The following is a 56015-nucleotide window of genomic DNA, read 5'->3' on the forward strand; positions in this document are numbered from 1 at the left end:
GCCGAGCGGCTCGTCGCGGCCACCGTCACCCCGCAGCAGGCCGTTTGGACGGCCACCGCCAGGACCAGGGGCACGGTCAGCGCCGTGGAGCTGGGCGAGGCCGACGGCGGCAGTCGGAAGCCGGCCTGGTCGGTCGACGTGGTCACCACCGCCGACTGGAAGAAGACCACCTACGACATCGACGCCACCAGCCGCAAGGTGCTCCGGACGCACGTCGACCGGGACTGATCCCGAGGATCGGTCCCGGTCGACACGGGCGGGGAGCGGTGGGGCCGTCAGCGGTCCCCGGTGCCCGACAGCAGGGCCTCGGCCAGGAGCGGCGCGACCAGCTCGATCTGCCAGGGACGGGCGCCGTGTCCGGCCAGGACGTCGGCGACCGTCTCCGGGGTCGGGCCGGCCGGCGGCTCCCAGCACAGCCGGCGCACGGTGTCGGGGGTGATCAGATTCTCCTGGGGGAGGTTCAGCCGCTCGGCGAGCGCGGTCACCGCGGCGCGGGCGGCCGAGAGCCGGGCCGCCGCGGCCGGGTCCTTGTCGGCCCACGAGCGGGGCGGCGGCGGGCCGTTGAGCGGCTGGCCGGGCTGCGGCAGCTCGCTCTCCGGCAGCGACCGCGCCCGGTCGACCGCGCCCTGCCACTGCTCCAGCTGACGCCGGCCCATCCGGTGCCCGAAACCGGACAGCGCGGCCAGCGCGTGGGTGTTGGGCGGAAGTTGGAGCGCGGCCTCGACGATCGCGGCGTCGCCGAGCACCTTGCCGGGCGAGACGTCGCGCCGCTGGGCGATCTGGTCGCGCAGCGTCCACAGCTCCCGGACCACCGCCATCTGCCGGCGCCGGCGCACCTTGTGCATGCCGGACGTGCGGCGCCAGGGGTCCTTGCGGGGCGGCGGCGGGGGAGCGGCGGCGATCGCCGCGAACTCCTGCCGGGCCCACTCCAGCTTGCCCTGCCGGTCCAGCTCCTCCTCCAGCGCGTCGCGCAGGTCCACCAGCAGCTCGACGTCGAGCGCGGCGTAGCGCAGCCACGGCTCGGGCAGCGGGCGGGTGGACCAGTCGACGGCGGAGTGGCCCTTCTCCAGGGCGAAGCCGAGGACGTTCTCGACCATGGCGCCCAGGCCGACCCGGGCGAAGCCGGCCAGCCGTCCGGCCAGCTCGGTGTCGAAGAGCCGGCTCGGGACCATCCCTATGTCGCGCAGACAGGGCAGGTCCTGGGTGGCGGCGTGCAGCACCCACTCGGCGTCGGAGAGCGCCTCCCCCAGTGCGGAGAGGTCAGGGCAGCCGACCGGGTCGATCAGTACGCTGCCGGCGCCCTCGCGGCGCAGCTGGACCAGATAGGCGCGCTGGCCGTAGCGGTAGCCGGAGGCGCGCTCGGCGTCCACCGCGACCGGACCGCGGCCGGCCGCGAAGGCGGCGACGACCTCGGCGAGCGCCTCGGGCGTGGCGGTCACCGGGGGGATGCCCTCGCGGGGGTCCAGGAGGGGTACCGGCGCCGGTCGGGATGCCGGAGGCGACTCTCCGGGTGCTCGCAGTGTCGTGTCTGCTGCGGTCTTTTGGGCGTCGGTCACCAGTCAAGGGTATCTGTGTATGCACGTCGCCCGTCGGGGGAATGTTCCCTCGACGGGCGAGAAGGGGCGGGAGGCGGGCTTCAGTGGATGATGCCGGTGCGCAGTGCGACCGCCACCATCCCGGCCCGGTCGCCGGTGCCGAGCTTGCGCGCGATCCGGGCCAGATGGCTCTTCACGGTCAGCGCCGAGAGCCCCATCGAGACGCCGATGGCCTTGTTCGACTGGCCCTCCGCCACCAGCCGCAACACCTCCACCTCGCGCCCGGACAGCTCACGGTAGCCGCCGGGGTGGCCCGGGGCGCCCGGCGGGCGCCGCTGCATACGGGCCGCGTTGGCCCCGATCGGAGAGGTGCCCGGCCGGCCCGGCAGGCCGAGGTTGGTGCGGGTGCCGGTGACGACGTAGCCCTTGACGCCGCCGGCGAGGGCGTTGCGCACGGCGCCGATGTCGTCGGCCGCGGACAGTGCGAGGCCGTTGGGCCAGCCGGCCGCCCGGGTCTCGGACAGCAGGGTCAGGCCGGAGCCGTCGGGAAGGTGGACGTCGGCCACGCAGATGTCGCGCGGGTTGCCGACGCGGGGACGGGCCTCCGCGATGGACGAAGCCTCGATCACGTCACGTACGCCGAGGGCCCACAGGTGACGGGTGACGGTGGAGCGGACGCGAGGGTCGGCCACGACGACCATGGCGGTCGGCTTGTTCGGGCGGTAGGCGACCAGGCTCGAAGGCTGCTCAAGGAGAACTGACACCGGGCCTCCTGGGGAGTGGCGGGGACGGAAGCCGGCTGGGGAAAGCCGGAATGATCCGTGTTTGAAGGGTCACTGACCTCTTCGGCAGCAATACGTCGGGACTTTAGAGTTTGATCACGATTTAGTTAGGGGCAATTCGGGCAAATCGGATGCGTGAGCGATCAAGGTGGGCATGGACTGCACATCGAGGTGATCACAGGCGTACGGAAACGGCGAAGTGCCGCGCACCCGGACATCCCGGACACGCGGCACCTTGTCGTCGCGTTGCTCCCTCAGCGGGCCTGCGGACCGCGGCGCTGCGGCAGCGCCACCACCCCGCCGGGCGGCGCCGGTTCGAGCGGCGTCGGCGGCAGCCCCGCCACCTGGCACAGCAGATCGCACCACGCCGACAGGTGCGCCGCGAGATCCGGCACCCCGCCGGGCCCCTCCTCCGGCGTCCACGACGCCCGGATCTCGATCTGCGTCACCGGCTCCCGCGCCGCCAGCCCGCCGAAGTAGTGCGACCCGGCCCGGGTGACCGTCCCGCTCGGCGCGCCGTAGCGCACCCCGCGCGCCTCCAGCGCACCGGTCAGCCAGGACCACGACACCTCGGGCAGCAGCGGATCGGTGCCCATCTCCGGCTCCAGCTCCGCGCGGGCCAGCGTCACCACCCGGAACGTCCCCTGCCAGGTCTCGTCGCCGGCCGGCTGGTGCAGCACCACCAGCCGCCCGTCCGCCAGATCCCGGTCCTCGCCGTCCGGCCCCGCCCCACGTTCGACGACCGCGGCCTCCAGCGCGTAGGCGTACGGTGCGAGCCGCTTCGGCGCGGGGGTCGGGTCGGTCTCGATCTCCGGCCGCAGTCGTGCCGCGCGGAGCGCCTCGACCGCCTGACGGAAGGGGATCGGTGTCTCGTCCGCGCTGTCCGCGAGGTGTTCTTGAGCCGCAGCCATGCCCGGAAGGGTAGGCGGAAGACGGCGCGCATACGGGGAGGACACCCGATGCGCGCGTCGCCCGTTCGGAGGTGCCGAGGGGCGCATGCGAAGATTTGCCGCGTGAGCGCCAACGATGCCCGGACGGGCCAGCAGCAGACCGCGACGTACGACTCGGCCTTCCTCAAGGCGTGCCGGCGCGAGCCGGTGCCGCACACGCCGGTGTGGTTCATGCGGCAGGCCGGGCGCTCGCTCCCCGAGTACCGCAAGGTCCGCGAGGGCATCGCGATGCTGGACTCCTGCACGCGGCCCGAGCTGGTCACCGAGATCACGCTGCAGCCCGTGCGCCGGCACGGCGTGGACGCCGCGATCTACTACAGCGACATCGTGGTGCCCCTGAAGGCCATCGGCGTAGACCTCGACATCAAGCCCGGCGTCGGCCCCGTCGTCGAGAACCCGATCCGCAGCCGGGCCGACCTGGAGCGGCTGCGCCCGCTGGAGCCCGGCGACGTCCCCTACGTCACCGAGGCCATCGGCCTGCTCACCCGCGAGCTGGGCGGCACCCCGCTGATCGGCTTCGCCGGCGCGCCGTTCACCCTCGCCAGCTACCTCGTCGAGGGCGGCCCGTCCCGCAACCACGAGCACACCAAGGCCCTGATGTACGGCGACCCGCAGCTGTGGGCCGACCTGCTGGACCGGCTCGCGGACATCACCGCCGCCTTCCTCAAGGTCCAGATCGAGGCCGGGGCCGGTGCGGTGCAGCTCTTCGACTCCTGGGTCGGCGCGCTCTCCCCGGCCGACTACCGGCGCTCGGTGCTGCCGGCCTCCGCCAAGGTCTTCGACGCGGTCGCCTCCCACGGCGTCCCGCGGATCCACTTCGGCGTCGGCACCGGCGAACTCCTCGGCCTGCTGGGCGAGGCCGGGGCGGACGTGGTCGGCGTCGACTGGCGGATCCCCCTGGACGAGGCGGCCCGCCGGGTCGGCCCCGGCAAGGCGCTCCAGGGCAACCTCGACCCGGCCGTGCTCTTCGCCCCCCGCGAGGCCGTCGAGACCAAGGCCAGCGAGGTGCTCGACGCCGCCGCCGGCCTCCCGGGCCACATCTTCAACCTCGGCCACGGCGTGCTGCCCGACACCGACCCGGACGCGCTGACCCGCCTCGTCGAGTACGTCCACACCCGGACCGCGCGCTGAAGGGGGCGGGAGGCCGGGGCCGGCCCCTCCGGGTCAGGCCCCGGCCTCCCGCACCGCCGCGGTCGCCTTGCGGGCCGCCACCAGGACCGGGTCCCACACCGGTGAGAACGGCGGTGCGTAACCCAGATCCAGGGCGGTCATCTGCTCCACCGTCATCCCCGCGGTGAGCGCCACCGCGGCGATGTCCACCCGCTTCGCGGCGCCCTCCCGGCCGACGATCTGTACCCCCAGCAGCCGCCCGGTGCGCCGCTCGGCGAGCATCTTCACGTGCATCGGGCGGGCCTCGGGGTAGTAGCCGGCGCGGCTGGTCGACTCGATGGTGACGGTCACGAACCGCAGCCCCGCCGCCCGCGCCTGGCGCTCCAGCGGCCCGGTGCGGGCGATCTCCAGATCGCAGACCTTGCTGACGGCCGTGCCGACGACCCCCGGGAAGGTCGCACAGCCACCGGCCACGTTGGACCCGATCACCTGGCCGTGCTTGTTGGCGTGGGTGCCCAGCGCGATGTGCCGGTGCTCGCCGGTGATCAGGTCGCGCACCTCGACGCAGTCCCCGCCCGCCCAGACGTGCTCCTGGCCGGCCACCCGCATCGCCAGGTCGGTGCGCAGGCCGCCGGACGGGCCCAGCGGCAGACCCGCCGCCTCGGCCAGCGCAGTCTCCGGGCGGACGCCCAGCCCGAGCACCACCACGTCCGCCGGGTACTCGGCGTCGTCCGTGACCACCGCGCGGGCCGGGCCGTCCGCCCCCTCCGTCAGCACGGCGGTCACCCGCGCGCCGGTCACCACCTCGATGCCCATCCCGGACATCGCGGTGTGCACCAGCGCCCCCATGTCCGGGTCCAGGGTGGACATCGGCTGCGCGCCCTGCTCCAGCACCGTCACCTCGTAGCCCCGGTGCACCAGCGCCTCGGCCATCTCGACGCCGATGTAACCGGCGCCGATCACCACCGCCCGCCGGACCGGCGCGCCGCGCAGACCGGTCAGCAGCCGCTGCCCGTCCTCCAGCGTCTGCACCCCGTACACGCCCGGCGCGTCGATCCCCGGCAGCGGCGGCCGCAGCGGGCGCGCCCCGGTGGCCACCACCAGCTTGTCGAAGCCGGTCCACTCCTCCCGGCCGCCGTCCGCCAGATCCCGGCTGCGCACCCGGCCCCGGTCCAGGTCGATCTCGGTGACCTCGGTGCGCAGCCGCAGGTCGATGCCGCGGGCCCGGTGCTCGTCCGGGGTCCGGGCGATCAGCGCGTCCGGACCGTCGACCAGGCCGCCCACCCAGTACGGGATGCCGCAGGCCGAGTACGACGTGAAGCGGCCGCGCTCGAAGGCCGTGACGGCCAGCGCGTCCGGGCCCTTCAGCCGCCGGGCCTGTGAGGCGGCGGACATCCCCGCCGCGTCGCCGCCGATGACCACCAGCCGCTCCGGCGCCGCCATCGCCGTCTCCTCTCGTTCGGTGCCGTGTTCCGGTCGGTTCCGTCCGCTCCACCGTGTTCCATGATCGCGGTGCGGGGTGCCGTGGTGCGGGACCGGCGGCGCCCGGCCGGACCGGAAGCGGGCAGCGGGATCAGAAGGGGTAGGCCGCCGGGGTGGCGCGCACCGTCGTCCAGCGGGTCTCGGTGAACGCGTCGAGGTTGGCCTCGCCGCCGAAGCGGGCGCCGGTCCCGGAGTCGGCCAGCCCGCCGAAGGCCGCCACCGGCTCGTCGTTGACGGTCTGGTCGTTGATGTGCAGCAGCCCGGTGGGGATCCGGTCGGCCAGCTCCAGGGCGCGGGCCGCGTCACGGGTGACGACGCCCAGCGCCAGCCCGTAGGGGGACTCGTTGGCCAGCGCCACCGCCTCGTCGAGGGTTCTGAAGGCGCGGACCGGCGCGACCGGCCCGAAGACCTCCTCGCCGTACGCGGGGGAGGCGCCCACCGAGCCCGGACCGCCGGCGTCCGGGCCCGCGTCGGCGAGGACCGTCGGCCGGTAGAACAGCTCCTCATGCGTGCCGCCGGCGGCGATCCGCACGCCTGCCGCGGCGCTCTCCCGCACCAGCGCGTCGATCCGGTCGAGCTGCCCGCGGTCGATGACCGGGCCGAGGTGGACCTGCGCGCGGAACGGGTCCCCGACCGTCAGCGCGTCCGCCTTCGCCGCCAGCCGCGCCACGTACTCGTCGTAGAGCGAGGCGTGCACCAGGTGCCGGCCGGCCGTCATGCACACCTGGCCCTGGTGGAAGAACGACGCCCAGGCGGCGGTGGACATCGCCGCGTCCAGATCGGCGTCCGGCAGCACCAGGAAGGCGCTGTTGCCGCCCAGTTCGAGATGGGCCCGCTTGAGGTGCTGCGCGGCCAGCGCGCCGACGCTGCGGCCGGCCGCGGTCGAGCCGGTGAAGGAGATCATCCGCACCCGCGGGTCCTCGACCAGCGTCCGTCCCACGTCCGCGCCGCCGGGCAGGACGTGCAGCAGCCCCTCCGGCAGACCGGCCTCGGCGAGGACCGCGGCGAGCACGTGCCCGCCGCACACCGCGGTCCGCGGATCGGGCTTGAGCACCACCGCGTTGCCCAGCGCCAAAGCCGGCGCGACCGACCGGACCGCGAGGACCAGCGGGACGTTGAACGGTGCGATCACCCCGACCACACCGGCCGGCACCCGGGTGGTGTACGACAGGCGCGGCGCGCCCGAGGGCAGCACCTGGCCGAGCGGGCGATGGGCGAGCGCGGCGGCCTCGTAGCACTCCTCGGCCGCGGTGCGGATCTCGAACCCGGCCTTGCCGCGGACGCTGCCGGCCTCCCGGACGAGCCACTCGCCGATCTCCTCGGCGTGCCGGTGCACGAGGTCGCCGGCCCGGCGCAGCACCGCGGCCCGCTCCGTGTACGGCCGGCGCGCCCAGTCCCGCTGCGCCGCGGCGGCCGCGATCGCCGCGTCCGCGACGTCGGCGGGTGCGGCCAGGGTCAGCTCCGCCAGCGCCTCGCCGGTCGCCGGTTCCAGCGCCGCGGCGGGGCCGCCGCGCAGGGCGCACCAGTCCTTGGGGTCGAGCAGGGCCATCGGGCCAACCTCCGGGATAGCGGGGACAGTTGATTGGTCAACGAGTGTCCCCCATGTCGCCGCCGCACGCCCGCCGAACGCCCGACGCCGGACCGCCGGTCCGTCCCCGGGCCCGACCCGTCGGAGCGACAGCGCCCTAGCGCTCCAGCACCATCGCCGACCCCTGACCCACGCCGATGCACAGGGCCGCCAGGCCGGTGCCCGAGCCCCGGGCGGCGAGTTGGTGGGCCACCGCGCCGGCGAGCCGGGCACCGGAGGCGCCCAGCGGGTGGCCGATGGCGATGGCGCCGCCGCGCGGATTGACCACCGTGGGGTCGAGTTCCGGCCACTGGGCGACGCAGCCCAGCGCCTGGGCCGCGAACGCCTCGTTCAGCTCGCAGACCGCCAGGTCGCCGAAGCCCCGCCCGGCCCGCGCAAGCGCCCGCCGGACCGCCTCGACCGGGCCCAGCCCGAACAGCTGCGGCTCGACGCCGGTCACCGCGCTCGACCGGACGCGGGCCAGCGGCTCCCGCCCGGTGGCCCGCAGTCCCTCCTCGCTGACCAGCAGCAGTGCGGCGGCGCCGTCGTTGAGCGGCGAGGAGTTGCCGGCGGTGACCGTGCCCCCCTCGGCGCGGAACACCGGCTTCAGCTTGGAGAGCGCCTTCAGCGAGGAGCTCTCCCGGATCGTCTCGTCACGGGCCAGGTCCACCCCCGGCACCGGCACGACCTCGGCGGCGTAGTCGCCCGCCGCCCAGGCCCGGACTGCCTTCTGATGGCTGGCCAGCGCGAACACGTCCTGCTGCTCGCGGGTGATGCCGTGCTTCCCGGCGATCAGCTCGGCGCCCTCGCCCAGCGACACCGTCCACTCCGGCGCCATCCGCGGATTGACCATCCGCCAGCCCAGCGTCGAGGAGAACATCTCCTGATGGCCCGCCGGGAAGGCCCGTTCCGGCTTGCGCAGCACGTACGGCGCCCGGCTCATCGACTCCACGCCGCCGGCCACCGCGATCTCCGCGTCGCCGTGCGCGACCGCCCGCGCCGCCTGGACGACCGCCTCCAGCCCGGACCCGCACAGCCGGTTGACCGTCACCCCGGGCACCGTGACCGGCAGCCCGGCCAGCAGCACCGCCATCCGCGCCACGTTGCGGTTGTCCTCGCCCGCGCCGTTGGCGTCGCCGAAGTACACGTCGTCGATCCGCTCCGGGTCGAGCCGCGGGGTGCGGTCCACCAAGGCGCGCAGCACATGGGCGGCGAGATCGTCGGGGCGCGTCCCGGCCAGTGCGCCGCCGTACTTGCCGACCGGGGTCCGCACCGCGTCGACGATGTAGACGTCCCGTACGGCGTCCCCTGCGTGTGGCTCGGTCATCAGGCTGTGTCCTCGCTGTCTGCGCTGTCTGGGCCGTCCGCGCGTACCGGCTCGGGCCGGCCGGGCGGTACGAAGATCGCCGCCCGCCGCCCCGAGTCTTTGCCCGGCACCGCCCGGTGTCAACGGTGCGGCCGGCCACCTTCACCGGTCGGCGCCGGACGCCCCGGGCGCATCGGGCGCCGACCGGCTGCCGGGGGCCCGGACCGGCCCCGAACGGCCCGGACCGGCTCTGAGAGAGTGGAGGGCATGAGCACAGCGCACAGGGGTACGGGCGGGGCGCCCGGTCATGTCGTGGTCGTCGGCGGCGGGATCGCGGGGCTGGCCGCCGCGCACCGGCTGCTGGCGGGCGGGGCCCGGGTGACCCTGCTGGAGGCGTCGGGGCGGCTCGGCGGCAAGCTGCTGGCCGGCGACGTCGCGGGCGTGCCGGTCGATCTCGGTGCCGAGTCGATGCTGGCCCGGCGGCCGGAGGCGGTGGAGCTGGCGCGGGCCGTGGGCCTGGCCGACCGGCTCCAGCCGCCCGGCACCGCCACCGCCTCGCTGTGGACCCGAGGTGCGCTCCGCCCGATGCCCAAGGGGCACATGATGGGCGTCCCCGGCGACCTGGGGCCGCTGGCCGCCTCCGGGGTGCTCTCCCCGGAGGGCCTGGCGCGCCTCGAACAGGACCGGACGCTGCCGACGACCGAGGCCGGCACCGACGTCGGGGTCGGCGAGTACGTCGCGGCCCGGCTCGGCCGGGAGGTCGTCGACCGGCTCGTCGAGCCGCTGCTCGGCGGGGTCTACGCCGGCGACGCCTACCGCATCTCGATGCGCGCCGCCGTGCCGCAGCTCTTCGACGCGGCCCGCCGCGGCGGTTCGCTGATCGAGGGTGTCCGGGCCGCCCAGGAGCGCGCCGCGGCCGCCGTGCCCGAGGGCCCGGCCGCGACCGGCCCGGCATCGGTCTTCATGGGCATCGCCGGCGGCATCGGCGCCCTGCCCGGCGCGGTCGCGGACGCGGTGCGCCGCTCCGGCGGCGAGATCCTGCTGCGCACACCGGTCGACGCCCTGCACTGGACCGGCGCGGACGGCTGGCACATCCGGGCCGGCGACCACGCGCTCACCGCCGACGCGGTGGTCCTGGCCGCCCCCGCGGCCGCCGCCGCACGACTGCTCCGCCCCGGTTCCCCGGCGGCCGCCGGCGAACTGGCCGCCGTCGAGTACGCCTCGATGGCGCTGGTCACCATGGCCTTCCGGCGAGCCGACCTGGTCACCGTGCCGAGCGGCAGCGGCTTCCTCGTCCCGCCGGTCGACGGCCACCGGATCAAGGCGTCCACCTTCGCCAGCCACAAGTGGAACTGGATCGCCGAGGCCGACCCGGACCTCTTCGTGCTGCGCACCTCCCTGGGCCGCTACGGCGACGAGGCGGACCTGGCCCGCGACGACGCCGAACTGGTCGGGCTCTCCCTGGCCGACCTCGGCGAGGCGGTCGGCCTGGCCGCCCGGCCGGTGGCCACCACCGTCACCCGCTGGGACGGCGGGCTGCCGCAGTACACCGTCGGCCATGTGGACCGGGTGGCCCGTGTCCGGGCCGCGGTCGCCGGCCTGCCGGGCCCGCTGCGGGTCTGCGGCGCGCTCTACGACGGCGTCGGCATCCCGGCGTGCATCGGCTCCGCCGGCCGGGCCGCCGACGAGATCCTCGGGACCCTGGCGGCGGGCGCCGTCGCCGGCGAGTGAGAATGGACGACATGACAGACGCTTCCACCCCCGACTCCGCCAAGATCCCCAACGCCGGCAAGAAGGCCAAGGACCTCAACGAGGTCATCCGCTACACCCTCTGGTCGGTCTTCAGGCTGCGCGACGTCCTGCCCGAGGACCGGTCCGGCTACGCCGACGAGGTCGAGGAGCTGTTCGCCCAGCTCGCCGCCAAGGACGTGGTGGTCCGCGGCACCTACGACCTCTCCGGCCTGCGCGCGGACGCGGACGTGATGATCTGGTGGCACTCGGAGAACTCCGACGACCTCCAGGAGGCGTACAACCGCTTCCGCCGCACCCGCCTGGGCCGCGCGCTGGAGCCGGTCTGGTCGAACATGGCGCTGCACCGCCCCGCCGAGTTCAACAAGTCGCACATCCCGGCCTTCCTGGCCGACGAGCACGCCCGCGACTACGTGAGCGTCTACCCGTTCGTGCGCTCCTACGACTGGTACCTCCTCCCCGACGAGGACCGCCGCCGGATGCTCGCCGACCACGGCAAGATGGCCCGCGGCTTCCCCGACGTCCGCGCCAACACCGTCGCCTCCTTCTCGCTCGGCGACTACGAGTGGATCCTCGCCTTCGAGGCCGACGAGCTGCACCGCATCGTCGACCTGATGCGCCACCTGCGCGGCTCCGAGGCGCGGCGGCACGTCCGCGAGGAGATCCCCTTCTACACCGGCCGCCGCAAGCCGGTCGCCGAGCTGGTCGCCGGCCTGGCCTGACCGGCCGCCGGCCCCCGGCACGCAGGGGCACCGGCCGGCACCCCGCAGCCGTACGGGCCGCCCCCGGAGGGACGGCCCGTACGCGTGCACCGGGGCGGCGGTCCTTGCCCTACGGCCCCTTCACCTTCACCTGCTGCTGCACCAGCGCCTGCCGGCCCCGCTGGATCGGCTGCCCCGGCACCGGCTCGGCGCGCGGGCCGCAGTACGACCGGTGCCCGGGCACCTTCCCGCGCAGCAGATACGCCTCCACATGGGCGTTGACACAGGCGTTGTCGCCCAGCGCGATGCCGTGGGTGCCCGCCGCCCGCTCGGTGACCAGCGACGAACCGGGCAGCCGCCGTTGCAGCTCCAGCGCGCCCGGGTACGGCGTGGCCGCGTCCCGCTCGGCGGCCAGCAGCAGCACCGGCGGCAGCGCGCCGGGCTCGGTGCGGACGTCCAGCGGGCCGCGCGGACCCAGCGCGGAGTCCAGGGCGGTGGCGGCGGCGTGCCGGGAGGCGTCGGCCAGCGCGCCGGTGGCCGGTGCGCCCTTGGCGGCCCGGTGGGCGGTGGTGCGGATCGCCTCCTCGACGCCGGCCGCCGCCGACTGCCGGTGGTTCGGCCAGAACGCACACGGCAGGTTCATCCAGACGTTGTCCCAGGTCTCGAACGGCGCGGTGCGGGCGAGGGAGGTGTTGTCCCGGTCCCAGACGCGCCAGTCGCGCGGCCAGGCCGCGTCGTTGCACTCGACGGCGGTGTAGACGGCGTTGGCGTTCTCCTCGCCCACGGCGTCGGGGGAGGGCAGCGCCTGGGCGAGCAGCTGCTGGGCGTCGCCGTGCAGGTACTTCGACAGCGCGTCGGCGCGCAGCGGCCAGAACGCGTCGTTGTAGCCGGTCTTGAGGAACGCCGCCTGCAGCTGGCCGGGGCCGACCCGGCCGTTGGCCGGTTCCCGCCGCAGCCGGGTGACGGCGGTGTCGTACGCGCGCTGCACGGCCTCCTTGCTGGCCCCCAGGTGGTAGGTGGCGTCGTGCTTGGCGACCCAGTTCAGCCAGTCGTGCCAGCGGCGTTGGAAGGCGACGCTCTGGTCGAGGTTGTTGCGGTACCAGATCTGCTGGGGGGCGGGGTTGACCACGCTGTCGAAGACCATCCGGCGGACGTGGCCGGGGAACAGCGTCGCGTAGACCGCGCCGAAGTACGTCCCGTAGGACGCGCCCATGAACGTCAGCTTCTTCTCGCCGAGCGCCGCCCGCAGCATGTCCAGGTCCCGGGCGTTGTTGACCGAGTTGTAGAACGGCAGGTCGGCGCCGGCCCGTTGGGCGCAGCCGTGGGCGTACGCCTTGGCCTCCGCGACCTTCTTCCGCTTGAAGGACTCGCTGGGGTAGCGCGGGCTGTCCGTGGGGGCCTTGACGAACTCCTTGGGGTTCACGCAGGACAGCGGCGCGCTGTGCCCCACCCCGCGCGGCGCGTAGCCGACGAAGTCGTAGGCGCGGGCGGTCCGGCGCCAGGTGGGCAGCCCGCCGTAGAGCGGGAACTGCAGGCTGGAGGCGCCGGGGCCGCCGGGGTTGAAGACCAGGGCGCCCTGGCGCTCGCCGGGCGCGGTGGCCCGGGACCGGCTGACCGTCAGCCTGATCTTCTTGCCGTTGGGGCGCGCGTAGTCGAGCGGCACGGTGAGGGTGCCGCACTCGATCGACGGCGGGAGGTGTTCCACGGCCGCGCACCGGCCGAAAGTGAGGGGGTGGACGGGGGCGGGCGGCGCCGACGGGTCCCGGACGGCGCCGCCGGCCGGTGCGGTGGCGAGGCCGGTCAGGACCAGCGACCCGAGGGCGCCGTACAACGCAAGTGCTCTCACGAGCCGTCCCTTCGTATGGTGCGTGGTGCGCGGTGCGGGGGCTCCGTGAGGGGCTCGCTGCACTGGGTCGCACGGTGGGCATACAAAAGGGATAGTTGGGCCGATTGGTGGCAAAGTAAAGCACCGTACGGCGGTGTCGGACGCTATGCCCCGGAAGAGTGGAGCGCCTCGCGCAAACCGGGATCGGTGAGCACGGCGGGCCCGAACAGCGCCAGCCCCGTCAGCCCGGCCGGGGACGCGGCCGGGCCCGGCCGCCTCTCCCGTGCGCCGTGCTGCTCCTGGCGCAGTCGCGCCTCGCCGGCGTCGGTGGCCCAGCCGGTGTACGGGTGGGCCTCGGCGCGGGCGACGATCCAGGTGCCGAGGGTGAGGATCAGCGGCAGCGCGAACCACGCCAGCACCAGCCCGTCCACCTCGCCGGGCGGCGCCGCCCAGTACGTCGCGCCGGCGGCCAGCGGCACCACGAGGGCGGCGGCCCGCAACTGGCGGACGGCCGAGCCGACCCCCGTACGGACCGTGCCGGGCGCCGCGAGACCGGCGCGCACCAGCCGGTCGGCCAGCCCGTGGACCGCGTCGGCACCGGACAGGGCCTGCCGTACGGCCGGTATGCGCTGCTGTCCCTCCGGGCCGATGGCGGTGAGCGCGGCGCGCTCGACGGGGTCCTGGCCGACCGGGTCGACGACCGTGGCCCAGCCGGTGTGGGCCAGGTGCAGCCGCCGCTGCTGGGCCATCAGGACGAGCACCACGTCGGCGAGCCGGTGCGGGCCGCCGGAGAGGTACGCCGTCTCGTACAGGGTCAGCCCGGCGGGGGCGGCGTCGGGGGCCGGGCCGGCGTCCGGCGGGGTGCCCTGGGCGCGGTGCAGGGCGTGCCCGGCGACGACCGCCGCGCGGCAGACCCGGACGCAGGAGGCGATCGCCGCGGCCCAGGCGAGCAGGAGGAAAAGGAGCCACATGGCGGAGGTTCTACGGGACGGCGGGCGCCGCCGCCATGAGCTTCATCACGATGCGGACATCTTGCCGGAGCCGGCCGGTGCCGCCCAACTCGCGGCACCGGCCCGCCGCTTCACTCCGCGGACGCGAGCAGAAATGCGAAGGGCGGGCCGTCGGTTCCTGCGTCAGGTGCGGCGCAGGGCGCGGCGCAGGGGTTCGGCGCGCCGGGCGGCGGCCCGTGCCAGGCGCGCCGCGGGGCCCGCGGACGGCGGCCGGGACCCGGCGCGGTCGCGCCACCAGCGCATCAGCCGCTGCCGCGCCACCGGGTCCGCGGGGCGCTCCCGGGCCAGCAGGAACGCCGCGAAGTCCAGGGCGTCCTGGCGGTAGCCGCCGCCCATGGGGCGGTTCCGGGCGTAGTCGAGGAAGGCCGGCCGGTAGCCGTCGCCGAGGATCTCCGGGAGTTCGGGTGCGACCTTGGCGACCACCGAGGCCCGCTTGGCGGCCAGTGCCCGGCTCTGCACCCGCAGCCGGGCGCGGTCGAAGCCCTCCGGGGCGGGCGTCCCGGCCACCAGCGCCGACAGCAGCGCCGCCTGCGCCAGCGCCAGCCGTTCCCGGGCCGGACCGGTGTCCGGCGTCTCAGACCGCCGCGCCATGGCGCACCCCCTCCACCACCGTGCGGATCGCGTCGAGTTCGCCGGCCAGCGCCGCGCCCTCGGGGAAGTCGTCGTCGCGCTCCAGCAGCACACCGGGCGGATCGACCCGGGCGCACAGCTCCGCGAGGACGTCCAGGACCGGCCGGGTCACCGGGTGCGCGTGGCTGTCGTGCCACACCCCGTCCCGCTCGACACCGCCGGCGACATGGACGTAGGCGATCGCCTCCACCGGCAGCTCGTCGAGCGCCGCGGCCGGGTCCTCGCCGCGGTTGACGTGGTTGGTGTGGAGGTTGGCGACGTCGATCAGCAGTCGGACCCCGGTGCGCTCGACCAGCTCCGACAGGAAGCGCCCCTCGGTCATCTCCTCGCCGGGCCAGGAGAACAGCGCGGCGATGTTCTCCAGGGCCAGCGGCACCGGGAGCGCGTCCTGGGCGATCCGGACGTTCTCGCACAGCACGTCGAGCGCGTCCCGGGTGCGCGGCACGGGCAGCAGGTGCCCGGCCTCCATCACCGGCGACGCGGTCAGCGGGCCGCCCGCGCGGACGAACGCGAGGTGCTCGGTGGCCAGCGGGGCGTCCAGCGCAGTGGCCCGCTCGGCGAGCGCCGCCAGCCGACCGGCGTCCGGCCGGTCCGCGCCACCGAGCCCCAGCGAGACGCCGTGCGGCACCACCGTCGTGCCGTGCTCCCGCAACTCCCGCAGGGCGTCCGGGAGATGGTCCGGGCAGACGTTCTCGGCCACCACCTCCACCCAGTCCACCCCGGGCAGCGCGGCGATCTCGTCGGCGATCTCCGGCCGCCAGCCGATGCCCGTCCCCAAATACCGCATGGTCCCCCCTGTCGCTCCCCTCGGTCGGGGTACTTCTCACCCCGCGTGGCCCGGCCAATCGTGCCACCGCGCGGTTCAGAGGTTGATTTGAGCTTCGAACGACGCCGGCCGCGCGGGCCGCGTCCCCGGTGTGACGTGCACCGGCCGCCGCCTCCGGCCGGGTCTCAGCGGGCCACCTCGAACCCGACCGCCGCGCCCGGCGCCACCAGCACCCCGCCGGTGGCCTGGGCCAGCCGCCGCACCCGCGGACGCTGCAGGGGCCCGGTCGTCAGCCGGCCGAGGGCAGCGTGGAGCCGCGCAGCGCCGGATGGTCGGCGACCACCGTGCACGAACCGCTGGGGATCTCCGTGAAGCCGGCATCGCGCACCACGGGAAGCCCGCCGGTGGTCAGCGCCGCCCACGCCGCCGGCTTCGCCGTCCGCACCGCCAGCGGGAAGCCCGCCGCGCGCCAGGACTCCCGCTCCGCCGCGGCCAGCCCCCACCACGCCAGCTGCGCGCCGTGCCCGGCCTGCGCCATCGCCTTGCCCGCCGACATCTCCAGCGCCGGGCTGAGCCACAGCACCGGCACGTCGTCCGCCGGCTCCGCGGGGGCGCCGGGATCGTCCAGCTCGGTGCCGGAGACCTGGAGCCGCGCCAGGTCCTTCGGCCAGCCGTCCAGCGGCACCGGCGGGAAGACCCGGACCTCGGCCTCGCGGCCGGTGACCGTGATGCCGGGGAGCGCCGCGGCCCGCCGCCACTCCGCGCCGCGCGCCCGCCGCACCACCTTGCGTATCCGGGAGTCCTGCCAGGCGTGCACCACCGGGGCCCACTCGCCCGCGCCGACCGCCCGCTCGTCGGAGAGCAGCACCAGCACCGCCCGCGCCGCCGTCTCCAGCGCGTCGGTGCGCGCCGGCGGGGCGTCCCGCTCCAGGCGCACCACCAGCGGCAGTACGTACTCCGGTGCCGGCTCCGCCTGCTCCGCGGCCTGCTCCGCGGTCTCCTCGCGGGCGGCGGGCGGGCGCTCGCGGTCGTCGGTCCGGGTGGGGCGGCTGTGCTCGCCGGCCGGGCCGGCGGTCTCGGTACTGGTCACCCGATCAGTCTGCCAGCCGCCACCGACATCGCCCGGCGCGTGCCCGCGGTCGTCGCACGCGCTCCCGCCAACCCGGCCCGCCCCGGGCCGCGTTACTGTCGGCCCCGGCAGGGAAGCGGAGCAGCGGGGGAGGTGCCGCCCATGCCGGGGCGGAGTGCGCAGCGGATGCGGTTGGACGGGGTCGGGCGGCGCTACGGGCTGCGCGGCCCGTGGGTGCTGCGCGAGGTGCGGCTCGACGTGCCGGCGGGCGGGCTGCTGCGCGTCGAGGGGACCAACGGCACCGGGAAGTCCACCCTGCTGCGGCTGCTCGCCGGCATCGACCGGCCCACCACCGGCCGGATCACCGGCCGTCCGCGCACCGCCTACGTGCCCGAACGGTTCCCGGCCGCCCTGCCGTTCACCGCCGCCGGCTACCTCACCCACCTCGGCCGTGTGCACGGCCTGCGGACCCCGGAGGCCGCCGGCCGGGCCGCCGAGTGGCTGGCCCGCTTCGGCGCCTCCGGTCACGCCCGCACCCCGCTGGCCGAACTCTCCAAGGGGACCAGCCAGAAGGTCGCGGTCGCCCAGGCGCTGCTCGCCGAGCCCGAACTCCTCGTCCTGGACGAGGCGTGGACCGGTCTGGACCCGGCCGCCCGCGAGGTCCTCGACCGCGTGGTCGGCGAGCGGGTCGCCGCCGGCGGCACCGTCGTCTTCGTCGACCACGACCCGCGCCGGCTCGCCGGGGCCGCGGACGCCCGCTACCGCGTCGCCGACGGCCGGCTGCTGCCCCAGGAGTCCGCGGAGGCCGCCGACCCCGTGGACGGGGCCGTGCCCGACCCGGGGCCGTGGACCGTCGTCGAGGCGGCGGGCCCGCCGGGCGGCCCGCCGCCGCCCGGTCTCCCCGGGGCACCGCACCTCGCCCCCGGCCCCGACGACACGCTCCGGCTGACCGTCCCGGCCGCCCACTCCGACGCCCTGCTCCGCGCCCTGCTCACCGCGCACCCGCCCTGGCACATCCGCACGGTCGCCGCCGCCGAGCCGCCCGACCCCGGAACACCGGCCCCCGGCACGCCCGCCCCCGGAGGAACGCCCCGCCCATGACCGCCTCCCTGACCGCCCTGGTCCGCTACCAGGCGGCGCTGCTCGCCGGTTCGTACCGCTGGCTGCCGCCGCTCCTCGTCCACGCGGCGTTCCTCGCCGTCGGCGTCCAGACGGGCGGCCCGATCCTGGACGCGTACGGCTACGCCGCCGGTGGGCTGCTGCCGGTCACCGTCTGGCTGGCCCGGATCTGCGTCACCAACGAGCCGCCCGCCGCCCGCAGTTGCACCGCGGCCGCCGCCGGACCCGGCCGGGCGCACCTCGCCGCGCTGCTGACCGCGGCCGGTGCCGGGCTGCTGCTCGCCCTGGCCGGGACCGCCTTCGTCGCGCTGCTCTCCGACCCGCACTCGACCGACCACCGGGTCGAGGTCCCGGTGCTGCCCGCGACCGCCGCCGGGCTGCTGACCCAGCTGGTCTGCCTGCTGCTGGGCGTCGCGATCGGCGCACTGTGCTCCTGGCCGGTGCTGCGCCGCCCCGGTTGGGGCGTACCGGCCGGGCTGGTCGCCGCGCTGCTGGTCCTCGTCGTGGGGGCGTCGCCCGCCAACGCCGCACTGACCGGCATGATCACCGGCTCCGAGCACGGCACCGTCACCGTGCCCTGGCTGCCGTTCGCCGCCGCGGGGCTGCTGGCCTCCGGGGCGACGGCCCTGGCCTGCGCGCTCACCGGGCGCCGGGGCTGACCGCCGCACCGGCCGCGGCGTACGCTCGCCCCATGCCGTCCACCGACCCGTACTGCGCGCCCGAGCCGCCCGCCGCTCCCGACCCGGGTCCGGCCGCCGCCCCCGATGCGGGCGAGCCCCGCGCCGGCTGCGTCGAGTGCGGCCGCCCGACGGAGTACCCGGCCGCCCGCCCGGGGATCGTCCGCTGTCCGGTCTGCGAGTGGCAGGAGGCCCAGCGGACGGCCTGCTCGGGGTGACCCGGCCGCCACGAGGGGGCGACGGGCCCTAGACCACCAGGGTCTTGGCGTCCCGGGCCAGCGCGGTGAGCCGGGAGATCGCCCGGAAGTACTTCTTCCGGTAGCCGCCGCGCAGCATCTCGTCGCTGAACAGCTCGTCGAAGGGCTTGCCGGAGGCCAGTACCGGCACCTCGCGGTCGTAGAGCCGGTCGGCGAGCACCACCAGGCGCAGCGCGGTGGACTGGTCCGGCACCGCCTGGACGTCGGTGAGGCAGACCGCCGAGATGCCGTCGCACATCGCGCCGTACCGGCTGGGGTGCACGGTCGACAGGTGCCCCAGCAGGGACGGGAAGTCGTCGAGCGAGGCACCGGGCGTGCGGTGTGCCGCGCGGGTCACGGTCTCCTCGTCGTAGGGGGCGGGCGCCTCGGGCAGGCCGCGGTGGCGGTAGTCCTCGCCGTCGATCCGCAGGGGGCGGAAGTGGGCGCTCAGGCCCTGGATCTCGCGCAGGAAGTCGGCGGCCGCGAACCGGCCCTCGCCGAGCTTGCCGGGCAGCGTGTTGGAGGTGGCGGCCAGCGCGACGCCCGCCTCCACCAGCTTGCCCAGCAGGGTGGAGACCAGCACCGTGTCGCCGGGGTCGTCCAGCTCGAACTCGTCGATGCACAGCAGCCGGTGGCCGCTGAGCGTGCGCACGGTCTGCTGGAAGCCGAGCGCGCCGACCAGGTTGGTCAGCTCGACGAAGGTGCCGAACGCCTTGAGCTCGGGCACGGCCGGGGTGGCGTGCCAGAGGGAGGCCAGCAGGTGGGTCTTGCCGACGCCGTAGCCGCCGTCCAGATAGACCCCGCGCGGCCCCTTGGGCGCGGCGGCCTTCTTCGGTCCCCGGGAGAACCAGCGGCGCTTCCCGCCGGCCGCGTCGGCCCCGCCGTCGATGCCCGCGGCGAACGTCCGCAGGACCTGCACCGCCTCGGCCTGGCTGGGCTGGTTCGGGTCCGGGAGATAGGTGTCGAAGCGGGCGCCCTGGAAGCGCGGCGGCGGCACCATCTCGGCGACCAGTCGCTCGGCCGGGACGTGCGGTGCGCGGGAGGTGAGCGCGGTGGGCGCCATGGTGCCGTCCCCGTCGGCCGGGGGCCCGGCTATCGGGGAGGGCGCGGAGGAGGACGAGGGCTGGGAAGGTGACACAGCTGTCCAGCCTAGTCGCTGCGCGGTACCACCCGACCCGCTGAGCGAGGCATGTCACACTGCGCCCATGCGACGCCTGTTCCCCCTTCCCGCCCCGACCACCCCGTCCCCGGAAACCGTCCCGGATGCCGGTTCCGGCGGCGCCACCGACCGCGAGTGGACGCTGGACGAGCTGGCCGCGGCCTACGCCTACCCGGCGGCGGACGACCCGGCGCGCGCCGGCCGGCCCGGCTGGCTGCGCGCCAACATGGTGTCCTCCCTGGACGGCGCGGCGCACCACGAGGGCCGTTCGCAGCCGCTCTCCGGGGACGCCGACATGCGGATCTTCGGGGTGCTGCGGGCGCTCGCGGACGCGGTCGTGGTGGGCGCGGAGACGGTCCGGCGGGAGGGCTACCGGCCGGCCCGCGCACGGGCCGCGTTCGCCGAGCGGCGGGCCGCCGCCGGACAGGCCCCGGCCCCCGCCATCGCCGTGGTCACCGCGGGCCTGGACCTGGACTTCTCCCTGCCGCTGTTCACCGAGCCGCTGGTGCCCACCGTGGTGCTGACCGGCACCGGCGCCCCCGAGGAACGGGTGGCCGCGGCCCGCGCGGCCGGCGTCGAGGTGCTCTTCGCCGGCGAGGGGCTCGGCGTCGACCCGGCGCGCGTCCCGGGGGCGCTGGCCGGGCGGGGCCACACCCGGTTGCTCTCCGAGGGCGGGCCGCGCCTGCTGGGGCAGTTCGCGGCGGCCGGGGTACTGGACGAGATGTGCCTCTCGCTCGCCCCTGTGGTGGCGGTGGGCGGCGCGCAGCGGATCATGGAGGGGCCCGAGGTGGCCGTTCCGGAGCGGTTCGCGCTGGTGTCCGTACTGGAGGACGCCGGGTTTCTGTTCACCCGTTACCGCCGGTTCTGAGCATGCCGCCGGTGCTCAAAAGAGCGTGCGGAATTGCCTGTTCCGCTTAGCTTCCGTTGGGCACACTAAAAGCCGACAGGTCCCGTGTGGCGACGGGGCAGGATGGTTTCTGTGGGCACCGTGACAGCGGTGCCGGAAGAGAAGAAGGGCGTCCGTCGTGTTCACGAGCGTATTGATGATCGAGAAGCCTCTGACGCCCGCCGACGTGGAGTTCGTCACCACCCTGCACGGGGACGATCCGGTGTCCTTCGTGGTCCTCATGCAGCCGCGCGGCAAACAGGACGTCCTGCTGCGGGCCATCGACGACGTCGCGCTCGGGGAGTTCGAGGACGCCGTGCGGGAGGGCGAGGAGCCGGGCGGGACGAACGCCGTGCTCCCCGCCGAGCAGGGGCTCTCGCACACCCTGCAGGCCCTGCGGGCCGCCGGCGCCGAGGCGGTCGGGCAGGTGGTCGAGGACCATCCGCTGGACCTGCTGAAGTCGGTCGTGGACGAGACTGGCGCGGACGAGGTGATCGTGCTGACCACCCCGCACTTCGTCGAGGAGTTCTTCCACCGCGACTGGGCCTCCCGGGCCCGCCACAAGGTCGGCGTCCCGGTCCTCAAGCTGTTCTCGCACGCCGCCGACGACCAGCCGCAGCAGTCCGGCAGCGCCTGACCCGGCCTCGCCGGCCCCGCCGGTCCCGCGCCGGCCCGCCACCCGAACGGGCCAGTTCCGGCCCGCCGCCGTCCCGGATCGGTGCGTTCCTGGTCAGAAAGCGGCCCGTGGCGGGCCGTATCCGACAGCCGAGGACCGGCGAGCGAGGAAAGGGGCCGTCATGGCGGAGCAGCGGGAACGGGAACCGGGCGACGAACGGGAGCGCGGCCGCGACAAGGGCCGGCCCCGGGACGAGGAGCGCGGCAGGGAGACGACGGAGGAGGCCGCCCCGGAGTCCGGGAAGCGGGGGCGCCGGTCGAGCGGTTCCGACAAGGGGAAGACGGACGGCCCGTCCGGCCTGTTCCCCACCTTCTCGCACCGCGACGACTAGGGCCGGTCCCCCGCAGGTGTACGGGACGGCCGGTGTCCCGACCGTCCCGCACCGGCTCACACGCCGGCACCCGCCCCCGAGGTCAGCCGGCCGTCCATGACCTCCGCCACCGCGTCCACCGCGTCCAGGTGGGAGCGGTCGTGGGTGACCAGCACCGTCGCGGTGCCGCGCTCGTGGGTGAGCGAGGTCAGCAGGGCGAGGACCGCGGCGCCCCGCTCCTGGTCCAGCGCGCTGGTCGGCTCGTCGACCAGCAGCACCGCGGGCTCGTTCATCAGCGCCCGGGCGATGTTGACCCGCTGCCGCTGGCCGCCCGAGAGCTGGTGCGGCCGCCGGTCCGCCTGCTCCGCCAGGCCCACCGCCGCCAGCAGCTCCCGCGCCCGGGCCCGCGCCGTACGGGGCGGGCGGCCGTCCAGATGGGCCATCACCTGGAGCTGCTCGGCCGCCGTCAGCGCCGGCAGCAGGTTCGGCTGCTGGAAGACCGTCCCGATGGTGGTCCGGCGCAGCGCCGTCAGCTCGGCGCGGCTCAGGCCCGCGGTGTCCCGGCCGGCGACCACCACCCGGCCCCGGTCCGGCCGGATCAGCGTCGCGGCGACCGCCAGCAGGCTGGACTTGCCGGACCCGGACGGTCCGACGACCGCCGTCAGGCTGCCCGCCGGCACGGTCAGCGAGACCGCGTCCAGCGCGGTCAGCCGGGTGTCGCCGTCGGGGTAGGTGAGGGTGACATCGGTCAGTTCGAGGCTCATCGGGCACTTCCCAGGGCGGTCAGCGGGTCGACGGAGGTGATGCGGCGGATGGACAGCGCGGCGCCCACGGCACCCAGCGCGATCATGACCAGGGCCGGGACGAGCACGGTGGACGGGTCGAGGACGAAGGGCACGGTCCCGCCCACGGCGGCGCCCACCCCTGCCGCCACCGCTGTCCCCAGGGCGGTGCCGGCCACCAGCAGGACGACGGCCTGGCCGAGGGCGTCCCGCAACAGATAGCGGGTCGAGGCGCCGAGCGCCTTGAGGACCGCGACGTCGCCGCTGCGCTGGATCGTCCAGACCGTGAAGAACGCCCCGATGACCAGCGCGGAGATCGCGAACAGGAAGCCGCGCATCAGCTGCAGCGAGCCGTTCTCGGCGCTGTAGGAACCGATCGCCGCCAGGGCGTCCGCGGCGGCCACCGTACGGGTGCCCAGCCGCCGGTCCGCGGCGGCCAGACCGTCCGTCCCGGTGGTGGACAGGGCGAGCACCGTCGCGCCCCCGGAGTCCCCGCCGCCGGACAGCCGGTGCCAGTCGTCCAGGGAGGTCCACACCACCGGGGTGTGGCTGTACATCGCGGCCCCGGACACCGCCGTCACGGCGAGCTTCCGGCCGCCCAGCGCGACCCGGTCGCCGGTCCGCGCCCCGAGCTTGTCGGCGGCCTTCTCCGACAGCACCACCGTGCCGTCGGCGGCCGGGCCCGCGGACGGCGCCAGGTGCGACCCGGGCCGCACCCCGAACACCGACACCGCCGCCGATCTCCCGTCGGCCCCCTCGGCCTTGGTGGTGGCGATCCCCAGCGGGTCCGCGTCGCGCACACCGGGCACCCGGGCCCACTCCCGCACCGTCCGCTCCGGCAGCCGGGAGTCGGTGAACGACGGCTTGCCGTCCCCGGCGGGGGCGGCGAAGACCAGGCGGTCGGCGGGGAGCGCGGTGATCGCCGAGGTGTTCTCCCGGCCCAGCCCCGCCGTCAGGCCGGACAGCAGCCCCACCAGCACCGTGATCAATGTGACGACGGTCCCCATCAGGGCGAACCGGCCCTTGGCGAATCTCAGGTCTCTCCAGGCGACGAACACCGGCGCGGCCATCCTCGGAACGGTGCCGGGCCCGCTGCCCGGCGGCTGACCCCCACCGTCGCCCGCCGGAGGGGCGCCGGGCATCGCGCCCAGGTGTGGTTCCCCGCGGCCGAAAGATGCGGTCCGGCCTCCACCTTTGGACGCCCGCGCTCCACCTTTCGATTGATGCCGGCCCCGGTACCGGCCCGTAGCCTGGAGAGGCCGTGACCGAAGAAGCCAGGACCGACCACTCCCTCACCCCCGTCCTGCGCGCGCTCCGCCTGTGCCTCCATCTGATGGTGGCCGCGCTGCTCGCGCTCGCCGCCGTACGCGCGCTGGCCGACGGCGCGCCCGCCGCGCCCGCCGTCCTCGCCACCGCCGTGGTCCTGCTGGCCCTCTACGTCCTCGGGCCCTTCCTGCCCCGGGTGCGCAGCTCCGCCGGCGCCGCCGCGCTCTGGCTCGCCGCGGTGGCCGCCGTCTGGCTGGTGCTGCTGGCGCTCACCCCGGACGGCGTCTGGCTGGCCTTCCCGCTCTTCTTCGTCCAGCTGCACCTGCTGCCGCTGCGCGCGGCGCTGCCCGCCGTCGCGGCCAGCACGGCGCTCGCCGTCGCCGGCTTCGCCTGGCACACCGGCGCCGTCACGGTCGGCACGGTCATCGGCCCCGTCCTGGGCGCCGCGGTCGCGGTCGCCGTCGTCCTCGGCTACCAGGCCCTCTACCGGGAGAGCGAGCAGCGCCGCCGCCTCATCGAGGAGCTCACCGCGGCCCGCAGCGAACTGGCCGCTGCGGAACGGGCAGCCGGCGTCCTCGCCGAACGGGAGCGGCTGGCCCGCGAGATCCACGACACCCTCGCCCAGGGCCTCTCCAGCATCCAGCTGCTGCTGCGGGCCGCGGAGCGGGCCGTACCGGGGCGGCCGGAGACGGCCCTGGAACACATCCGGCAGGCCCGCACCGCCGCCGTCGACAACCTCGCCGAGGCGCGCCGCTTCGTCCGGGCGCTGAGCCCGCCCGACCTGGAGGCCGGCTCGCTGCCGGCCGCCCTGGAGCGGCTGTGCGCCGCCACCGCCCGCACCTCCGGGCTGGCCGTGCACTGCCAGGTCTCCGGCGCCCCCGCCCCGCTGCCCACCCCGCACGAGGTCGCCCTGCTGCGCATCGCCCAGTCCGCGCTCGCCAACACCGTCCAGCACGCCGCCGCCCGCCGCGTCGAGCTGACCCTGAGCTACATGGACACCGAGGTCGCCCTGGACGTCGTCGACGACGGCGCCGGGTTCGTGCCCGCCGCCGTCCCGCCGCCCGGTTCCGCGGCGGCCGGCGACTCCGGCTTCGGGCTGGCCGCGATGCGGGCCCGGGCCCGCGCCCTCCAGGGCACCCTCGCCGTCGAGTCCGCCCCCGGGGAGGGCACCGCGCTCGCCGTCACCCTGCCCCTCCCCGAGGACCCGTCCGCCGTTCCCGACGAGCCCGACGAAGGGGCCGCCCCGTGACTGCGTCTGCCGCGTCTGCCGCTTCTGCCGCGCCGGTCCGCCTGCTGCTCGCCGACGACCACCCCGTCGTACGGGCCGGGCTGCGCGCCGTCCTGGAGACCGAGCCGGACTTCGAGATCGCCGCCGACGTCCCCAGCGCCGAGGAGGCCGTGGAGCTGGCCGGGCGGCTCGGCGTCGACGTGGTCCTCATGGACCTCCAGTTCGGCGGACGGATGTTGGGCTCGCAGGCCACCGCCGAGATCACCGCCCGCCCCGGTGCGCCCCGCGTGCTGATCCTGACCACCTACGACAGCGACGCCGACATCCTCGCCGCCATCGAGGCCGGCGCCACCGGCTACCTCCTCAAGGACTCCCCTCCGGAGGAGCTGGCCGCCGCGGTGCGGGCCGCCGCGGCCGGGAAGTCCGCGCTCGCCCCCACCGTCGCGCTGCGTCTGATGGACCGGATGCGGACGCCCGCCACCGCGCTCTCCCGCCGCGAGACCGAGGTCCTCCAGCTCGTCGCCGACGGCCTCTCCAACGCGGCGATCAGCAAGCGGCTCTTCCTCAGCCAGGCGACCGTGAAGTCCCACCTTGTCCACATTTACTCAAAGTTGGGTGTCGAATCCCGTACCGCCGCGGTCGCCGCCGCCACCGCGCAGGGCCTGATCCGCCGCTGAGCGGCCCGCCGGGCGCCGGGACGGGCACCCGCGCGGGGCAGCGGACCGCCGCTGTCGGTGCCGGGTGCGAGAATCGTCGGCAGCAGGCCCCACGCGCGGCCGGCACGACCCGTACGACCAGCACGCCCGCTCGACGATCAGGGAGACCCATCCATGGCACCCGCCATCCCAGCCTCGATGGAACGGCCGCACTTCATCGGCATCGGCGGCGCCGGCATGTCGGGCATCGCCAAGATCCTCGCGCAGCGCGGCGCCGAGGTGGCGGGCAGCGACGCCAAGGACTCCGCGACGGCCGGGGCCCTGCGCGAGCTCGGCGCCACCGTCCACATCGGGCACGCCGCCGAGCACCTGGCCGCCGGCGCCACCTGCGTCGTGGTCTCCTCCGCGATCCGCCCGGACAACCCCGAGCTGGCCGCCGCGCAGCAGCGCGGCATCCCCGTCGTCCACCGCTCCGACGCCCTCGCCGCGCTCATGGACGGCCTGCGCCCGATCGCCGTCGCCGGCACCCACGGCAAGACCACCACCACGTCGATGCTCGCCGTCTCCCTCGGCGCCCTCGGCCTCAAGCCGTCGTACGCCATCGGCGGCGACCTCGACGCCCCCGGTTCCAACGCCGAGCACGGCACCGGCCGGATCTTCGTCGCCGAGGCCGACGAGAGCGACCGCAGCTTCCACAAGTACGCCCCCGAGGTCGCCATCGTCCTCAACGTCGAGCTGGACCACCACGCCAACTACGCCTCGATGGACGAGATCTACGCCTCGTTCGAGACCTTCGCCGACCGCATCCGCCCCGGCGGCACCCTGGTCGTCTCCGCCGACCACCCCGGCGCCCGCGAGCTGACCGCCCGCCTTGCCGGCCGCGACGACATCGAGATCGTCACCTACGGCGAGGCCAAGGACGCCGACGTCCGCATCCTCCAGATCACTCCGCACGGCCTGGCCAGCGACGTCACCGTCACCCTCACCAGCGGCAAGATCCTCACCTTCACCGTCTCCGTCCCCGGCCGGCACTACGCGAGCAACGCCGTCGCCGCCCTGGCCGCCGGCGTCGCCCTGGACCTCCCGCCGCACCAGCTCGCCGACGCCCTCGGCAAGTACACCGGCGTCAAGCGCCGCCTCCAGCTCAAGGGCGAGGCAGCCGGCGTCCAGGTCATCGACTCCTACGCCCACCACCCGACGGAGATGACCGCCGACCTGGAGGCCATCCGCAGCGCCACCGAGGAGACCGGCGGCCGGATCCTCGTGGTCTTCCAGCCGCACCTCTACTCCCGCACCCAGGAGCTGGGCACCGAGATGGGCCAGGCGCTGGCCCTCGCCGACGCCTCCGTCGTCCTGGACATCTACCCGGCCCGCGAGGACCCGATCCCCGGCGTCACCAGCGCCCTGATCACCGACGCCGCCCGCGCCGCCGGCGCCCGCGTCACCCCCGAGACCGACAAGAACGCGATCCCGGACCTCGTCGCCGGAATGGCGCGGCCCGGTGACCTTGTTCTCACCATGGGCGCGGGCGATGTGACCGACCTCGGCCCCGCCATCCTGTCCCGCCTGGGCGCATGAGCTGAGGAGGCCCCTCGATGACGTACGAGATCGACAAGCCCGACGAGCAGTGGCGCGCCGAGCTGACCCCGGCTGAATACCACGTCCTGCGCCAGGGCGGCACCGAGCCCGCCTTCGTCGGCGAGTACACCGACAGCAGGACCACCGGCGTCTACTCCTGCCGCGCCTGCGGCGCCGAGCTGTTCCGCTCCGACACCAAGTTCGAGAGCCACTGCGGCTGGCCGTCGTTCTACGACCCCAAGGACACCGCCGCCGTCGAGCTGCTGGAGGACCGCAGCCACGGCATGGTCCGCACCGAGGTCCGCTGCGCCCGATGTGGCTCCCACCTCGGCCATGTCTTCGAGGGCGAGGGCTATCCGACGCCGACCGATCAGCGGTACTGCATCAACTCGATCTCCTTGCGGTTGACGCCCGACGAGGGGTGAGCATGCCGATGCCCGCGCCCTGGTGACAGGGTGCGGGCATCGGGTTCTCACGGCGGTGGAGACGTCCACCGCGGGGCCCTTCGGGCCGGTGCGTTACAGGTGGGCGACGTTGTTGCACCCCATCGACGTGCCGATCCGGACGTGCTGGTCGCCCCGCCGGTCGTGCCACCGGTGCAGCGGCAGCCAGCCGTTCGCGACGCCGACCTCGCCGAACACGTCGACGTTCTTGTCGAACGTCCCGCACGCGGAGCTCTGCCGGACGACGAGGACATGGCCGCCCTCGTGGCGCCCGCGGTTGCTCTGCTGCCGGGGCGCGGTGCGGGGGCTCGCCTGCTGCTGGGGCTGGGGGGCGCTCGGGGCGGCCTGCTGCTGCGGCTGGGCAGGAGCGGGGGCGGGAGCCGCCTGCTGCTGCGGCTGGCCGTTGATGACGGTCGTCTGCTGCCGCATCACGGTGCTGCGGCTCGGCCGGTGCCGGACGATGATGGTGCGGCTCGGCTGCTGCCGCACGATGATGTAGCGGGTCGGCTGCTGGACGACGATGCGGCTGCCGCTCGCCTGGTGGCGGACGGTGCCGCGGGTGGTCTGGTGCCGGATGGTCTCGTGGCTCGCCTGCTGCCGGTGGGTGGTCTGGTGGCCCGGCTTGGGGTGGCCGGAGTGGCCGCCCGCGTCGACGCCGGCGTAGGAGGTACCGGCGCCGAGGAGTCCGACGCTGCCGAGAACGGCTACGACGACGGCAGCCTTGCGAAGCTTGCGCATGTCTTCTCCGAAAATTGACCGGATGCGATCGGATTCGATCAGTAATTGATCGACTTCATACGGTTAGTGGAGGTTAATGGAAAAGACGATGCCGCCGCCCAGGGACGCGCCGAGTCGTCGCGGCGGTCCCTGGCCGCGGCGGCCGGCGCCGCCTGCGACGGCGGGCCGGCCGCTGAACCCCGCTCGGCGGGGCACCGGGGGAGCGCGGGGGCACCAGGAGGGTTCCGTCGGCCGCCGGGGAGTGCCCCGCGCGCCAAGGCGGCCGATGCGGGCCGGTCAGGCCGTGCCCGGCACCGTCACCGCCGTCATCACCAGCCCCGCCCCGATCAGCCACCGGCCGTGGAACGTGTCGAGGCGGCGGCCGTCCACCACCGGGCCCGGCACCAGCAGCCGGGCGGTGAAGGTGGCGTCGGTCGGGTCGAGGGTGAGGCGGGCCTCCTCGAATCCCAGCCAGCGGCCGGTGAGCGGATACCACGCCTTGTAGACGCTCTCCTTGGCGCTGAAGATCAGCCGCGCCCAGTGGATCTCCGGCTGGTGCGCGGTGAGTTGGGAGATCTGGGCGCGCTCCTCGGGGAGCGTCACCAGGTCGACGACCCCGGAGTCCTCGATGGGGGCGTGCGGCTCGGCGTCCACGCCCAGGGAGCGGACGTCTCTGGCCCGGGCCACCGCGGCGCCGCGGTAGCCGGTGCAGTGCGTCATCGCGCCGACGATCCCGTCCGGCCAGCGCGGGGCGCGGCCGGGACCGGGCAGCACCGGCGCCGGGTCGATGCCGAACGCCCCCAGGGCCCGGCGGGCGCAGTTGCGCACCGTCCCGAACTCCCGCTGTCGGTTGGGCACCGCGTTGGCGACCAGCTCGAACTCCTCGGGATACATCTCCGAGACGGGGTCGTCGGCGAACGACTCGGCGCTGGATATCGGCGCGGGCAGCAGCTTCTCGATCATGCGGGCACTCCGGTGGTCGCCAGGGGCAGGATCTGGACCGGGCGGCCGGGGGAGCCGGAGCGGCGCCGCCATTCGCGAGGGTAGCCGAGCGACACCTCCTGGTGGGGCACTCCGTCGCAGACCAGCAACCGCGGGATGTGCAGATGGCCGTAGACGACCGTGGCGGCGCGGAACCGGCGGGGCCAGTCGGCGGTGGCCTCCGTCCCGCACCACAGGGCGAACTCCGGGTACCACAGCGGCCTGGTGGGCTCGCGGACCAGCGGCCAGTGGTTGATCAGGACGGTCGGCAGGTCCTCCGGGAGCGCCGCCAGCCGGGCCTCGGTCTCCGCGACCCGGGCCCGGCACCACGCCTCGCGGGACGGATGGGGGTCGGGGTGCAGGAAGTACTCGTCGGTGCAGACGATCCCGGCCTTCTCGGCGATCTTCAGGGCCTCCTCCTTGGAGGCAGCGCCGGGCATCCGGAAGGAGTAGTCGTAGAGCAGGAAGAGTGGCGCGACGACGACCGGGCCGCCGGTGCCCTCCCAGACGGGATAGGGGTCCTCGGGCGTCACCACCCCCAACTCCCGGCATATCTCCACCAGATGCTCGTAGCGGGCCACCCCGCGCAGCTGCACCGGGTCCTTGGCGGGGGTCCACAGCTCGTGGTTGCCGGGCACCCACACCACCTTGGCGAACCGGCTGCTCAGCAGGCCCAGCGCCCAGCGGATGTCGTCGGTCTGCTCCCCGACGTCGCCGGCCACCAGCAGCCAGTCGTCGTCGGACTCCGGCCGTAACTGCTCGACGACGTCGCGGTTCTCGTCGTACCGGACGTGCAGGTCGCTGACGGCCACCAGCCGGCCCTCGCGCGAGGCGGGGGCCGGCCCGGCGGTGGCGTACTCGGCGCCGGGGGCGAAGGTGCGGATCTCATAGGTCACCTCAGCAGTAAAGACGCTGACCGGGGGAAGAGTGAAGCGCCGCCTGTGATCCGGAGGCGTGCCGGGGATCGGCCGGCGGGGCGGCGGTCCGCCGGCGGGCACCCGTGCGCCCCGGCGTCAACGGCCGCCGGGGGAGCGGCCGCTGCGCCGGATGCGGGTCGCCAGCCACAGGTCGAAGCGGTCGTCGGGGTCGTCGAGGCGGCGCCCGGTGAGGTCCATGGCCTTGTCCAGCCGGTTGCGCACGGTGTGCCGGTGGACGCCGAGCCGGCGGCTGGTGGCGTCCCAGGCGCCACCGGTCTCCAGCCAGGCGGCGAGGGTGGTGATCAGCTCCTCGCCGCCGTCGGCCAGGTCCAGCGGGCCGAGCACGGTGTCGGCGTAACCGTGCAGCGTCCGGCGGTCGCCCAGCTCCAGCAGCAGCCGCGCGGCCTCGCTCTGCCGGGCCTCCGCGGGCGCCCCGGCGGTCCGGCTGACCGCCAGCAGCCCCGTCGCCTGCCGCAGCGACACCCGGACCGCCTCCGGCGCGGTGGCCGGCCCGATGCCGGCCGGGCAGCCCGGCGCGAACCGGCCGAGCACCGTGTGGATGTCCAGTTCCTCGCCGACCACCGCCTCGATCAGCGCCGGCCCGGAACCCGGCCCGCCGGTCACCCGCACCAGCCCGCCGGGCATCGCCAGCGCCAGATCGGCCGCCATCTCCTGGGCCGCGCCCTCCGGCAGCCCGGCCGGCGAGGCGGCGCCGTCCGCACCCCGCGGCCCGGTGGCCGGCGCGGCCTCCACCACGACCGCGCGCACCCGCTCCGCGGACAGCCCCACCGAGGCCAGCATGTCCCGGGCCCGGTCCGCCGCCAGGTCCTCGTCCGCCAGCAGCTCCGACAGCAGCGCCGACCGCCGCCGGCGCTCCGGCTCGTCGCGCAGATGGCGCCGCTCCAGCTCCAGGGAGAGCAACGAGATCAGCCCGGGGACCACCGAGCGGGCGGCGTCGTCCGGCCGGCCGGCGAGCAGCAGCAGACCGCGCAGCCGGCGGGCGCCAAGCGGCTGCACCTCCAGCTGACGGCCGCCGACGGTACTGGTCGCACTGCCCCGCAGCCCCCGCGCGGCAACCCGTTCGACCAGGTCACGGGCCTGCTCCGGCGGCGTCCTGGACTCCTGCCCGGCGGTCGCCAGCTGCCGCCCCAGCGGATCGAGGACCGTGGCACCGACACCGGTGGCCGCCGTCCACTCCGCCAGCATCGGCTGCAGCCCGTCGCTGGTCGCCGCGGCCGCGGTCAGCCGCCGCTGGGTGGCGAACGCCCGTTGCAGCACCTCGCGCTGCTCGGTGGCCCGGGCGTCGAAGACCGCCTTGGTGACCGCGATGAACGGCACCTCGTCCGGCACCGTCAGCAGCGGCAGCCCCGCCTCCCGCGCCGCCGTGACCAGCGGCTCCGGCGCCTCCTGGTACGGCAGCCCCTGCCCCAGCCCGAGCGCCAGAGCGGCCGCGCCGCCCTCGGCCACGTCCCGGACGTAGGCCCGGCAGGCCGCCGGCTCCATCGGCAGCAGCAGCCCGATCGTCATCAGCAGCTCGCCGCCCTGCAGCCACTTCCCCGGGACCAGGAGGTCGGAGACGGTCGCCGCCTCGATGGTGCGGGAGAGCAGCCCGGGCGGCACGTCGTAGGTGAGCGCGAGGTGCAGGCCGGGCCGGGCCAGCAGGTCCGAGATACGCAACGGCATAGACATAGTGTCCACCACATATCTATTGGCTGGACGATCGGGCGATCGAGTACCGGCGGGCGGCCGCCTAGGTTCACACCACCGCGGAAACCGCCGCCCCGCGACGGCCGGCCCGCACACCCTGTCTCCACGCCCGAGGAGTAACCATGGATCCCACGGCACCCCTGGAAGGCACGAGCGGGGGGCGAGGCTCCCGCGTGATCGAGGTCCGCTCCATCGACTACGTCCCCGTCCGCGAACGGCACGGGAAGGTGTGGCACCAGGGCCCCTTCTGGTTCACCGGCAACTTCGTGCTGACCACGATGGTCACCGGCTTCCTCGGCCCGGCCCTCGGCCTGGGCCTGCCCGCCTCCGTGGCCGCCGTCGTCCTCGGCGCCTGCTTCGGCACCTTCTTCATGGCCTTCCACGCCAACCAGGGCCCCCGGATGGGCCTGCCGCAGATGATCCAGTCGCGGGCCCAGTTCGGCATCCGCGGCGCCATCGTCCCGTTCACCGCCGTGGTCTTCGTCTACGTCGGCTTCAACGTCTTCAACGTCGTCCTGGCCGCCCAGGGCCTGCGGACCGTCTTCCCCGGCGGCACCACGCTCTGGTACGTGCTGATCATCGGCGTCGCCATCCTGCTCGCCGTCGTCGGCCACGACCTGCTGCACCTCGTCCAGCGCTGGCTCACCTATGTGCTGATCGCGGTCTTCGGCGTGCTGACCGTCGGCGCGCTGATCCAGCTCGACCCGCACTCCGCGGCCGCCGCCGGGCACGCCGCGCACGGCTCCTGGACGTCCTTCCTGGTCGTCTTCTCCGCCGCGGCCGGCTACCAGATCAGCTACGCCGTCTACGTCTCGGACTACTCCCGCTACCTGCCCCGCGACGTCTCCGCGCGCAAGGTCATCTGGTGGACCTACGCGGGCGCGGCCGGCTCCGCCGCCTGGCTCATGTCGCTGGGTGCCCTGCTCGCCTCGGCGCTGCCGCACCCGGACGCGATCAGCGGCATCCGCCAGGTCGGCAACGCCGTCGTCCCCGGCTTCGGCACCTTCGCGGTGGTCGTCTCCTCCGTCGCCCTGGTCGGCATCATGGCCGTCAACGCCTACGGCGCGATGCTCACCACCACCAGTGCGATCGACGCCTTCCGCGCGGTCAAGCCGACCGTCCGGATCCGGATCGCCGGCATCGTGGCCATCGGCCTGATCGTCTTCACCGTGGCGATGCTGCTCCCGGAGAACTACCTGGAGAGCTTCAACACCTTCGTGCTGATGATGCTCTACTTCCTGATCCCGTGGACGGCGGTCAACCTCGTCGACTTCTACTGGGTCCGGCGCGGCCACTACGCGGTCACCGCCATCTTCGACCCGTCCGGCATCTACGGCCGCTGGTCCTGGCGCGGTATCGCCGCCTACGCCGCGGGCTTCGTCGCGATGATCCCGTTCTTCTCCACGTCCTTCTACACCGGCCCGGTCACCGAGGCGCTGGGCGGCGCGGACCTGTCCTTCGTGCCCGGCCTGCTGGTCGGCGGCGGCCTGTACTACCTGCTGACCCGCAACCTCGACCTGGTGGCGGAGGCGGCGGCGGTCGCCGCGAGCGAGCGCGAGCTGGAGGGCGCCGACCCGGACGGGCCGGCGGCCGTGGCCTCGCCCGCCTGAGCCGCGGGGCGGGGCGGCGCGGTCCGCCCGGGGTCGCCGCGCACCAGCGGATGAGCCGGCCACTTCCGCCCGCTATGGTCGGTCGGTAGGGACACGTTCCGCCGACCGACCGGCGTTCTCCGGCCCCGTCCGGCCATCCGGCCGCCCGGCTGAAGGGAAGTGAGCGCACCATGCAGGTGGCGTTTCTGGTGGCCCCCGAGGGCACCGAGCAGGTCGAGTTGACCAGGCCCTGGCAGGCGGTCACCGCCGCGGGCGGCACCCCCACGCTGGTCTCCACCCGGTCGGGCCGGATCCAGGCGTTCCACCACCTCGACCGGGCCGACAGCTTCCCCGTCGACCGGACCGTGGACGCCGCGTCGGTCGCCGACTTCGACGCCCTGGTCCTTCCCGGGGGCGTGGCCAACCCCGACGCCCTCCGTATGGACAAGGGCGCCGTCTCCTTCACCGCGTCGTTCTTCGAGACCGGCAAACCGGTCGCCGCGATCTGCCACGCCCCCTGGCTCCTGATCGAGGCCGGCGTGGTCCGCGGCCGCACCCTCACCTCCTGGCCCAGCCTGTGCACCGACATCCGCAACGCCGGCGGCACCTGGGTCGACAAGCAGGTCGTCGTCTGCACCCAGGCCGAGAACACCCTCGTCACCAGCCGCAGACCCGGGGACCTGCACGCCTTCTGCAAAACCCTGGTCGAGGAGTTCGCCCGCTGACGGAGTCATGCGGGCGGGGGCACCCGCCCGTGCGTACCGCGGCTACACCTGCCCTTGCGCACCGCGGCCGCGTCCCGTTCCCGCGGATCCGGCGCGGCCGACGGCACCGCCGCGGCCTCTTTCGGAGTGGCTGTTGCGGTGTGGCGTCTCTGCGGAGTATCTGGAACATCCCGCCCCTGTACGGGCGTTGGGCCCCGCAGGGGGCCCGCTCGCCCCCTAGGGAACATCCCCCACCCCACCCCTCACTCCACCCCCCACCCGTCCCCGATCACCACCACCGCCGACTCCCCGGGCAGGTGCAACACCCCGTCGTCGTTCGGGAGGAGCGGGTGCGGCCAGCCCGCCGCTGCGTGGAAGGCGGAGGAAATGGAGGCGGAGGTGGCGGCGGAGGCAGTGGTGGAGGAGACGGAAGGGGCCGGTGGGGCGCACGGGCCGAGGGGGATGGCAGCAGTGCTGTCGTCGGCGAGGTTGACGGCCAGGTGGAGGGGGCCGCGGCGGAGCAGGAGCCAGCGGGCGGACTCGTCGTGGGTAACCTGGGTGCGGGACGGGTCGGGGTCGGTCAGGGCGGGGTGGGCGCGACGGAGGGCGAGGAGGGTGCGGTACCACGACAGCAGGGCGGCGTGCGGTCCGGCGGACGGCTCGGCCCAGTTCAGGACGCAGCGGTCGCGGGTGGCCGGATCCTGGGGGTCCGGCCAGTTCGCGCCGAGGCCGTCCCCGTGCGCCGCGCCGCCCTCCTGCGCGGCGAACTCGCGCCGCCGGCCGGCCCGTACGGCCTCGGCCAGCTCCGGGTCCGGGTGGTCGGTGAAGTACTGCCATGGAGTCCGCGCGCCCCACTCCTCGCCCATGAACAGCATCGGGGTGAACGGGGAGCAGAGCACCAGCGCCGCGGCGCAGGCGAGCAGGCCGGGCGAGAGCGTCGCGGTGAGCCGGTCGCCGTACGCGCGGTTGCCGATCTGGTCGTGGGTCTGGGCGTAGGCGAGCAGCCGGTGCGGCGGGGTCGTCCGCAGGTCCAGGGGTGCGCCGTGCCGGCGGCCGCGGAAGCTGGAGTGGCTGCCGTCGTGGAAGAACCCGCCGGTCAGCGTCTTGTCGAGGGCGGCGAGCGGGGCGCGCGCGAAGTCGGCGTAGTAGCCGTGGGATTCACCGGTCAGCGCGGTGTGCAGGGCATGGTGGAAGTCGTCGTTCCACTGGGCGTGCAGGCCGAGGCCGCCGTTCGCCCGCGGCGCCGTGGTGCGCGGGTCGTTGCGGTCGGACTCGGCGATCAGGAACAGCGGGCGGCGCAGCCGGGCGGCGAGCGCGTCCACCGCGGCGGACAGTTCGGCCAGGAAGTGCTGGGCGCGGTCGTCGTGCAGGGCGTGCACGGCGTCCAGCCGGAGCCCGTCGACGCGGTAGTCGCGCAGCCAGCCGAGCGCGCTCCCGATGAGATAGCGGCGGACCTCGTCGGATCCGGGGGCGTCGAGGTTGACCGCGGCCCCCCAGGGCGTCCGGTGGGCGTCGGTGAAGTACGGGCCGAATTCCGGCAGATGGTTGCCGGACGGGCCGAGGTGGTTGTGGACCACGTCGAGGACGACGCCGAGCCCGTGGCCGTGCGCGGCGTCCACGAACCGCTTGAGCCCGTCGGGCCCGCCGTACGGTTCGTGCACCGCCCAGGGCGCGATGCCGTCGTAGCCCCAGCCGTGCCGCCCGGGGAACGGGCAGACCGGCATCAGGGAGACATGGGTGATGCCGAGGTCGGCGAGGTGGCCGAGGCGGGCCGCGGCGGCGTCGAAGGTGCCCTCGGGGGTGTACGTCCCGATGTGCAGTTCGTAGAGGACGGCGCCGGGCAGCGGACGGCCGAGCCAGGGGTGCCGCCAGGCGAACCGGGCGTGGTCGACGACCGCGCCGGGCCCGCCCGGGCCCTCCGGCAGCCGCGCGGCGCACGGGTCCGGACGCGGCGGGCCGCCGTCGAGCCGGAAGGCGTAGCGGTCGCCGTCGCGGGCCGGCGCCCGCGCGTGCCACCAGCCGGGGCGGACGGGGTCGCGCTCCAGCGGGAGCGGCGGCTCGTCCGACCGTTCGCCGGCCCACTGGAGCGCGACCCGGCCGGCGTCCGGCGCCCATACCTCGAACAGCACGCCTGTCCTCCTTCGTCACTCCGACCCCGGCCGTATCCCGCCGTCCAAGGGCCTCGTGGACCCGCTTCCCGACGACGAAAGCACGCCGCCGCCCCGGACGGAAGGACGCGGTGCGGCGGGGCACCGACATCGCCTGGACACCGGCTCACCGCAGGTCGGAGAATCACCCCATGACTTCGCTCCAGTTCCCCGCGCGGCCCTCGGACGCCGACCGGGAACGCGCCCTTGACCTGCTGCGCGACGGCGCGGCGGACGGACGGCTGTCCCAGGACACCTTCCTGCGCCGGCTGGAACTCGTCCTGGCCGCCCAGCAGCACTCCGAACTCGCGGCCGCCACCGCGGATCTGGAGAGCCGCGGCAAGGTGCAGGCACTGCTGCTGCGGGTGGTCGGCCGGGCGTCGGCGTTCCACATCCGGGTGCGCCGGGCGTGGCGCACGGAGCGACTGCCGAAGCTGCTGCTGCCGGAGCCCGGGCCGTTCCCGCTGCTGATCGGGCGGGCCCCGGGCGTCGGCCTGCGGCTCAACCACGAGACGGTCTCCCGCAATCATGCCGAGCTGCGCAGCGAGGGCACCGGCTGGATGCTGCGCGACCTCGGCTCCACCAACGGCACCTGCGTCAACGGCCGCCGCCTGGTGGGCGAGATACCGGTCGGGCCCGGCGACCACATCAGATTCGGGCAGGTGGACTACGTCCTGACGGAGCGCCAGGAGCGCACCGAGCGCTGAGGAGCGCCGCCCGGCCGGCGGTGCGGCGCGCGGCGCCCGTCGCGGCGCGCCGTCAGTGCTGGTGCAGCCCCCGCCCCGCAAGCGTCAGGAACGCCTCCCCGACCGCCTCGGACAGCGTCGGATGGGCGTGCACCTGCTGGGCGACATCGGACGGTTCGGCGTCCCACGCCACGATCAGCTGGCTCTCCGCGATCATCTCCGAGACGTGCGGCCCCACCAGATGGACGCCCAGCACCGCGCCGGTGGCCTCGCCGCCCGCCCCGTCAGCGGCCGCGATCACCTTCACCATCCCGCCCCGGCCGTGGACCATCCCCTTCGCGGTGGCCGTCAGCGGCATCGTGTTCACCTTGATCTCCAGGCCCCGTTCGCGCGCCGCGGCCTCGCTCAGCCCGACCGAGGCGGTCTGCGGACTCGAGTACGTCACCCGCGGCACCGTCGCGTAGTCCACCGGACGCGACTCCACCCCGGCCAGCGTCTCGGCGACCAGCAGTCCCTCGGCGAACGAGGCGTGCGCCAGCCCGGGCGACGGCGGCGGCAGCAGATCGCCGACCACATGGATGCCCGGCACCGCGGTCTCCAGCCGCGACCAGTCCGCCGGCGGTACGAACCCCCGCCCGTCCACGGCCAGTCCGGCCGCCGCGAGCCCCAGCCCGTCGGTCACCGGCGTCCGCCCCACCGCCACCAGCAACCGTTCGGCCTCGACGACCACCTCCTCGCCCCGGGGCGTGCGGACGGTGGCCCGTATACCGTCCGGCAGCGGCTCGGTCCCGATCAGCGTCGACCCGGTGCGGACCGTGATCCCGCGCCGCTTCAGCCCGCGCATCAGATGCCGGCCGACGTCCTCGTCCTCCAACGGGAGCAGCCGGTCCGCGGCCTCCACGAGGGTCACCTCGGCGCCCATCGAGCGGTGGAAGGAGGCGTACTCGACGCCGATCGCCCCGCCGCCCAGCACCAGCACCGAGCCCGGCAGCCCCGGCGCGAACAGCGCGTCGTCGCTCGTCACCACCGTCCGCCCGTCCGCCGCCAGGCCCGGCAGCATCCGGGGCCGGGAGCCGGTCGCCAGCACGATCCCGCGCCGGGCCGTGAACGCGCCGCCGTCCGGTCCGTCGACGACCACCGAACGGGGCCCGGTCAGCCGGGCCGAGCCGTGCACCACCCGCACCCCGGACCGCTCCAGGGTGCCGGTCACGCCCTGGTGGTTGCGGGCCACGATGTCGTCCCGGGTGGCGGTCAGCGCGTCCCAGTCCACCGCGTCCAGGGTGGCCTTGACGCCCCAACGGGCGCCCGCCTCCGCGATGCCGTCGACCAGCTCCGCGGCGTGCAGCATCGCCTTGCTGGGGATGCAGCCGCGGTGCAGGCAGGTGCCGCCGACGAGGTCCCGCTCGGCGAGCACCACCCGCAGTCCGAGGGCGGCGGCCCGCAGAGCGGTGCTGTAGCCGCCGGTCCCGCCGCCGATGACGACGACATCCGGTGCGTCGGTCCGGTCCGTGATCTGGTGCGTGTCCATGGCCCCAGCCTCCGCCCGGCCGCCGCCATGAGTCCAAGGCAATGTTTCCATGGGAACGATGCACGATGTGCATGGGCGAGGAAAGCGTGCGCACGGGCGCCGAACGGCGTGTACGGGCGCGGAACCGTGTGCGGGGGCACATGGGGGAGACGGGGAGCGGCGGATGAGCCTGCGGCAGATGGAATACCTGGTGGCGGTGGTCGAGGAGCAGTCCTTCACCCGGGCCGCGGAGGCGCTGCACGTCAGCCAGTCCGCGCTCTCGCACCAGATCAAGGCGCTGGAACGGGAGGTCGGCGGCCCGCTGTTGGAGCGGATGACCCGCGGGGTGCGGCTGACCGCGATGGGCCGGGCCTACTACCCGCACGCCGAACTCGCCGTCCGCAGCGCCGACCAGGCCCGCCGCGCGGCGCTGGCGGCCGGCGGGGCGGAGAGCGGGGAACTCCACATCGCGACGGTGCACGCGCAGGCCGTCGGGGTGCTCCCGGCGGTCTGCGCCCGCTGGACCGGGCTGCGCCCCGGGGTCCGCCTGGTGCTCCACGAGTACGCCACCACCGGCGAACTGACCGACCGGATGGCGCGCGGGGTCGCCGACATGGCACTGGGGCCGCGCCCGGAGGACTGGCCGGGGCCGGTCACCGTCGTCGGCCGGGAGCGGATGGTGGTGGTCGTCCCGCACGGCGACCCGCTCGCCGACCGGGAGTCGGTGCGGCTGGCGGACCTGGCGGACCGGCCCTGGGTGCGGTGCAGCCTGGAACCCGTCGTGGCCGGCCGCCGCTGGCTGGACGTGGAGTGCGAACGGGCCGGCTTCACCCCGCACACCGCCGTCCGTACCCAGCACACCTCGACGGCCGTCCGGATGGCCTCGGCCGGCGTCGGCGTGCTGCTCACCGCCGCCCACGAACTCACCGGCCTCGACTGCGCCCGGATACCCACCGATCCGCCGTGGCGCCGCGACATCACGGTCTTCTCACGGGTGGAACTGACCGGCGCGGCGGCGGAGTTCACGGAACTGCTGCGGGAGTGGGGTGCGGGCGAGGTCGTGTGACGACACGTCAGGTGGCCGTGTCGCCCGCCCGCTGCTGCCGCTCCTCCTCCGGCAGTTCGGCCCATGCCGCCCGTGCCGCCCGCGTCGCCCCGCGCCCTTCCTCCCGTACGAGCAGCGCCACCGGCCACTGTGTCAGCAGGGTGTCCACCCCCACCGCGGTGCCGCCCGCCAGCGTGCGGCCGGTGAGCAGCTCCCGCCAGTCGCCGCCCGCGGGCAGCCGCAGCACGGTGTCCCACCAGCCGCCGGTCTCCCGCAGCCGCAGCGAGAGCCGGGTCACCGCCGTCACCACCCGCCCGCCGCGGACGAAGGCCACACAGTGCTCGGCCGCCGGGCCCTCCGCGGCCAGCGGCTCGTACGTCGAGGCGGCGCCGAACCACTCCGGGTGCGAGCGCCGCAGCCGCAGCGCGGCCGCCGTCAGCCGCAGCTTCTCGGCGGACGCGTCGGCGGGCGCGGCACCGCCGTCCAGCTCCGCGAGCAGCTCCGGCTCGAACCGCGGGGGCCGCCGGTTGTCCGGATCGACCAGCGCCGCGTACTCCCGCTCGGTGCCCTGATAGAGGTCGGGGACGCCCGGCATGGTGAGGTGCAGCAGCGCGGCGCCCAGGACGTTCGCCCGGACGTGCGGGGCGAGTTCGGCCTCCAGGGAAGCCAGCCCAGCGGCCGCCGGGCCGCCGGGCCCACCGCGGACGAACTCCGCCACCGCCTCCTCGTACACCGCGTCCGGCTCCGTCCAGGTCGTGCGCAGCCCGGCCTCCCGCACCGCCTTGAGGACCGCGGGGGTCAGACGCTCCGCCGCCGGGCCCCCGGCGGCGGACGCGCCGAGCCCGAAAGCGGTCTGCCAGGCCGTCCAGGCCACCATCGGATCCACCGGAACCGCATCGGCCGCCGCCTCCGCCCCGTCGGCCACCGTGCTCAGCACATCCCGCCACCGGTCCGGGCACTCCGACAACACCGCGATCCGCGCCCGCACATCGGCACTGCGCTTGGTGTCGTGCGTGGAGAGTGCCGTGCCGCTCTCCGGCCAGTCCCGCTGCAGCCGCGCGCAGTACTCGTGGAACGTCCCGGGCCCCACCGCGGGTTCCCCGGGATCGCCGCCGACCTCGCACGCCGACAGCAGCACCGGATAGCGGTAGAAGGCGGTGTCCTCCACGGACTTGGCGTACAGCGCGGACGCGGTCTGGGCGAACCGCGCCGCGAAGTCCGCGACATCCCGGGTCACGAGATCCCCCTCCGCTTCCCGGTCCGTGGCCTCGGAGCCCGCCGTGCCGTCCCCGCCGCCCGTGCCGTCGTCACCTTCCTCCCCGCCGCCGGCGAACCGCCCCAGCGCCAGGTCGTGGACGAGATCCACCGCCGCTGCCTCCTCCGGCACCCGGAAGGTGGCCCGGGCCCGTTCCGCCGCGCCGCGCAGCATCGCCGCGTCCGCCGCGGCCCGCGCGCCGCCGGGGGCGTCCCCGGTGTACGGGCGGTAGACCGGCAGCCGCACCAGCAGTTCCCGCACCGCCTGCCGCAGCGCCCACGGCGCGTGGTCGCCCGGCCGGGGCACCCGCTCGGCGATCCGTGCCGCGGTCCGCACCAACCGCTCCACCTCCGCCGCCAGTTCGTGCTCGACGACCTCGTAGGCGGCCCGGCGCGCCGTCTCCTCCCAGTCGCCGCCCTCGTCGGCCAACGGGGTGACGAAGTCCCGGTAGTGCGAGAAGAGCCGCCCCGAGCCCTGCGGGCAGACGAACAGCCCGTCGATGTGGCGCAGCGCGTCATAGCCCGTGGTGCCGGCGCACGCCCAGTCGCCCGGCAGCCGCTCCGCGCCGGTGAGGATCTTCTCCACCACCGTCCAGCAGCCCTTGGTGCCGGCCCGCAGCCGCGCCAGATAGCCGCCCGGATCCACCAGTCCGTCCGGATGGTCGACCCGCAGCCCGTCGACGACGCCCTCCCGGACCAGCCGCAGTACCGTCGCGTGCGTCGCGGCGAACACCTCCGGGTCCTCGACGCGGACCCCGATCAGCTGCGAAATGGTGAAGAAACGCCGGTAGTTGAGCTCGGTGCGGGCCAGCCGCCACCAGGCGAGGCGGTACCACTGCGCCTCCAGGAGACGCGGCAGGGGCAGCCGCTCCGTACCGGGGCGCAGCGGGAAGACCTGCCCCCCGTAGTGCAGCAGCGGCCCCTCGACCCGGAAGCGGGGGAGCTCGTCCCCGATCCGCCCCTCCAGGACGGGCAGCAGCAGCCGCCCCCGGTGCCCGCCGTCCCAGTCGATGTCGAACCAGTGCGCGTACCGCGACGCCGGGCCGTCGCGCAGCACCTCCCACAGCGGCCCGTTGAGCGACACCGGCGAGGGCACCGCCATGTGGTTGGGCACGATGTCGACGACCAGTCCGAGGCCGTGCGCGCGGGCCGTCGCCGCCAGTGCCCGCAGCCCCTCCTCGCCGCCCAGTTCGGCGCGCACCGCCGCGTGGCCGGTCACGTCGTACCCGTGGGTGGAGCCCGGCACCGCCTCCAGTACGGGGGAGAGGTGCAGATGGGACACCCCGAGGGCGGTGAGGTACGGGACAGCTCGTTCGGCGGCGGCGAACGGGAAGTCCGGCTGGAGCTGCAGCCGGTAGGTGGCGGTCGGCGACGGACTCGAAGGCTGCGTCATGGGAACACCCGTACCCCGCTGGCGGCCCGTTCTGTCATCGGGTTGCGTCATCCCGGCCCGTCCCGCCCGTCGTGTCTTCGTCCGAACCGGAGAGCCGCTCCCCGGCAGCGCTTCGTACGTACCGACGGTACGGATCGCGCCGGGCCGGCGGATAGCTTCTTGTGATGACCGCCGCCGCCACCTATCGCCGGGTGCTCGCCCTGAGTGGGCCGCTGCTGCCCGTCGTCTCCTTCCTGGGGCGGCTGCCGACCGCCATGTGCCAGCTCGGCACCGTGCTGCTGGTGGCCGCGACGAGCGGTTCGCTGACCACCGCGGGCCTGGTCGGCGGCGCCCTGGCGGCGGGTCAGACGGTGGCCGGCCCGCTGACCGGGCGGCTCGCGGACCGGCACGGCCAGCGCCCGGTGGTGCTGGTGGCCTGCTGGGTCAACGCGCTCGCGGTGGCGGCCCTGGTGGCGGCCGCGCTGGCCCGTACGGCCACGCCCCCGCTCGCCCTGATCGGGCTGCTGGCCGGGGCGAGCGTGCCGCAGATCGGTCCGCTGGCCCGCACCCGGCTGGTCGCCCTGGCGCACCGGGCGGCGGCCGAGGACCGGGTGGTGAGCGCCGCGCTGTCCCTGGAGGGCACCCTGGACGAGGTGTCGTTCGTACTCGGGCCGGCGCTGGTGGGGCTGGCCGCCACCGTGGCCCATCCGGCGGTGGCGCTGGCGCTGGCCGCGGTGCTGCTGGCGGTCTGCGGCACGGCGTTCGCCCTGCACCCGACCGCGGCCGCCACCCGGCCCGCCGCGCCCCCGTCCGCCCGGGGCACGCGTCCGCCCCGCCCCGCCCGCACCCGGCTGCCCCGCGCCGTCCACGCCATGCGGCTGTCGACGGCCCTCCAGGGCGCGATGTTCGGCGCCTGCCAGGCCGGCATCACCGCGCTCACCGAACGCCTCCACCAGCCCGCCCAGGCCGGTCTGGTGTACGCGGCGATGGGCGTGATGAGCGCCGCCGCGGGGCTCTCGCTGGCGCTGCTGCCGGCCCGGATCGGTCTGCCGGCCCGCTGGCGGGCGGCCGCCGCCGCGCTGATCGTGCTGTCCGTACCGCTGTTGTCCGTCCGGTCGTTGGGGGCGCTCTATCTGGTCGTCGTGGTGCTCGGGGCGGCGTTCGCCCCGCACCTGATCACCCTCTTCGGACTCACCGAACGGCTGGTGCCGGCCACCCGGCTGGCCGAGTCGATGGCGTTCCTCACCAGCGCGGTGGTCGGCGGCCAGGCCGTGGCGCTGGCCCTCTCCGGGCGGCTCGCCGACGCCCACGGCCCGGCCGCCGCCTTCGCGGTCGCCGTCGGCGCCGCCGTGCTCGTCCTGGCCGTCGCCCTCACCACCCGCGCCGGCTCCCTGAGCCCTACCGCTCCCAACGAGGCCACCGGGGCCCGCACCGGCGGCCTCAGGCCGGCCGCTGGAGCACCAGCAGGCTCCGCCCGATCAGCGTCAGCCGGTCGCCGCCCTTGACCTTGGCGCCCCGGCCCTCCGCCGCCGCCTCCGGCCGGTCGGTGTCCACCACCACCTGCCACTGCCGGCCCAGGTGCTCCGGCACCGTGAACTCCTTCTCCTGGTCGTGGGCGTTGAACATCAGCAGGAACGAGTCGTCGGTGACCGGCTCGCCGCGCGGCCCCGGTTCCGAGATCGAGCTGCCGTTGAGGAAGACCGTCAGCGACTTGGCGTGGACGGACTGCCAGTCGCGGGTCCCCATCTCCGTGCCGGCCGTGGTGAACCACGCGATGTCGGACAGCTCGTCACGGGTGCCCTCCATCGGGTGCCCCTGGAAGAACCGCCGCCGCCGGAAGACCGGGTGGTCCCGGCGCAGCCACACCATCTGCCGGACGAACGCCAGCAGCGCCCGCTCCTCCTCCCGCTCGGCCGCCGCCGGTGCCTCCGGCCCGGCCCCGTCGAACCCCTCGGCCCCGTCGGTCTCGTCCGCGTCCTCCGCCCCGTCGGCGCCCGGCGTCCCCCGCTCCGGCCACCGCACCCAGGTCAGCTCGTTGTCCTGGCAGTAGGCGTTGTTGTTGCCGCGCTGGCTGCGCCCGAACTCGTCGCCGTGGCTGAGCATCGGCACGCCCTGCGACAGCATCAGGGTGGCGAGGAGGTTCCGCATCTGCCTCAGCCGCAGCCGGCGCACCGAGGGGTCGTCGGTCGGCCCCTCGGCCCCGCAGTTCCACGACCGGTTGAAGCGCTCGCCGTCCCGGTTGTCCTCGCCGTTGGCCTCGTTGCGCTTGTCGTTGTACGAGACCAGGTCGCGCAGGGTGAAACCGTCGTGGCAGGTGACGAAGTTGATCGAGGCCAGCGGCCGCCGCCCGTCCTCCTGGTAGAGGTCGGACGAACCGGCCAGCCGGGACCCGAAGTCCGCCAGCGTGCGCGGCTCGCCGCGCCACAGGTCCCGCACGGTGTCCCGGTACTTGCCGTTCCACTCCGTCCACAGCGGCGGGAAGTTCCCCACCTGGTAGCCGCCCTCCCCGACGTCCCACGGCTCGGCGATCAGCTTGACCTGGCTGACCACCGGATCCTGGTGCACCAGGTCGAAGAACGACGACAGCCGGTCCACCTCGTGGAACTGCCGCGCGAGCGTCGCCGCCAGGTCGAACCGGAACCCGTCCACCCGCATCTCCTGCACCCAGTAGCGCAGCGAGTCCATCACCAGCTGGAGCACGTGCGGACTGCGCATCAGCAGGGAGTTCCCGGTGCCCGTGGTGTCCATGTAGTAGCGGCGGTCGTCCGACAGCCGGTAGTACGAGGCGTTGTCCAGCCCCCGGAAGGACAGCGTCGGCCCCAGGTGGCTGCCCTCGGCCGTGTGGTTGTAGACGACGTCGAGGATGACCTCGATGCCCGCCCGGTGCAGCGCCCGGACCGCGGTCTTGAACTCCAGCACCTGCTGCCCGCGGTCCCCCCAGGAGGCGTAGGCGTTGTGCGGCGCGAAGAAGCCGATGGTGTTGTAGCCCCAGTAGTTGCTCAGCCCGGCGTCCACCAGCCGGTGGTCCTGGACGAACTGGTGCACCGGCATCAGCTCCAGGGCGGTGACCCCCAGTTCCGTCAGATGGTCGATGATCGCCGGGTGCGCCAGCGCCGCGTACGTGCCGCGCAGCTCCTCCGGTAGTTCGGGGTGGCGCATCGTCAGGCCCTTCACATGGGCCTCGTAGAGCACCGTCTCGTGGTAGGCGGTCCGCGGCGGGCGGTCGTCGCCCCAGTCGAAGTACGGGTTGACCACCACCGACGCCATGGTGTGCGGCGCCGAGTCGAGGTCGTTGCGCACCTCCGGGCGCCCGAAGCGGTAGCCGTAGACCGCCTCGTCCCAGTCGATCACGCCGCTCATCGCCCGCGCGTAAGGGTCGAGCAGCAGCTTGGCGGAATTGCAGCGGTGCCCGCGCTCCGGCTCGTAGGGGCCGTGCGCCCGGAAGCCGTAGCGCTGCCCCGGCATCACCCCCGGCAGATACGCGTGCCGCACGAAGGCGTCGGACTCGCGCAGCTCGACGGCGGTCTCCGAGCCGTCGTCGTGCAGCAGACACAGCTCGATGCGTGTGGCGGCTTCGGAGAACACCGCGAAGTTGGTGCCCGCACCGTCGTAGGTGGCACCCAACGGATACATCTGTCCCGGCCAGACCTGCATGCGTAGACTCTTCCACTTTCTCTACGGGGCGGCGGCGACTCCACGACACACGTCCGCGGACCGAATCGGAAATCCTTCCCCAACGTTTCCCAAAGTGCCGGATAGCGGGAGCTTTTTGCGTGAAATCCGCTGGATGGTGGTTGATCTTCGGCGATGTCGGATTGTCGTATCCCTGTGCGCCGATCGGGGGCGGGGCACCGGCACGGATCACCGGCGTGGGGCGGGACGGGGTGTGGTCGTCCCGAAAGGGGCGCTCTCCCACGGACTACCGCAAAGACGCGCAGTTCGCCAGTGATGCCCCGGCCAAGTGCGGCGTCCGCGCCTTCCCGGGCCCGCGGTGCGGTGTCAACGGGCCGCCGCCGGAGCACTCCATCGCGTGGGCCGGAATTCGCCCCCATCCTTTGCCCCGGCTATGAATCCGCTCACTCCGGCCGTGCTTTCCGGTCACAACCGGCAGTATGAACAAGGGGAGTTGGCATCCGACTCGATGCATCCTGCTGCACCGCCCCCCGCGCCGCAGTAGTCTGCCTTGATCGTTGGCACGGGGGTTCGGAAGGCGGTGGCAGGTGAGCGGCGGGCTGGAGTTGCCGCCTGGTGACGAGAGCCATGAGGGCCACGAGGGCGGCTCCATGGACGCACCGCCCGGCACGGTGTCCCTCGCCCGACCACTGGAGATCGGCGCGGAACTGGACTGGGGGGCCGACGCCTGGAGCGAGGTGCGCACCCGGGCCCGCCGGGCCGGACGCGCCTATATCTGGCTGAATCTCGTCGAGCAGCGCCTGCGGGCCGTCGTCGCGGCCGTGCTGCGTCCCGTCTACGAGCCGGTGCACGGCGATGAGTGGGTCATCGCGGCGGCCGGGCCCGCCGGCCAGGAGTGGGTCCAGCGCGCGGTCGCGGTCCGCGAGGTCAGCCGCCGCAAGGGGTATCTCCTCGACCCCGCCGACGACAACATCGTCAGCTTCCTGACGCTTCCGCAGCTGCGCGAGCTGATGGTCCAGCACTGGCCCTGCTTCGAGCCCTACGTGGACGACCGCCGGGAGGTCGAGCTGGTCCTGGACGAGCTGGAGGTCGCCCGCAACATCGTCTCCCGCAACCGCGCGCTGTCCGAGACCGTGCTGGCCCAGGCAGAGCGGGCCAGCGCGCGGCTGCTGGACATCCTCGGTTCCGGGGCCGGGACCCGTATTTCCGGACGGCTGCCCATCGACGCCGTCGAGGACCTCGTCGGCGACCGCTACGCCGACGTCGTCGGCGTGCACCCCGACCGGGTGCGGCTACAGCGCCAGCTGCCCGCCGAGGACCTCTTCGGCGGCGCCCGCCGCCTCGACGCGGTGGGCATAGGTCTCAACCTCCTGGTCCAGAACTACTCCGGCCGCCGGCTGGTCCGGCTCGCCGAGTCCGGCTGCCGGGTCCGGCTGCTCTTCCTCAACCCGGCCAGCAGCGCGGTCCGCCGCCGGGAGCGCGAAATCGGCCTGAAGAAGGGCGAGATGAGCCGCTCCATCGAGATGAACATCCTCCACATGCGGCGGGTCCGGGCCCGGCTCCGGGACCCGGGCGCCTTCGAGATCCAGGTCTTCGACGAGACCCCGCGCTTCACCGCCTACCTCGTCGACGGCGACGGGCCCGACGGCCTGGCCGTCGTCCAGCCCTACCTCCGCAAGAGCCGCGGGATGGAGTCCCCGGTGTTCGTGCTGCGCGGCGGCAGCCGCGAGGTGGTCCGCCAGGACGCCCGCGACGGGCGGGAGGCCGACCACGGGCTCTTCGAGATCTACCGCGAGGAGTTCGAGAGCGTCTGGGTGGACTCCAGGCCGGTCTCCTGAACCGGCCTCCGGCCTCCGGCCTTCGCGCTCCGGGTGTGCGGTCGGAGCGGGCGGCCCGGTCCGTTGTCAGTGGCGCGTGGGAGAGTGTTCGGACACGGGGGAGGTACCACCGAAGGAGGCCGCATGAGTGAGCGCAGCGTGGGGGGTTTCCCGGCGAAGTGCCGGGGGAGCGTCGGGGAAGGGCGCGCACCACGCGCGAGCCGGGCCGGGCGGAGCGGGGGCGCGGCATGAGCTGGCATCAGGAGCTGCTGGTCGGCTTCGACCTGGAGACCACGGGCACGGACGTCGAGCAGGACCGCGTCGTCACGGCCGCGCTGATCCGGCTGGAGGCGGACGGCCGGGTGGCCGGCGCACAGTCCTGGCTGCTCGATCCGGGCGTGCCGATTCCCGAGGAGGCCGCCCGCATCCACGGCATCTCGACCGCTCATGTCCAGGAGCACGGTCGGGCGCCGACGGGCTCCATAGCGGAGATCACTGAGGCACTGGCCGACGTCCTCCGGGCGGACATACCCCTGGTGGTGATGAACGCCCGCTACGACCTCTCACTGCTCGACCGCGAGTGCCGCCGTCACGGCGTGCCGCCCCTGACCGACCGGCTCGGCCGCCCGCCGTCCCCGGTCATCGACCCGCTCGTCCTCGACAAGCACGTCGACCGCTACCGCAAGGGCAAGCGCGCACTCCAGGCGCTCTGCGGGCACTACGGCGTACGGCTCGACGGCGCGCACGAGGCGGGGGCCGACGCGGCCGCCGCGGTCGGGGTGGCCCGTCGCATCGGCGAGAAGTACCCGGCCGTCGCGCTGCCCTCGCCGCGCGCCCTGCACACCCTCCAGGAGCAGGCCGCCGCCGAGCAGGCCGCCTCGTTCCAGGCGTATCTGCGCCGATCCGGCGACCCGGAGGCGAGAGTCGAGCCGGCCTGGCCGCTGATCCCGTATCAGCGCTGACGGGGCGCGCGGCCCGTGGGCCGCGCGGCCGCTTTCAGAACGGGTACCACCGGACCGCCGTGTCCTTCTCGCGCAGCGAGGCGACCCGGCGCTGGAACTCCTTGCGGGCCGCCGGGTTCCCGGGTGCGTGCTGCGAGACCCAGGCGCAGCTCGCGGTCTCCCGGGACCCGCGCAGGACGGCGCAGCCCTCCCAGTCCCGGACGTCCCAGCCGTACACCGACACAAAGGCCTCATAGGCGTCCACGCCCAGCCCGTAGCGGTCCCGGCTCAGCGCCATCGCCACCAGGTCGTGCTCGCGCAGATCGGAGGAGAAGGTCTCCAGGTCGACGAGGACCGGCCCGTCGGGCCCGATGTGGACGTTGCGGGGCAGCGCGTCGCCGTGGATCGGTCCGCGCGGCAGATGCGGCTCCAGCGCCGTCGCGGCCAGCGCGAAGGCGTCCCGCCGTCCGCGCAGATACTCCGCGTCGGCCGGCGACACCGCGTCGCCGGCCAGCCGCAGCCACCGCTCCACACCGTCCAGCAACTCCCGCCGGGGCAGCGCGAACGGCGGCTCGGGGAGCGCGTGGACGCGCCGGAGCAGCTCGGCCAGGTCCTGCGGCGCCGCGGGCCGGACGGCCTCGGGCAGCTGCCGCCAGTAGGTCACGGGGTGCCCGTCGACGAGCCGGGCGGCCGGCTCCGCGGCCCGCACCGCCGGGACGCCCTCGGCCGCCAGCCACTGGGCCACCACCAGTTCCCGCTCGGCGCGCGCGAGCAGTTCGGGGCTGCGGCCGACCCGTACGACGACGCCGCGCTCCTCCAGCGCGAAGACGGCGTTCTCGCCGAGCGCGAGCAGCCGGGCGTCCGCCGCCGCCTCCGGGTGCCCGGCCGCGGCCAGCACCTCCCGGGCGCGCGCCTCGGTGAAGGCGGTGCGGGGTTCGGTCATCGGGTTGCCTCCTGAGGTGCGTTCTCCCGCCCAGTCTCGCAGGTACCGGCCGGCACCCCGGCGCCCGTCGGCCCGGCGTCGGTCCGTCCGACGTCTCAACTGCCCGCCGTGGAAGGGGCGTTGCCGGGGGAGGGGTGACCGCTTGCCGGCGCTCGGGGCCGGTGGCGTTCGGGCCCTCGTCGACCGTCATCGGATGGAAGGTGCCGCAGGGCCGGCGGGCCCGCGAGGCACGTCGAGGTGCATCCTTCGCTGAAGTAACCGCCGGTATGGGGATCTTGCGAGGCGCGAGCATGCCACAGCAGGACAGTTGAACGAGCAAACGAATCGTCAGCTGTCTCCCTTCGTTGCGTAAATGTAAACGGAGTTGAGTCGCCGTCCGTCAACTCCCTCGTTCGCTTTGCCTGCTTCTGCGGGCTTTTGCATTTATGGAGGGTTGTTGTGAATCTCACACGGCTCGGCGGCCCTTGAATTGCACTCGTCAATCCGACAGGGTTTCGAACCAGCCCGGTCCGGATCTTCGGGTCCTGCGGGCCATACGCAACGCTTCCCCCCACACCACGAACGAGGAGAACCCTCGCCATGGCTCATAAGCGTTCCAGCAAGAAGCGGCTCGTGACGGCGATATCAGCCGCCGTCGCCGCTACTGGTATCGCCGCCGTCACCGCGGTCACCGCGGGCGCTTCGCCCGCCGCCGAGGGCAGGATCTACGGCGCCGAGGCCAAGGGCGCCGTCAAGGGCAGCTACATCGTGATGCTGAAGAAGACCGCTTCGGTGCGCGCCGCCGAGAGCGGCGACCTCGCCGCGAAGTACGGCGGCAAGGTCAAGCGGACCTTCACCTCCGCCATCGACGGCTTCTCGACCACCGGCATGTCCGCCGAGGACGCCAAGCGCCTCGCCGCCGACCCGGCCGTCGACAAGGTCGTCCAGAACCACACCTTCCACGTCGACGGCACCCAGGAGAACCCGCCGTCGTGGGGCCTGGACCGTATCGACCAGACGGACACCAAGGGCGACGGCAAGTACAACTACCCGGACAGCGCGGGCGACGGCGTCACCGCCTACGTCATCGACACCGGTATCCACATCAGCCACAAGGACTTCGGCGGCCGCGCCTCCTACGGCTTCAACGCGATCGACAACAGCAACAAGGCCGAGGACGACAACGGCCACGGCACCCACGTCTCCGGCACCATCGGCGGCACCGCCCACGGCGTCGCCAAGAAGGTCAAGCTGGTCGCCGTCAAGGTGCTCGACGGGCAGGGCTCCGGCAGCACCGAGCAGGTCGTCGCGGGCATCGACTGGGTCACCAAGAACCACAAGGGCCCCTCGGTCGCCAACATGTCGCTCGGCGGCGGCGCCGACGAGGCGCTCGACGCGGCGGTGAAGAAGGCCATCGACTCCGGTGTCACCTTCGGCGTGGCGGCCGGCAACGAGTCCACCGACGCGGGCCAGGGCTCCCCGGCGCGGGTCAAGGAGGCCATCACGGTCGCCTCCAGCACCAAGGACGACCAGCAGTCCGACTTCTCCAACTACGGCAGCGTCGTGGACCTCTATGCTCCGGGCTCCGACATCACCTCGGACTGGAACGGCAGCGACGACGCCACCAAGACCATCTCCGGTACGTCGATGGCGACCCCGCACGTCGTGGGTGCCGCCGCGGTCTACCTGGCCGACCACAAGGACGCCAAGCCGGCCGACGTGGAGAAGGCGCTGACGGACGGGGCCACCCCGGACAAGATCAGCAACCCGGGCCAGGGCACGCCCAACAAGCTGCTGAAGATCGTGAAGTAGCCGCTCGGGCCACTCGGTTCGCACGCCGGCCGTCGCGCTCGCCCCCACGGGGCGCGGCGGCCGGCGTCGCCGTGCCCGGGCCGCCCAACCCCCCTTGCCCCGCGGCGGGTTATCCACAGGAGGCTCCCTCCGGAACCGTGGACTGCCGGGTGTGACTACCGTCGGAGACATGCACGGAGTCACGCCGATTCTCGGCATCAGCACCATCGTCTACGGATTCATCGGACTGGTCTGCGTCGTCGCCGGCGCGGTCCGCAGGACAGGGGGGAGCCCGCCATGCACACCGTCACCGTCATCGTCCCGGCCCACAACGAAGAGGAGGGCCTGCCGGCCACGCTGGCGTCCCTCGCCCGGCAAACCGTCCCGCCCGACCGGATCCTGGTCGTCGACGACGCCTCCACCGACCGCACCGGCGAGGTAGCCGCCGCACACGGCGTCACGGTGCTCCGCCCACCGCGCAACCTCGGCAGCAAGGCCCGGGCACAGAACTACGCCCTGCCGCGGTGCACCACCGACCTCGTCCTGGCCGTCGACGCCGACACCGTCCTCGCCCCGGACTACCTCGAACGGGTCCTGCCGGCCTTCGACGACCCCGCGGTCGCCGTCGCCGCGGGCACGGTCCGCACCCGACACACCCGCACGGTCTGGGAGCGGGGCCGCTCCACCGAGTACCTCTTCGGATTCCACTTCCACCGACCCATCCAGGCTCTCGCCGACAGTCCCATGGTCTGCTCCGGCTGCTGCTCGGTCTTCCGCCGCGAGGAGTTGGCGGCCTGCGGCGGATTCCCCGAGCGCACCATCGTCGAGGACATGGACTACACCTGGTCCCGGCAGATCGCCGGCCGTCGCGCGGTGTACGTCTCCGACGCGGTCGCCCTCGCCGCCGACCCGGAGAACCTCACCTACTTCCGCAAACAGGTCAAGCGCTGGATGGCCGGCTTCTGCCAGAACGTCCGGCTCCACCTCGGCCCGCTCCTCGTCCGCAAACCCCTGCTGGCGGTCTGGGTGCTGCTCGCGCTCTTCGAGATCGTCACCGCTCCGCTGTGGTGGGTCACCCCGTTCGTGCTCACCGCGACGACGGGGGTGTCACCGCCGGCCGCCCTCGTGTGGTGGGCCGGGTCCGACCTCCTGATGACGCTGCCACCACTGGTGTACGCCGCCCGGCGCCGCAGACTGCCCCTGTGGGGCGTGCTGGTGAACATCCCGTGCGCCTACGCCACCAAGGCGGTCAACGTCGTCTACGCCTGGAAGGCCCTGGTCGTGGAGCTGTTGCTGGTGCCCCTGCACCTGGCGCGGGGGCTCACGGTCTATGAGAAGGGGCGCGCCGACACACCCTCGGGGAGGGCGGTCGCCATGGTGACGTGAGCCGGGGCGGGGGCGCCGGCGGCGGTTGTGCCTCAGGCGGTGAGCGCCGTCGGGCCGCCCCGGGCACGGGCCCGGACGGCCTGGTCGTAGCGGCGCAGCAGCAGCCGGGCCAGCTCGGGGGCGGCGCCCAGCACGGGGGCGAGGATGTCGGCACGGGCCTCGCGGGCATCGGCGGCGATCCGGTCCGGCAGAAAGCCCGGCGCGATGACGTACGGCGCGACGGCCACCCGCTGGGCGCCCTCGTCCCGCAGGGCCCGCACGGCGTCGGCCGTACGGGGCAGGGATGCGGAGGCGAACGCAGGTCGCACGGCACACCATTCGGCGGTGCGCCGCCACTCCCGCGCGATTTCAGCGATCACTGCGATCGCCTCCGGGTCGGAGGAGCCCGCCGAGGCCAGTACGACCCCGGTCGAGCGGCGGTCTCCGGGCCGCAGCCCGGCCTCCTCCAGCCGACGCTCCAGGGCGTGGGTCAGGAGGAGGGAGGGGCCGAGCACGTCGGCCTGATGGATGGTCAGCCGGGGCAGCCGCGCGGCGGCCTCGCGCAGCACCGCGGGGATGTCGGACTTCGCGTGGAAGGCGCGTGTGAGGAGGAGCGGAAGCGCCACCACGTGCCGTTGGCCCGCCCGTCGCCCGCCCTCGTGCCACCCCTCCGCCTCGGCCGCGAGGCGCTCCAACGCCCGGGGCACCCGGGGCGCGTTGAAGTCGAGATAGCCGACTTCCACGCGCAGCCCGGGCCGCAGCTTCCGGACCCGCGCGCACAGCGCGGTGACGGTCGCGGCGTGCCGTGGGTCGCGGCTGCCGTGGGCGATGACGAGGAGGGTGGGGGGTGTGCTCATGGTTTCAGCTCTTGACGAGGAGGCCGCGGCTGCGCAGCACCCGGCGCTCGATCGGGGCGAAGATCAACAGCTCGATACCGATGCCGACGATCAGGATCAGCAGGATCGCGGACAACACCCAGGACATGTCCTGGAGTTCCCGGCCCTGCTCCAGGAGCTGGCCCAGGCCGGTGCCGAGATCGGGCGCGTTGACGATGAGTTCGGCGGCCATCAGAGAGCGCCAGGAGAAGGCCCAGCCCTGCTTGAGCCCGGCGAGGTAGCCGGGCAGCGCGGCCGGCAGCAGCACATGGCGGACGCCGGTCAGGCCGGTCGCGCCGATGCTGCGGCCGGCACGCAGATAGAGAGGAGAGATCTGGTCGACACCGGACACCAGCCCGTTGGCGATCGAGGGGACGGCCCCGAGCAGCACCACCGCGTAGATGGTGGCGTCGCTCAGCCCGAACCAGATGATCGCCGCCGGGACCCAGGCCACCGAGGGGAGGGACTGCAGCCCGCTCAGGATCGGGCCGATCGCGGCGCGCACGGGCCTGACGCGGGCCACGATCAGACCGAGCACCGTACCGATGGCGACCGACGCCACGAAGCCGAGGGCGCCGCGGGAGACGCTGGTCCACACGAAGCTCAGCAGGGTGCCCTCCAGCCACTTCTGCTGGAGCGAGCGGAAGACGTCGAGCGGGCTCGGCAGCAGATAGTGCGGCTTGAGCTGGAAGTGGTAGGCGAGCTGCCACAGCCCGAGCACGATCACGATCGCGATGAGGGGAGGGAACGCTTTTGACAGCGCGGTGCGCAGCCACGGCTGCCGGGCCACCACGGTGGAGTCGAGCGCGTCGAGCCCGGCCTCCAGACCGGCGAGGTCTCCGGGGGCGGCGGCCTCGGTGCCGGTCCTGGTGGCCGCTTCGGGCCCGGAGGCGTCGTCGGCGTCCGGTGTGTCCGTGGCCGGGGCGGTGGACGGTCCGGTGGGGGCGTCGCCGGGGCTTCCCGCGGCGGCGGAGGCGGTCTCAGTGCTGGCCATGGCGGCGGATCTCCCCACGGAGCTGCTCGGTGATCTCGACGGACAGGTCGGCGACCGCGGAGTCCTCGATGCGGCGCGGCTGGGGGATGTCCACCTGCCACTCCCGGGCGACCCGGCCGGGACGGGAGGAGAGCAGCACGACCCGTTCGCCGAGCCGCACCGCCTCCCGGACGTTGTGGGTGACGAAGAGGACGGAGAGGCTGCTTCCGGCGGAGCCGTCGGAGTTCTGGGTCTGCCAGATCCGGGTCAGCTCGTCGTGCAGCACATCGCGGGTGATCGCGTCGAGGGCGGCGAACGGCTCGTCCATCAGCAGCAGTCGGCTGTTCTGGGCCAGCGCCCGGGCCATCGCCACCCGCTGGCGCATCCCGCCGGACAGCTCGTGCACCCGCTTGCCGTACGCGCCCTTGAGGCGGACGAGCTCCAGCAGCCGCTCGGCCTCCTCGCGGCGCTCCGCGCGCGGCACGCCGCGCAGCCGCAGCGCCAGTTCGATGTTGCGGCCCGCGGTCAGCCACGGGAACAGCGCGTGCTCCTGGAACATCAGCGCCGGCCGGCCGCCGGGCGTCTCGATGGTGCCGGAGGTCGGCTCGTCCAGACCGGCCACCAGGCCGAGCAGGGTGGACTTGCCGCACCCCGAGGCCCCCAGGAGGCAGACGAACGCGCCGGGGGCGACGTCGAGTTCGATGTCGTCGAGCACCTGCTGCCGCGCGCCGGGGCGGCCGAACGACTTCGAGACATGGTGGATGCGAGCGGCGTACGGACCGGCGGTGCCGGCGTCCGCCGGGGCGGGCTTGGTGAGCGTGCTGGTCGTCATCGGTGTCACCTCCTGGGAGATCGGGGGGCCGGGGTCAGTTGCCGCCGAGGCCGGCGTCGTCGACCGGCGGCCTGCCCTCGGACTTGAGCACCTTGTTCAGCAGGGTGAGGTCGTAGATGCCCTTGAGGTCGGGCTTCTGCAGCAGCCCTGCCTTGACGGCGTGGTCCGCCTCCTCCTGGAGCGTGGCGGCCAGCGGGTCGTCGGTGATGTCGACGTTCTTGAACGCCGGGTCGATGACGCCGTCCGGGAGGGGCTTGCCGGCGATCGCGGGATCGGCGAGCTTCTCGTTGAGCGCCTTGACCGCCTCGGCGGGGTGCGACCGGATCCAGGCGTTGGTCGTCACCGAGGCGCGCAGCACCGCCTCGACCGCCTTCGGGTGCTCCTTGAGGAAGCGCTGCGAGACGATCACGTTGGTGATGACGAACTTGCCGTCCTTCCACAGTTTCTTCTCGTCCAGCAGCGGCTTGCCGCCCGCGGCGACGAGCTTGGAGGCGGTGGGCTCGGGGACCCAGGCACCGTCGATGCTGCCCTGCTTGAAGGCGGTGGGGACGACCTTGTTGTCGATGCGCTGGACGGTGACGTCGCCCTTGCCGCTGGTGGCGTCGACCTTGTAGCCCTTGCCGGAGAGGAAGTTCAGCAGGGCGACGTCCTGGGTGTTGCCCAGCTGCGGGGTGGCGATCGTCCTGCCCTTGAGGTCGTCCAGGCTCTTGATCTTCTTGGGGTCGACGATCAGCGAGACACC

General features: G+C 74.5%; 48 protein-coding genes and 1 pseudogene (2 of these 49 cut by a window edge). 23 read left to right on the forward strand and 26 right to left on the reverse strand.

The annotated features are described in order from the left end of the window. Positions 1-228, forward strand: partial view of a PepSY domain-containing protein gene (locus K2224_RS35590; RefSeq protein WP_260693670.1) — the end only. It extends 420 nt beyond the left edge of the window; the window shows 228 of its 648 coding nt (coding positions 421-648); its start codon lies off the left edge, out of view; its stop codon occupies positions 226-228. Between the two features lie 47 nt (positions 229-275). On the opposite strand, the gene K2224_RS35595 is transcribed toward K2224_RS35590, so the two are convergent. From K2224_RS35595 to K2224_RS35605, 3 genes are all read right to left on the reverse strand, one after another. Further along, positions 276-1556 carry a ribonuclease D gene (locus K2224_RS35595; RefSeq protein ID WP_221911238.1) on the reverse strand — a complete coding sequence of 427 codons (1281 nt, stop codon included), beginning with the start codon at positions 1554-1556 and terminating at the stop codon, positions 276-278. Positions 1557-1636: 80 nt separating this feature from the next. After that, entirely contained in the window at positions 1637-2299 is a 663-nt protein-coding gene (locus K2224_RS35600) for a response regulator transcription factor (RefSeq protein ID WP_018536954.1), read from the reverse strand. A gap of 272 nt (positions 2300-2571) precedes the next feature. Beyond that, positions 2572-3228: a DUF3000 domain-containing protein gene (locus K2224_RS35605; RefSeq protein WP_221911239.1), complete on the reverse strand. Its 657-nt coding sequence runs from the start codon at positions 3226-3228 to the stop codon at positions 2572-2574. 102 nt (positions 3229-3330) lie between these two features. Here K2224_RS35605 and hemE point away from each other — a divergent pair, with 102 nt between their 5' ends. Then, a complete protein-coding gene (hemE, locus tag K2224_RS35610; protein WP_221911240.1) occupies positions 3331-4398 on the forward strand; it encodes a uroporphyrinogen decarboxylase in 1068 nt (355 codons plus the stop codon). A 33-nt stretch (positions 4399-4431) separates the two neighbouring features. Here hemE and K2224_RS35615 read toward each other — a convergent pair whose 3' ends face one another. The 3 genes from K2224_RS35615 to K2224_RS35625 all read right to left on the reverse strand — a co-directional run bounded on the left by K2224_RS35615 (position 4432) and on the right by K2224_RS35625 (position 8753). After that, entirely contained in the window at positions 4432-5820 is a 1389-nt protein-coding gene (locus K2224_RS35615) for an FAD-dependent oxidoreductase (RefSeq protein ID WP_221911241.1), read from the reverse strand. A gap of 130 nt (positions 5821-5950) precedes the next feature. Beyond that, positions 5951-7408, reverse strand: a complete 1458-nt coding sequence (locus tag K2224_RS35620; protein WP_221911242.1) for an aldehyde dehydrogenase family protein — start codon at positions 7406-7408, stop codon at positions 5951-5953. A gap of 136 nt (positions 7409-7544) precedes the next feature. Beyond that, positions 7545-8753 (reverse strand): thiolase family protein, encoded by a 1209-nt coding sequence (locus tag K2224_RS35625; RefSeq protein WP_221911243.1) that lies wholly within the window; start codon positions 8751-8753, stop codon positions 7545-7547. Between the two features lie 246 nt (positions 8754-8999). Between K2224_RS35625 and hemG the strand changes: the two genes are divergently transcribed. Both hemG and hemQ read left to right on the forward strand, forming a co-directional pair. Further along, positions 9000-10463 (forward strand): protoporphyrinogen oxidase, encoded by a 1464-nt coding sequence (gene hemG, locus K2224_RS35630; protein WP_221911244.1) that lies wholly within the window; start codon positions 9000-9002, stop codon positions 10461-10463. 2 nt (positions 10464-10465) lie between these two features. Further along, positions 10466-11203: a hydrogen peroxide-dependent heme synthase gene (gene hemQ, locus K2224_RS35635; protein ID WP_221911245.1), complete on the forward strand. Its 738-nt coding sequence runs from the start codon at positions 10466-10468 to the stop codon at positions 11201-11203. A gap of 109 nt (positions 11204-11312) precedes the next feature. Here the strand turns inward: hemQ and K2224_RS35640 are convergent, their stop codons facing one another. From K2224_RS35640 to K2224_RS35655, 4 genes and pseudogenes are all read right to left on the reverse strand, one after another. After that, positions 11313-13028, reverse strand: a complete 1716-nt coding sequence (locus K2224_RS35640; RefSeq protein WP_260693671.1) for an alpha/beta hydrolase — start codon at positions 13026-13028, stop codon at positions 11313-11315. Positions 13029-13171: 143 nt separating this feature from the next. After that, complete coding sequence (locus K2224_RS35645) at positions 13172-13978, reverse strand: TIGR04222 domain-containing membrane protein (protein WP_221911246.1); 807 nt, start codon at positions 13976-13978, stop codon at positions 13172-13174. A 162-nt stretch (positions 13979-14140) separates the two neighbouring features. After that, a pseudogene (locus K2224_RS35650) lies at positions 14141-15434 on the reverse strand (DUF692 domain-containing protein). Positions 15435-15702: 268 nt separating this feature from the next. Further along, entirely contained in the window at positions 15703-16503 is an 801-nt protein-coding gene (locus K2224_RS35655; RefSeq protein WP_221911247.1) for a peptidyl-tRNA hydrolase, read from the reverse strand. A 165-nt stretch (positions 16504-16668) separates the two neighbouring features. Here K2224_RS35655 and K2224_RS35660 point away from each other — a divergent pair, with 165 nt between their 5' ends. The 3 genes from K2224_RS35660 to K2224_RS35670 are packed head-to-tail and all read left to right on the forward strand — an operon-like array spanning position 16669 to position 18496. Next, complete coding sequence (locus tag K2224_RS35660) at positions 16669-17583, forward strand: ATP-binding cassette domain-containing protein (protein WP_221912160.1); 915 nt, start codon at positions 16669-16671, stop codon at positions 17581-17583. After that, a complete protein-coding gene (locus tag K2224_RS35665; protein ID WP_260693672.1) occupies positions 17580-18260 on the forward strand; it encodes an ABC transporter in 681 nt (226 codons plus the stop codon). The genes K2224_RS35660 and K2224_RS35665 overlap by 4 nt, the downstream gene beginning before the upstream one ends. Positions 18261-18292: 32 nt before the next feature. Then, the gene (locus K2224_RS35670; RefSeq protein ID WP_221911248.1) at positions 18293-18496 is read left to right on the forward strand and encodes a hypothetical protein; all 204 of its coding nucleotides are present in this window, start codon (positions 18293-18295) and stop codon (positions 18494-18496) included. 28 nt (positions 18497-18524) lie between these two features. Here the strand turns inward: K2224_RS35670 and zapE are convergent, their stop codons facing one another. Then, a complete protein-coding gene (gene zapE, locus K2224_RS35675; RefSeq protein WP_221911249.1) occupies positions 18525-19652 on the reverse strand; it encodes a cell division protein ZapE in 1128 nt (375 codons plus the stop codon). Positions 19653-19719: 67 nt separating this feature from the next. Between zapE and K2224_RS35680 the strand changes: the two genes are divergently transcribed. The 3 genes from K2224_RS35680 to K2224_RS35690 all read left to right on the forward strand — a co-directional run bounded on the left by K2224_RS35680 (position 19720) and on the right by K2224_RS35690 (position 21566). Beyond that, positions 19720-20541 carry a dihydrofolate reductase family protein gene (locus K2224_RS35680; RefSeq protein ID WP_221911250.1) on the forward strand — a complete coding sequence of 274 codons (822 nt, stop codon included), beginning with the start codon at positions 19720-19722 and terminating at the stop codon, positions 20539-20541. 157 nt (positions 20542-20698) lie between these two features. Then, positions 20699-21196, forward strand: coding sequence for an indole-3-glycerol phosphate synthase (locus tag K2224_RS35685; RefSeq protein ID WP_221911251.1), 498 nt, complete (start codon positions 20699-20701; stop codon positions 21194-21196). A 160-nt stretch (positions 21197-21356) separates the two neighbouring features. Next, a complete protein-coding gene (locus tag K2224_RS35690) occupies positions 21357-21566 on the forward strand; it encodes a hypothetical protein (protein ID WP_221911252.1) in 210 nt (69 codons plus the stop codon). Positions 21567-21622: 56 nt separating this feature from the next. Here the strand turns inward: K2224_RS35690 and K2224_RS35695 are convergent, their stop codons facing one another. Together K2224_RS35695 and K2224_RS35700 are read right to left on the reverse strand one after the other, a co-directional pair. Further along, on the reverse strand, positions 21623-22309 hold the full coding sequence (locus K2224_RS35695; RefSeq protein WP_221911253.1) for an ABC transporter ATP-binding protein: 687 nt from the start codon (positions 22307-22309) through the stop codon (positions 21623-21625). Beyond that, positions 22306-23385, reverse strand: coding sequence for an ABC transporter permease (locus K2224_RS35700; RefSeq protein WP_221912162.1), 1080 nt, complete (start codon positions 23383-23385; stop codon positions 22306-22308). Before K2224_RS35700 ends, K2224_RS35695 begins: the two co-directional genes overlap by 4 nt. Positions 23386-23588: 203 nt before the next feature. Here K2224_RS35700 and K2224_RS35705 point away from each other — a divergent pair, with 203 nt between their 5' ends. From K2224_RS35705 to msrB, 4 genes are all read left to right on the forward strand, one after another. Next, positions 23589-24842, forward strand: a complete 1254-nt coding sequence (locus K2224_RS35705) for a sensor histidine kinase (protein ID WP_221911254.1) — start codon at positions 23589-23591, stop codon at positions 24840-24842. Beyond that, the gene (locus K2224_RS35710) at positions 24839-25498 is read left to right on the forward strand and encodes a response regulator transcription factor (protein ID WP_221911255.1); all 660 of its coding nucleotides are present in this window, start codon (positions 24839-24841) and stop codon (positions 25496-25498) included. The genes K2224_RS35705 and K2224_RS35710 overlap by 4 nt, the downstream gene beginning before the upstream one ends. Positions 25499-25651: 153 nt before the next feature. Then, positions 25652-27055: a UDP-N-acetylmuramate--L-alanine ligase gene (gene murC / locus K2224_RS35715; protein WP_221911256.1), complete on the forward strand. Its 1404-nt coding sequence runs from the start codon at positions 25652-25654 to the stop codon at positions 27053-27055. A 17-nt stretch (positions 27056-27072) separates the two neighbouring features. Further along, positions 27073-27480 (forward strand): peptide-methionine (R)-S-oxide reductase MsrB, encoded by a 408-nt coding sequence (msrB, locus tag K2224_RS35720; protein WP_221911257.1) that lies wholly within the window; start codon positions 27073-27075, stop codon positions 27478-27480. A gap of 93 nt (positions 27481-27573) precedes the next feature. On the opposite strand, the gene K2224_RS35725 is transcribed toward msrB, so the two are convergent. From K2224_RS35725 to K2224_RS35740, 4 genes are all read right to left on the reverse strand, one after another. Further along, a complete protein-coding gene (locus K2224_RS35725) occupies positions 27574-28236 on the reverse strand; it encodes a hypothetical protein (RefSeq protein WP_221912317.1) in 663 nt (220 codons plus the stop codon). Positions 28237-28512: 276 nt separating this feature from the next. Further along, positions 28513-29178, reverse strand: a complete 666-nt coding sequence (locus K2224_RS35730; protein ID WP_221911258.1) for a 4'-phosphopantetheinyl transferase — start codon at positions 29176-29178, stop codon at positions 28513-28515. Then, positions 29175-30092 (reverse strand): metallophosphoesterase, encoded by a 918-nt coding sequence (locus K2224_RS35735; RefSeq protein WP_221911259.1) that lies wholly within the window; start codon positions 30090-30092, stop codon positions 29175-29177. Before K2224_RS35735 ends, K2224_RS35730 begins: the two co-directional genes overlap by 4 nt. A 117-nt stretch (positions 30093-30209) precedes the next feature. Beyond that, positions 30210-31796 (reverse strand): PucR family transcriptional regulator, encoded by a 1587-nt coding sequence (locus K2224_RS35740; RefSeq protein ID WP_221911260.1) that lies wholly within the window; start codon positions 31794-31796, stop codon positions 30210-30212. A gap of 146 nt (positions 31797-31942) precedes the next feature. On the opposite strand from K2224_RS35740, the gene K2224_RS35745 reads away from it, so the two are divergent. Together K2224_RS35745 and K2224_RS35750 are read left to right on the forward strand one after the other, a co-directional pair. After that, positions 31943-33430, forward strand: a complete 1488-nt coding sequence (locus K2224_RS35745; protein ID WP_221911261.1) for a cytosine permease — start codon at positions 31943-31945, stop codon at positions 33428-33430. Positions 33431-33600: 170 nt separating this feature from the next. Then, positions 33601-34134, forward strand: a complete 534-nt coding sequence (locus tag K2224_RS35750; RefSeq protein WP_221911262.1) for a type 1 glutamine amidotransferase domain-containing protein — start codon at positions 33601-33603, stop codon at positions 34132-34134. A 242-nt stretch (positions 34135-34376) separates the two neighbouring features. Here K2224_RS35750 and treZ read toward each other — a convergent pair whose 3' ends face one another. Next, positions 34377-36242, reverse strand: coding sequence for a malto-oligosyltrehalose trehalohydrolase (treZ, locus tag K2224_RS35755; protein ID WP_221911263.1), 1866 nt, complete (start codon positions 36240-36242; stop codon positions 34377-34379). Between the two features lie 170 nt (positions 36243-36412). Between treZ and K2224_RS35760 the strand changes: the two genes are divergently transcribed. Beyond that, a complete protein-coding gene (locus K2224_RS35760) occupies positions 36413-36967 on the forward strand; it encodes a DUF1707 and FHA domain-containing protein (protein ID WP_221911264.1) in 555 nt (184 codons plus the stop codon). Positions 36968-37019: 52 nt separating this feature from the next. Here the strand turns inward: K2224_RS35760 and lpdA are convergent, their stop codons facing one another. Beyond that, a complete protein-coding gene (gene lpdA, locus K2224_RS35765; protein WP_221911265.1) occupies positions 37020-38474 on the reverse strand; it encodes a dihydrolipoyl dehydrogenase in 1455 nt (484 codons plus the stop codon). A 163-nt stretch (positions 38475-38637) separates the two neighbouring features. On the opposite strand from lpdA, the gene K2224_RS35770 reads away from it, so the two are divergent. Then, the gene (locus K2224_RS35770) at positions 38638-39519 is read left to right on the forward strand and encodes a LysR family transcriptional regulator (RefSeq protein WP_221911266.1); all 882 of its coding nucleotides are present in this window, start codon (positions 38638-38640) and stop codon (positions 39517-39519) included. A 7-nt stretch (positions 39520-39526) separates the two neighbouring features. On the opposite strand, the gene treY is transcribed toward K2224_RS35770, so the two are convergent. Then, positions 39527-42145 carry a malto-oligosyltrehalose synthase gene (gene treY, locus K2224_RS35775; protein ID WP_260693674.1) on the reverse strand — a complete coding sequence of 873 codons (2619 nt, stop codon included), beginning with the start codon at positions 42143-42145 and terminating at the stop codon, positions 39527-39529. A gap of 164 nt (positions 42146-42309) precedes the next feature. Here treY and K2224_RS35780 point away from each other — a divergent pair, with 164 nt between their 5' ends. Continuing rightward, the gene (locus tag K2224_RS35780) at positions 42310-43629 is read left to right on the forward strand and encodes an MFS transporter (RefSeq protein WP_260693675.1); all 1320 of its coding nucleotides are present in this window, start codon (positions 42310-42312) and stop codon (positions 43627-43629) included. On the opposite strand, the gene glgX is transcribed toward K2224_RS35780, so the two are convergent. Beyond that, positions 43565-45778 (reverse strand): glycogen debranching protein GlgX, encoded by a 2214-nt coding sequence (glgX, locus tag K2224_RS35785; protein WP_221911267.1) that lies wholly within the window; start codon positions 45776-45778, stop codon positions 43565-43567. The two genes, K2224_RS35780 and glgX, sit on opposite strands and share 65 nt — an antisense overlap. Before the next feature lie 629 nt (positions 45779-46407). Between glgX and K2224_RS35790 the strand changes: the two genes are divergently transcribed. Together K2224_RS35790 and K2224_RS35795 are read left to right on the forward strand one after the other, a co-directional pair. Next, positions 46408-47595: an SAV2148 family HEPN domain-containing protein gene (locus K2224_RS35790; RefSeq protein WP_260693921.1), complete on the forward strand. Its 1188-nt coding sequence runs from the start codon at positions 46408-46410 to the stop codon at positions 47593-47595. Positions 47596-47822: 227 nt separating this feature from the next. Further along, positions 47823-48536 (forward strand): exonuclease domain-containing protein, encoded by a 714-nt coding sequence (locus K2224_RS35795; RefSeq protein ID WP_221911269.1) that lies wholly within the window; start codon positions 47823-47825, stop codon positions 48534-48536. A gap of 34 nt (positions 48537-48570) precedes the next feature. Here K2224_RS35795 and K2224_RS35800 read toward each other — a convergent pair whose 3' ends face one another. Then, positions 48571-49458: an aminoglycoside phosphotransferase family protein gene (locus tag K2224_RS35800; RefSeq protein ID WP_221911270.1), complete on the reverse strand. Its 888-nt coding sequence runs from the start codon at positions 49456-49458 to the stop codon at positions 48571-48573. A 579-nt stretch (positions 49459-50037) separates the two neighbouring features. On the opposite strand from K2224_RS35800, the gene K2224_RS35805 reads away from it, so the two are divergent. Together K2224_RS35805 and K2224_RS35810 are read left to right on the forward strand one after the other, a co-directional pair. After that, a complete protein-coding gene (locus tag K2224_RS35805; protein WP_221911271.1) occupies positions 50038-51249 on the forward strand; it encodes a S8 family peptidase in 1212 nt (403 codons plus the stop codon). Between the two features lie 276 nt (positions 51250-51525). Beyond that, complete coding sequence (locus K2224_RS35810) at positions 51526-52614, forward strand: glycosyltransferase (protein ID WP_221911272.1); 1089 nt, start codon at positions 51526-51528, stop codon at positions 52612-52614. Positions 52615-52646: 32 nt separating this feature from the next. Here K2224_RS35810 and K2224_RS35815 read toward each other — a convergent pair whose 3' ends face one another. The 4 genes in view from K2224_RS35815 to K2224_RS35830 are tightly spaced (at most 34 nt apart) and all read right to left on the reverse strand, a layout consistent with a single transcriptional unit that may run on beyond the window. After that, complete coding sequence (locus K2224_RS35815; RefSeq protein WP_221911273.1) at positions 52647-53450, reverse strand: sirohydrochlorin chelatase; 804 nt, start codon at positions 53448-53450, stop codon at positions 52647-52649. A 4-nt stretch (positions 53451-53454) separates the two neighbouring features. Next, on the reverse strand, positions 53455-54462 hold the full coding sequence (locus K2224_RS35820) for an ABC transporter permease (RefSeq protein WP_221911274.1): 1008 nt from the start codon (positions 54460-54462) through the stop codon (positions 53455-53457). Continuing rightward, on the reverse strand, positions 54449-55273 hold the full coding sequence (locus tag K2224_RS35825) for an ABC transporter ATP-binding protein (protein WP_221911275.1): 825 nt from the start codon (positions 55271-55273) through the stop codon (positions 54449-54451). The genes K2224_RS35820 and K2224_RS35825 overlap by 14 nt, the downstream gene beginning before the upstream one ends. A 34-nt stretch (positions 55274-55307) precedes the next feature. Then, positions 55308-56015, reverse strand: the 3' portion of a protein-coding gene (locus K2224_RS35830; RefSeq protein WP_221911276.1) for an aliphatic sulfonate ABC transporter substrate-binding protein. 402 nt of this gene lie beyond the right edge of the window; only the last 708 of its 1110 coding nucleotides appear in the window; its start codon lies off the right edge, out of view — the gene reads right to left on this strand; its stop codon occupies positions 55308-55310.

Origin of the sequence: Streptomyces sp. BHT-5-2 (assembly GCF_019774615.1) — a bacterium.
In the GTDB taxonomy this organism is placed as follows: domain Bacteria; phylum Actinomycetota; class Actinomycetes; order Streptomycetales; family Streptomycetaceae; genus Streptomyces.

What these genes read in the sequence shown, in the direction of transcription:
- K2224_RS35605 (WP_221911239.1), bottom strand. Translation starts at nt 3,228, where the DNA reads ATGGCTGCGGCTCAAGAACACCTCGCGGACAGCGCGGACGAGACACCG.
- K2224_RS35615 (WP_221911241.1), bottom strand. Translation starts at nt 5,820, where the DNA reads ATGGCGGCGCCGGAGCGGCTGGTGGTCATCGGCGGCGACGCGGCGGGG.
- K2224_RS35620 (WP_221911242.1), bottom strand. Translation starts at nt 7,408, where the DNA reads ATGGCCCTGCTCGACCCCAAGGACTGGTGCGCCCTGCGCGGCGGCCCC.
- K2224_RS35625 (WP_221911243.1), bottom strand. Translation starts at nt 8,753, where the DNA reads ATGACCGAGCCACACGCAGGGGACGCCGTACGGGACGTCTACATCGTC.
- hemG (WP_221911244.1), top strand. Translation starts at nt 9,000, where the DNA reads ATGAGCACAGCGCACAGGGGTACGGGCGGGGCGCCCGGTCATGTCGTG.
- hemQ (WP_221911245.1), top strand. Translation starts at nt 10,466, where the DNA reads ATGGACGACATGACAGACGCTTCCACCCCCGACTCCGCCAAGATCCCC.
- K2224_RS35645 (WP_221911246.1), bottom strand. Translation starts at nt 13,978, where the DNA reads ATGTGGCTCCTTTTCCTCCTGCTCGCCTGGGCCGCGGCGATCGCCTCC.
- K2224_RS35660 (WP_221912160.1), top strand. Translation starts at nt 16,669, where the DNA reads ATGCGGTTGGACGGGGTCGGGCGGCGCTACGGGCTGCGCGGCCCGTGG.
- K2224_RS35665 (WP_260693672.1), top strand. Translation starts at nt 17,580, where the DNA reads ATGACCGCCTCCCTGACCGCCCTGGTCCGCTACCAGGCGGCGCTGCTC.
- K2224_RS35670 (WP_221911248.1), top strand. Translation starts at nt 18,293, where the DNA reads ATGCCGTCCACCGACCCGTACTGCGCGCCCGAGCCGCCCGCCGCTCCC.
- K2224_RS35680 (WP_221911250.1), top strand. Translation starts at nt 19,720, where the DNA reads ATGCGACGCCTGTTCCCCCTTCCCGCCCCGACCACCCCGTCCCCGGAA.
- K2224_RS35690 (WP_221911252.1), top strand. Translation starts at nt 21,357, where the DNA reads ATGGCGGAGCAGCGGGAACGGGAACCGGGCGACGAACGGGAGCGCGGC.
- K2224_RS35695 (WP_221911253.1), bottom strand. Translation starts at nt 22,309, where the DNA reads ATGAGCCTCGAACTGACCGATGTCACCCTCACCTACCCCGACGGCGAC.
- murC (WP_221911256.1), top strand. Translation starts at nt 25,652, where the DNA reads ATGGCACCCGCCATCCCAGCCTCGATGGAACGGCCGCACTTCATCGGC.
- msrB (WP_221911257.1), top strand. Translation starts at nt 27,073, where the DNA reads ATGACGTACGAGATCGACAAGCCCGACGAGCAGTGGCGCGCCGAGCTG.
- K2224_RS35725 (WP_221912317.1), bottom strand. Translation starts at nt 28,236, where the DNA reads ATGCGCAAGCTTCGCAAGGCTGCCGTCGTCGTAGCCGTTCTCGGCAGC.
- K2224_RS35730 (WP_221911258.1), bottom strand. Translation starts at nt 29,178, where the DNA reads ATGATCGAGAAGCTGCTGCCCGCGCCGATATCCAGCGCCGAGTCGTTC.
- K2224_RS35740 (WP_221911260.1), bottom strand. Translation starts at nt 31,796, where the DNA reads ATGCCGTTGCGTATCTCGGACCTGCTGGCCCGGCCCGGCCTGCACCTC.
- K2224_RS35745 (WP_221911261.1), top strand. Translation starts at nt 31,943, where the DNA reads ATGGATCCCACGGCACCCCTGGAAGGCACGAGCGGGGGGCGAGGCTCC.
- K2224_RS35750 (WP_221911262.1), top strand. Translation starts at nt 33,601, where the DNA reads ATGCAGGTGGCGTTTCTGGTGGCCCCCGAGGGCACCGAGCAGGTCGAG.
- K2224_RS35760 (WP_221911264.1), top strand. Translation starts at nt 36,413, where the DNA reads ATGACTTCGCTCCAGTTCCCCGCGCGGCCCTCGGACGCCGACCGGGAA.
- lpdA (WP_221911265.1), bottom strand. Translation starts at nt 38,474, where the DNA reads ATGGACACGCACCAGATCACGGACCGGACCGACGCACCGGATGTCGTC.
- K2224_RS35770 (WP_221911266.1), top strand. Translation starts at nt 38,638, where the DNA reads ATGAGCCTGCGGCAGATGGAATACCTGGTGGCGGTGGTCGAGGAGCAG.
- treY (WP_260693674.1), bottom strand. Translation starts at nt 42,145, where the DNA reads ATGACGCAGCCTTCGAGTCCGTCGCCGACCGCCACCTACCGGCTGCAG.
- K2224_RS35780 (WP_260693675.1), top strand. Translation starts at nt 42,310, where the DNA reads ATGACCGCCGCCGCCACCTATCGCCGGGTGCTCGCCCTGAGTGGGCCG.
- glgX (WP_221911267.1), bottom strand. Translation starts at nt 45,778, where the DNA reads ATGCAGGTCTGGCCGGGACAGATGTATCCGTTGGGTGCCACCTACGAC.
- K2224_RS35790 (WP_260693921.1), top strand. Translation starts at nt 46,408, where the DNA reads ATGGACGCACCGCCCGGCACGGTGTCCCTCGCCCGACCACTGGAGATC.
- K2224_RS35795 (WP_221911269.1), top strand. Translation starts at nt 47,823, where the DNA reads ATGAGCTGGCATCAGGAGCTGCTGGTCGGCTTCGACCTGGAGACCACG.
- K2224_RS35800 (WP_221911270.1), bottom strand. Translation starts at nt 49,458, where the DNA reads ATGACCGAACCCCGCACCGCCTTCACCGAGGCGCGCGCCCGGGAGGTG.
- K2224_RS35805 (WP_221911271.1), top strand. Translation starts at nt 50,038, where the DNA reads ATGGCTCATAAGCGTTCCAGCAAGAAGCGGCTCGTGACGGCGATATCA.
- K2224_RS35810 (WP_221911272.1), top strand. Translation starts at nt 51,526, where the DNA reads ATGCACACCGTCACCGTCATCGTCCCGGCCCACAACGAAGAGGAGGGC.
- K2224_RS35815 (WP_221911273.1), bottom strand. Translation starts at nt 53,450, where the DNA reads ATGAGCACACCCCCCACCCTCCTCGTCATCGCCCACGGCAGCCGCGAC.
- K2224_RS35820 (WP_221911274.1), bottom strand. Translation starts at nt 54,462, where the DNA reads ATGGCCAGCACTGAGACCGCCTCCGCCGCCGCGGGAAGCCCCGGCGAC.
- K2224_RS35825 (WP_221911275.1), bottom strand. Translation starts at nt 55,273, where the DNA reads ATGACGACCAGCACGCTCACCAAGCCCGCCCCGGCGGACGCCGGCACC.